The sequence below is a fragment of the Paenibacillus vietnamensis genome, assembly GCF_020169515.1.
Lineage (GTDB): Bacteria > Bacillota > Bacilli > Paenibacillales > Paenibacillaceae > Pristimantibacillus > Pristimantibacillus vietnamensis.
This window is the reverse complement of record NZ_JAHMHW010000027.1, coordinates 1-57,671: the sequence shown is the minus strand read 5'-3', so window position 1 is coordinate 57,671 and position 57,671 is coordinate 1. Positions and strand designations below refer to the sequence as shown.

Below are 57,671 nucleotides of genomic sequence, written 5' to 3'. Positions count from 1 at the left end.
TAAGAATGGCTTTCTCGGTTACGTTCGGATTCGTTTCATAGGTTTTGCCGCTCATGTCATACCCCTTCTCAGCCAAGGCTTCGTTAAATCTTCGATTCCCACTTCAAATCCTCCGGCCGGATCGTCATCAGCTCCTGCTTCGGGGGAATGGAATTCGCAAAATGATTAAGCAATCGTACGGCCTGATACCGGATCGCCTTCTCTATCGAATTTCTCACATATCTGGCATTGCTGAATGAAAACATCGTATTTTGCTTCTCCTGCATCAGATGCTGCCTCAGCTTGAACACCGTCTGCGGCAGCAGCACATAATCGCGGTCTTTGGCCATCAGCTCGCCGATTTGGATCAATTGATCGACCGAATAATCGGGAAATTCGATCTGTATCGGAAACCTGGACGGCAATCCCGGATTCGTCAGCAAAAAATCCTCGATCTCGGCGGGATAACCCGCCAGTATAAGCACGAATTGATTCCGGTGATCCTCCATCGCCTTAACCAGCGTATCGATCGCTTCCTTGCCGAAATCCTTTTCTCCCCCCCGCGCAAGGCTGTAAGCCTCATCGACAAACAGCACGCCGCCAATCGCCTTGCGTACAAGGTCGCGGGTTTTTTGAGCCGTGTGTCCGATGTATTCGCCGACAAGATCCGCCCGTTCCACCTCGATGAGATGCCCCTTTGACAGAACCCCCATCTTCTGGAACAGCTTTGCTACAATGCGGGCGATCGTCGTCTTTCCCGTTCCGGGGTTGCCCTTGAAAATCATATGATACACCTGGGACCCGCCCGATAATCCGGCCTCCGAGCGCATCCGGCTGATGTACAGCAATGCGTATATTTCATAAACAAGCGATTTGACGTTGTCCATTCCGATCATCGGCTCGAGTTCCTTCTGGATATCCGCATAATGGTCCACACTCGGAAGCGGTTTGACTGGCGGAAGTGATTCCGGCTCCAGCGCATGGGCGGATGCCGTTGTCTGGAAGGAATCCTGACTTCGAAGAACGACGTTGATTTGCCTGGAAGGTCTTGCGGTTCCATTGCCGGGTCCTGATATGACGTGTCCACTCATCTGTCGCATCACCTGTCCTTTGCTTCGAAAGCGAAATAGCGGCTGACCGCACTACAAGTTTATTCTAGCTTGCAGCCGCATATTAGCAGAATCACAGCATCGAATCGGGAGAGCGGGCGCCCAGAGTGAGCAGCGCCAGGTCCAGCTTCCATTTCGTAAAGGCAAGCACTTCGCGCGCTTCGTTAAAGACCGGATTCAGCACTTTTGATTTCGTGGCGGCAACCTGAAAGTCGCCGTAATCCAGCTGGCCGGCCATTTCCTTGGCCCGAGCGGCATGGTAATCGTGAGTAATGATCACAAGCTCCTTCAGCTTGCCGTCTTCCGCTATTTTCCGGCTATTGAGCAAATTCTCATACGTGCTTGTCGAGGCATTTTCTAGTAACAGCTTGTCTTCCGTTATACCTTTTGCAATCAAATAATCCCGCATACCCTCGGCCTCTGTTTTCGTAGCCCCGTTTGCGCCCAGGCCTCCGGACAGAATGAGCTTGTCCACCTTGCCTAACGTAATCAGCTCATAAGCAAAATCGAGCCGTTCCTTTAATGCGGGGCTCGGCACATCATTCCAGAGGGCAGCGCCTAAAACGATGCCGGCATCCGCCTTCGCGATCGGTTTGGTCGTATCAAACCCATTGATTAGCCAAAGCAAATATCCGAACCAGAACACGCCGGCGCAAATCAGCCAGGCAGCAGCACGAAACAGGAGCAGCCACGGACGAGCTTTCTTCGTTCGTTTGCGCGGGCTGCTCCTTCGTTTTGAGGCAGCTATCATGATTCGCTAAGCTCCCCGGTTCTTTCCATCAGGCTTTTCCTGTGCTTCAGGCTAAGAGTGAAATAGCGGAACCGGCCGTTTCGGATGCTAGAAAGCAGCCTGCCCGCCGTCTTCCTCGCCAAGGCGACATCCTTGCCGCTGACGTCTCCTTGCCTCAGAGCGTCCTCCAGCTCATCCTCATCCATCAGAAACACCTCTCCGCTTGGAAGCACGACCACATCCAAGTAAAGATCGTCAAACCAAGGCACCTGCTGATCGGTTAATCCCTGCGTCTTGCATACATCGATATACCATTGCACGACACGCCCCTTGTCATCGAACATCGTCGTAACGACAAAGTGCTCGCCCCTCGGAAAATGCTGCATCCATAAATATCCCCGGTCGGCAAGGCAAAGTCGGCGTCCGTTGTATTCCTTCCAAAGCGGCTCACGCAATTCATGAATCCGGTAAAACGTCACGAGACCTTTGAACTCTTCGCCGTCAAGCGCCAGGCAAGTATAGCTCTTGCGCAAGATACGTCGCCAGTTCGCCCGGTCTGAAAATTTTCTCTTCATTCGGAACGTACCTTTCCGTTCATTTGGGCAAAGCCTGCAAAGCTGCTCGGCTGCTGCAAGGCGACAAGCATCGCAACCGCCGGTTCGTCGCCTACGACAATTGGAATCATCCTATAAAAAAAGCTTACCATAACTTAACGTCCATCTCCAGCCGACAGCCAAAATAAACCAAGCACTGCCTGTCGCAATTGCCTGAAATAACAAAAAGCGCTGTCCGGAAGGACAGAGCTTTTCGTTAAACGGCTACAATTTCAATGGACTTTATAACGATATCTTCAGTTGGAACGTTATTTTTGGTCGGCGTTTCTCCGATCGCCATAACAACGTCCATACCGCTTTCCACCTTGCCGAAAATCGTATATTTCGGTTCCCGGTTCAAGTTAGCGGCATCGGGACCGGTACAAATAAAAAACTGGCTTCCGCCCGAATTCGGCTTGTTCGCGTTGGCCATAGCAACGATGCCAGGCTCATACTTCCTATCGGTATCCAGCTCATCCGGTATCGAATAACCCGGTGTGCCCGTGCCGTTCCCTTTCGGATCGCCGCTCTGAATCATAAACGATTCGATCACACTGTGGAACGTTAGACCATTGTAAAAACCTTCACGCGCCAAAAACACAAAATTGTTAACCGTAACCGGTGCTTCGCTTGCAAACAGCTTCACGGTAAAATCGCCTTTCGTCGTTTGAAACTTCGCGCTGTACGACTTGTTAAGATCAATCGCCATTTCCGGCATCTTATCCCAGCTAATCGTCTTCGCTGAAGCGGCTGCGCTTCCTTCGTGCCCATTCTTCCCGTCGGCTTTGCTGCCGCATGCCGCCAGCAGCATAACGCCGGCCAAAAGAATGAATAAACAAGTCATTCGCGCCTGTTTTCCAATCGCCATCATTAACCACCCGTTCCTTACGTATTGCCGCCGGTGTCCGTGTTGTTCTCTAATGCGTTCTCGCCGCCGCCCTCATTCCCGCCAAGCGGAATTTCCGGCGTCGGGATCGGCTCTTCCGTTACGCCGCCCTCTTCGGGCTGCTCCGTCGCTTCCGGCTGCTCCGTTGCCTCAGGATCCGGTGTCGCTTCTCCTCCGTCTTCTGCGGGAGGCGTCAATTCCCCGGCGTCCGGAACGGTAGGATCAGGCTCCAGCGGAACATCCGGAATAATCTCTGTCTCCGGTATCGTAACTTTTATCGCCCGCGATGGCTCGCCTTGCTTATCGGTTTCGGCATTATAAGCAACGACGTAGTACTCGTAAGTCATGCCCGGGAACGCGCTCATATCGTCGACTTCTGACGTCGTGAGCGCATCGACGAACCTGATAAATTCCGTTTCGGAGGCTTCCTTGCGGAATACCGTATACGTGACTTCGCCTTCCTGAACCGGATCCCAGGAAAGTTTTACCTTCATTTCTTCCTCGACAAACACAGCGTTAAAATTCGTAATCGCCGCCGGCGGCTCTTCTTCTTCGACGACTTCCTGCGGCCTGTTGAAGCCGGTAATCGGCACGTTCTTCATGGCATCCCTCATGACTTTGCCGAACAGTGCGGCCGATTGGCTGCCTCCAGTCTTCAGATAATGATCCAAATCTGTTTTATCGTATCCCATCCAGACGGCTGCTGTCCACTCCGGCGTGTATCCGACAAACCAGGCATCCTTGATTCCGTCGCCGGAAAAGCCTTTAATACCGTGCTGGGTCGTACCGGTCTTACCGGCAACGGGACGGTTAATCGCTGCTCTTACGCCCGTACCGCCCTTCTGTACGACCGTTTGCATCATGTCGGTCAAATAGGCAGCCGTACGCTCGGACATCAGCTGCTTCGAAGCCGGCGCCTCGTACGTATACGAATAATTTTTCCCTTCGATCTTGACGACGGAGTGCGGATCGACCGACCGGCCGCCGTTCGCAAATACGCTGTAGGCGGTCGCCATCTCCATCGGAGTCGTACCGTAGGTCAGCCCGCCGAGCGCGGCGGTAAGGTTCTTGTCTTCATCAGCAAGCTCAAAGCCCAGCCTTCCTGCGAAATCAAAAGCTTGCTTCAGCCCGACCTGATTCAGCGTCCATACTGCCGCCAAATTTCGGGAGTCCTTGATCGCCTGAGTCATCGATACCGGCGTAGGGCCCCACCTGTCGGTCGGACAATAGCTGCCGAAGCATTTCTGATCGTTCGTCAATATCGTCGACGGTGTCATACCGCCGGTTTCAAGCGCCGGGCCGTACGCGATGATCGGCTTGAATGCCGAACCCGGCTGTCGCTTGACGAGCACCCGATTATGCGTGATGCCCTTGTAAATATAATCCCTGCCGCCGGCCATCGCTTTAATGGTGCCGTCGCGATGGTCCATGATGATCATAGCCCCTTGAACGATTTGATCGTCCTTGCTTTTCTCGAAATTGTCGTCGTTTGCGAATTGATTATCCATAGACGTTTGGGCCTGCTGATCCATGGTCGTATAAATTTTGAAGCCGCCTACGCGAATTTCCTCTTCGGTAAGCTTCGTAATTTCCATCGCTTCTTCCACAGCGTAATCGATAAACTCCTGAAAGTCGGTCGATTGATCCTCTTCCAGGTTCGCGGGCTGCTCATACACGACCGCTTTGGCCTCCGCAGCTTCGGCAGCCGTAATATAACCCTGATCCTGCATCAGACTCAATACGACAGCCCGCCTGTTCATGGACGCTTCCGGATCGTTGATCGGATTGTATCGGTTCGGCCCTTTCGGCATGGCGGCAAGCGTGGCGATTTGCCAAAGCTCCAAATCCTTAAGCTCGCTGTTAAAATAATATTTGGCGGCGGCTTTCACGCCCGAAATACCCTTACCGAAATGGATCCGGTTCAAATACATCGTCAAAATTTCCGGCTTCGACATTTTATGCTCCAGCGCGACTGCGATCGACGCCTCCGTCGCTTTGCGGAAAAAGGTTTTATCCGCCGTCAGGAATACGTTTTTCGCAAGCTGCTGTGTAATGGTGCTTCCGCCCTCGACCGCGCTTCTGGCGATAACGTCCTTCACGACGGCCCGTCCGATCGCGAAAAAGTCAATGCCCGAATGCTCGTAGAAGCGCTGATCCTCGGTCGCGACGACCGCGTTCAGCAATTGCTCCGGTATTTCAGAATATTCCGCGATCTCGCGGTTATCCGTTCCCAGCTTGATGGTGGCGATTTCCTGCCCGTTCGCATCGTACAGAATCGACGCTTCGCCGAAGTTAAGCTTGCTGCCGTTCTCCGCCAATATGCGTTCGCCGTTCAAAATAATAAGCAAATACCCGATAATTCCGCAGACGATTGCGACAGCCGCCGTAAAAAACAGCCCGTAAAACCATGTGCGTCCCGATACTTTCCTTTTCCTCTTCTTTTGTTTCGATGCAGTCTTGCTGCTTGGTCGCTCAGCCATGTTGCCGACTCCCTCCTGTTGAACCGTAGTCCGTCTATTCTATCTTTACCACGAAATGACAAGAGCAACCCGTCTTTGAGCGGGTTGCTCCTGCATGCCGCTATCTAGTTAAACGAAGCACGTTATTAGAAAGTTTCACCGAATGACTTCTCTTAAGACAAGGCGCCCCCGGCATCCTGCTGCATAAGCGATACGTTGCGCTGCGGCGTGAAGGTCGAAATGGCATGTTTGTACACCATTTGCTGGCGCCCTTCGCTGTCTATGATAATCGTAAAGTTATCGAAAGCTTTAATAACGCCCCGGATTTGAAAACCGTTCATTAAGAAAACCGTGACCGGTATGTTGTCCTTGCGCAGCTGATTCAGGAACGTATCTTGAATATTGATTGATTTGTTCATTGGACGTTACCCCCGTCTAAAAGATTGATTAGAAGTATATTCAAGATCAACTTGAAACTTTCCTGCTATTATAGCATGAATGGACTGCAAATTGTTGTGAAAATTTTCCCCCATGTCAATCCAGTGAATATCCTTCATGTGCCTGAACCAGGAAAGCTGCCTCTTTGCAAACCTTCGGGTATCACGCTTCAGAAGCTCGACGGCGGCTTCTAACGAGCAGTTTCCTTGCAAATAATTGGCAATTTCCTTATAGCCGAGCCCTTGCATTGCTACCGCAGTTGGAGGCAAATCGCGCGCCAGCAGCCTCTGCACCTCTTCCACCAACCCTTGCTCCATCATCAGATCCACCCGCTGCTCGATTCTGCGGTACAGTTCCGCGCGATCCATCGTCAAACCGATGATACACAGCTCGTATGGAGACTCCTTCGTCTGGCCGGCCTGCTGCTCGGAGAAGGTCTGACCGGTCAAATGATAGACTTCGAGCGCACGGATGACGCGCCTCAAATCGTTCGGGTGAAGCCGCTGCGCCGCCTCCGGATCGACGGCTCCAAGCCTTCCGTGAAGCGCTTCCGCCCCGTGCTCCGCCGCAAACAGCTCCTGCTCCCGGCGAAACGGCTCATCCGAGCCGTTCTCCGCAAACCGGTAGCGATAGCAGACCGATTCGACATAGAGCCCAGTCCCCCCGACGATGAACGGCAGCCTGCCTCGCCCGGCGATTTGCCCGATCGCTTCGGCTGCGCCCGTTTGAAAATCGGCCACGGAGTAAGCGTACTCCGGATCGCAAATGTCGATCAGATGATGCGGAATGCCTTCACGTTCTTCAGGCATGATTTTTGCAGTACCGATATCCATGCCCCTGTATACCTGCATCGAATCGCCGGATATGATTTCCGCATTCCATGTTTTTGCGATATCAAGACTCGTCCGCGTTTTCCCGACCGCCGTCGGTCCGATCAGCACAAGCAGCGGCTGCTTGCCTGCAGATCCGTCTTCGGCCGCTTGCCGCGGCCAGCTGAACTCTTCCTTCAAAGCTCAATCACTCCATATGCTATTTTGGACGTATTGACATGCCTTCGCTCAAAGCCGAGCCTATCGAACTCACCGCTTGTCTGATGCTCCTTCATGATGACGCATCTGCGGGCGACTCTTTTCGCTTGATCAATGGACTCCGGCGATAGCGCCGACATATTGGCAATGGCGCGGAGCGGCTCCATCGAGCTTGATTCATGAATCGGCTGGCGGAACATCGGGTCGAAATAGACGATATCCGCGCTCTTATCCGGCAGACCTTCCAAATAGCGCAGATGGTCGCCGCCATGCATTTCGATTCTCCTCATAGCGGCATCGACGTCGGGCAGGCCGGTCTCGTAGCTGGCAAGCCCTTCCCGCACGAGCGCACAGAGCACGGGCTCGCTTTCGACCGCCGTTACACTGCCGCCGGAGCCTGCCGCATAAGCGAATACAAGAGAATCCGAAGCCAGCCCCGCCGTACAGTCGATGATGCGGTCTCCTTCCCGGCAAGCGGTCAGCTGAATTAGCGGATCCGTATCGCCGCGCCGCAGGCGCTTGACCCGCACGAACGCCATGCTCGGATGAAAATACAGCGGCGTCTCCGCCTGCCCCTCGTAATAACGGACCTCCTGCTCGGTAACGACGAGCACTCTTTCGTCATTGCTTTGCGAGAGCAGCTTGCGGACCGTCATGTTTCCTCGGGCCTGCAGCCGGGCGGACAGCTCGCCTGCGAGCCGGGCCGCCTGGCTAAGCGCCCGCCTTGACGGCTTCACCGAAGTGGTCACGATCAAGACATCACCCTCTTAAACATTTTTTCAAGCTGGTAGCCGGATAAATGAACGATAATCGGACGGCCGTGCGGACAAGTATACGGCTGCTTGCACTGGGACAATCTGGCCAGCAGCGCTTCGCCTTCCTCACGGTTCATTCTGTCGTTTGCTTTTATCGAAGCCTTGCATGCGCACATGATCGCGGCTTTCTCGCGCAGCTTGGCAATATGGATGGATTTGCGTTCCGATAAAACCAGCTCGGCCATTTCCTCGAGCACCGCCTGCTCCTCGCCCTGCGGCATCCATTCCGGATAAGAACGGACGAGAAACGTCTGGGAGCCGAACGGCTCCAGCTCTACGCCCGCCTGCGCGAATAAATGCAGCAGCTCGCGAAGCTGGGCAGCTTCACCGGAGGTGAACTCCAACGTAAGCGGAACGAGCAGCGTCTGGCTGGCAGGTTCAGGATTCCCAAATTTGTGAAAAAAGTATTCATAATTAATCCGTTCATGCGCGGCATGCTGGTCGATCAAATAAAGACCGTCTTCGGATTCGGCTATTAGATACGTTCCATGATGCTGTCCGATCCAGTGCAGCTCCGGGAAAGCGGGCTGCTCATCTTCCGATGCCGCTGTATTGCCTTGTGGATTCGGCAGCGTATCGAACTGCTCGCGGTCTCCGGCTTCGGCCGCAAGGCTGCCCGGCATCTCAGGCTCTACGGGCGGCTGAGGCGTCTCGCATACGGCATAGCCGTCATGCCGTACTGCCGGAGCGTACAGTTTTTCCGCCGCGTTCCGCGGCACGTATTCACGCTCCGGCGGCTGCGGCCGAGGCGCTGCGGCCGGCGTTCGGCCGGAGTACGACTGCGATGAAGGCCTCGGAGCAGCCGCCGGAGCCGAATTCGAAGCCGGCATCGTGGCGGGCTCCGGCCGGTGAAACGAAATGGCGTCCTGGACGAACACCGGCTTCGAACGCTCCTGCCTGCGGACGGAATCCGGTCCGGGAATATGTCTCTGGCGCGCCAAAACCTGCTTTACCGCCGATTCGATCAAGGCGCGAAGCTCAGGCTCCTTGCTGAATCTGACCTCCATCTTCGAAGGATGGACATTAACGTCGAGCAGGCTCGGATGCATGCCCAGCTCCAGCACCGCAAGCGGATACCGGTTGATCGGCAGCAGCGTATGGTATGCCTGCAGCAGTGCTTGATTAACCGCGTGGCTCCGAATATACCGCCCGTTCACGATGACGGTGATGGCATTGCGGTTCGCCCTGGTTAGCTCCGGCTTCGACAAATAGCCGCTGAGCTGGTAATCCGCGGTCTCGGCTTCGACCGGCAGCATGACCTTTGCGGTGTTCGTACCGTATACCGCCGCGATCACCTGCAGCCTGTCGCCGGTACCGAGCGTGCGCAGCAGCACGTTACCGTTATGCTTGAACGTAAAAGCGATCCCCGGATGCGCAAGCGCGATCCGGTTGACGTAATCCGATATGTGGCCGAGCTCCGTCTGGATCGCTTTCATGTACTTCAAACGGGCGGGCGTATTGTAAAATAAATCGCGCACCGTCATATCCGTGCCCTGCGGCGCATTTGACGGCTCGTCCGCCGTTACCGTGCCCCCTTCGATGACGATTCGCCTGGCCAGCCCCGATTCGCTATCGGCGGACAGGCATTGCAGGCGGGACACGGCGGCGATACTCGGGAGCGCCTCGCCGCGAAAGCCGAGGCTGGCGATCCGGAACAGATCGCTGCTTGTGGCGATTTTGCTCGTGGCATGGCGCTGGAAGGCAGTTGCGATATCCGAAGCTTCGATGCCGAAGCCGTTGTCGACGACCCGGATCAATGTCAGGCCGCCTTCTTCGATCGTAATATCGATCGTAGTGCTGCCTGCGTCAACGGCGTTTTCGACCAGCTCCTTGACGACCGAAGCGGGCCGCTCGACAACCTCGCCGGCTGCAATCTGGTTGGCCAGCTGCTCGTCCAATATTTTGATTTTCCCCATGGCTGACCTCCCCCCCTCTCTCTTAGCTGTTAAGCTTGATCTTCATCTCGTTCAGCCACTGCATCGCCTGCATCGGCGTTATATTAAACAAGTCCAGCTTCCGCAGCTGCTCGGCGACCTGCTCGGCCTTAGGGGTCGCCTTACGCCCCTTAGGCTCCGATTCGGCGGCCGCGGCCGGTTCGTCGAAAATCGAGAGCTGAACGATTTGCTTGCTCTCCATCACCTTATCGGGCTGCTGCGGCAGCTCTGATATATCTGTTAATGCGGCCGGTTCCGGCAGCGGCTGCGCGTTCCCCGCATCGTCCAGCAGCTCGTAAGCTCTGCCGATAATCGACTGCGGCAGTCCGGCAAGCCGCGCGCAATAGATGCCGTAGCTCGTGCTTGCGGCGCCGGCAACCAGCTTCCTTAGAAACGTAACGTGGTCGCCGGCTTCTTCTACGGCCATTCGCGCGTTTGTCAGGGAAGGAAGGGACTCCTCCAGATGAGCCAGCTCGTGGAAATGGGTCGAGACAAGCGCCTTGCAGCCGATATGATGATGCACGTACTCGATAACCGCCTGCGCGATCGCCATTCCTTCCCCGGTTGAAGTGCCGCGGCCCAGCTCGTCGATGATGACGAGACTGTTCGCCGTCGCTTTTTCGGTCATCGCCTGAATATCCTTCATTTCCACCATAAACGTACTTTGCCCGCCGATCAAATCGTCCGCGGCGCCTATCCGGGTAAAGATCCGGTCGATCAGCGGGATGACCGCCGATTTCGCCGGAACGAAGCAGCCGATTTGCGCCATGATACAGATTAGCGCCACCTGACGCATGTACGTGCTTTTGCCGGCCATATTAGGCCCCGTAATGAGCAGCATAAAGCGATCGTCCTTTTGCAGGGCGGTTCCGTTGGCGATGAACGGCGTGCCGTCCATCATCGCCTCTACGACGGGATGCCTGCCGTCTTCGATGACGAGATCGTAATTCTCGTTCACCTTCGGCCTTGTAAACCGGCGCTCGGCGCTTACCGTCGCAAGCGACTGGTACGCGTCTAGCTCCGCTATGATTGCGGCAGCCTTCTGCAGGCGATGCAGATGAAGCGCCAGACGGTCTCTGAGCTCGATGAACCGCTCGTATTCGAGGTCGATCATTTTGTCTTCGGCTTCGAGGATCAGCCGTTCTTTTTCTTTCAGCTCGGGCGTGACATAACGCTCCGCGTTGGCCAGCGTCTGCTTGCGCTCGTAGCGTCCTTCCGGCAGCATGCCGATATTCGCCTTCGATACCTCCAGATAATAGCCGAACACCTTGTTGTAGCCGATCTTAAGCGATTTGATGCCGGTCGCTTCGCGCTCCCGGCGCTCCAGCTCGGCGAGCCATTTTTTGCCGTTGGTGCTTGCTTCGCGGAGCTGGTCCAAATACTCGTCATAACCTTCGCGGATAAGGCCGCCTTCGCGAATCGCGACCGGCGGCTCGTCGACGAGCACCGTTTCGATGAGATCGGCCAAATCCGCGCAGTCGTCCGAGCCTGCAACGGCTTCCTGGAGCACCTGCGAGCCGGACTGCTCGCACAGTGCGGTCAGCCGCGGAATGCGGCGCAAGGAGCTGCGCAGCGCGTTCAGGTCCCTGCCGTTTGCGCTTCCGAACGCGACGCGCCCGACGAGCCGCTCCAGATCGTAAATCGGCTGCAGCTCGGACCGGATATCCTCGCGCAAAATCAGATCGAGGTACAGCGTTTCCACCGCGTCAAGCCTGGCCTCCACCGCTTTGCTGCTGAGCAGCGGCTTATCGATCCAGCGTCTCAGCATGCGAGCGCCCATCGAAGTCTGCGTGCGGTCGAGCAGCCAGAGGAGCGAGCCCTTTTTGCTGCGGTCTCTCACCGTTTCGGTAAGCTCCAGATTTCTGCGCGTATAATGATCAAGTATCATATATTGGTTCGGCTCGTATGCCGTTATGGAGCGAACGTGGCCAAGCGAACGCTTCTGCGTTTCGTCCAGATAACCTGCTAGCACGCTGACCGCGCGCAGCCTGGCTGCCGACAGCTTGTCCAGCTCAGCTCCCCCGAACTGCCCGGCCAGCCTTTCCGCCGCCATCGGCTCGCGAGGCGTGAGCGGCGTCTGGCGGCCCCACGAGGAAGCGGCCTTCACCTTCTCCAGCAGCTCGCCGTCGCCGACGAGCTCGGAAGGCTGATACACGTTAATTTCATCGATCAGCGCCTCCAGCTGCTCGGGGAAGGAGGTGACGTACAGCTCCCCCGTCGACAAATCGCACGCAGCCAGACCCTGCATGCCGCCGGCGCGGACGACGGATGCGATGAAGTTGTTCGATTTCCCTTCCAGCGATTTCGACTCCATGACGGTGCCCGGCGTAACAATTCGTACGATTTCCCGCCGCACGACGCCCTTGGCCGCCGATGGATCCTCAACCTGCTCGCAGATCGCAACCTTATAGCCCTTCTCTACCAGTCTGACGATATAGTTCTCCGCAGAATGATAGGGGACGCCGCACATCGGAATTTTCTGCTCGCCGCCGCCCTCGCGGCCGGTCAGTGTAATTTCCAGCTCGCGGGACGCATTCACGGCATCCTCAAAAAACATTTCATAGAAATCGCCTAATCTAAAAAATAAAAAAGCGTCCTTCGCTTCTTCCTTGATCGCCAGGTACTGCATGATCATCGGAGTATATGCTGCCATTCCGATCCTCCTCGAAAGTAAACATCAGATGTTCATTATACCAAGCGAAGCAAAGGATCGCCATAAGCATAACAGCACGGGCCGTACCTGCGGCTGCGCACGGCGGCCACGACCCGGCCGACAGTCCCTCTTTCCATTGGAAAATACAGTTGTTGTCCGCGGCCGCTGCCTCGAAGGAGGCTATTCGCCGTAATAATCGGCTGCGCATGCCTCTCCTACCTAAGCGGAATCCGCCATTTCACGCGGATATCGGCGCTCTCGTCCCAGACCGAGCCTCGCCGTGCCGCCTCGAGCAGCGGTTCGATATACGGCGCCAGCTCGGCATAGCTTGCGGTGGCGGCCATCGCCGACGCCACCCCGTCCAGGCAGCCGGCAAGCTCCGTGCGGTCGCCGGCATAGTAGGCCGCAGCATACCGCTCGTCGAGAGCCGGTATGTAAGGCAAAGCTGCGGCTTCGCGGGCGCACAGGAGCGCAATCGCGAAAGCCGCCTTCGCCGCCAGCGGCGAGACGAGCCAGCTCGGCAGCGTGCGGTATTCGAACCCGCCATGCGGCTGCCGGCGAAAGTCCCCGAGCTTTCCGTATCGGGGACGGCGGGAACGCCCGGCGGGGTCCTCCACCAGCGCGAGCGGGAACGCCGCGTAGCTGTCGAGCAGGCGGAGCAAGCGGCTGGTCAGCGGCGCTCCGCTCACGTGGATGTGCCCGCCGAGCGCCAGCCCCGGCACGGGCATCGCCCCGGCGGCCCAGCGCAGCGCGGGGTCGCCGATTTTCCCGGCGGCGCGCAGCAGCAGCCGCCGCACGTTCGCGGCGAGCGCGGCCGGGTCGGCGGCCGGCTCGGGCCGCAGCTCGGCGACGGGGTACAGCAGCCGCCGCCCGACAAGCACGGCGTCGGCTCCGGCGGCCCCGCCGGCACCGGCGCCAAAAAACCGCGACGCTGCCGCCACCTTGCCGGACGGCGTCACCAGCACAAACTCCGGATCGGCGCCGATCAGCAGCTGCCGATCCTTCACCGCCGCGCTCTCGGCCGCATGCCACGCGGCGAAACGTCGCAAGCCGGCCGCCGCCAGCGTCGCGTCGGCAAGCCCCGGCCGGGCGTCGCGTACCGCCGTCCGGCCGTCCCCGCCAAGCGCCACAACGGCCTCGCCGATATCAAGGCCCAGCGCATAGAGCGCTTGCACGGCGGTTCGCGCGACCCGTCTCATCGCCGGGTCAACCGGCCAATAACCGGTCTCGCCCTCGATCGCCTGCAGCGGAAGTCTCCCCCCGCCGGCACCGGGCTGGCGTTTTCTCCCGCCCAAAGACGGATCCGCCCATTCTGCTCCGCTCCGCACCTCATATCCGCTCTCATTGACAAAGCCAATGCCGCTGCCCAAGCCTTCCGTACGCCGCAGACGCTCTCCGGCAGCTTTCCCGGCGGCAACCACCTCACGCACTATTTCTAAAGGCTCCAAATGCACGACGCTGACGCGGAACACACGCTCGCTGTCGAGCGGAGGGCCGCCGCACAGGCCCGCTCTCCGCCAAATCCGCCGTTTTTCCTCGGCGGGCATACGGGCAGCCGTACTACAGCCGCCGTTCAATATCCACGCGCCTTCCAGCCGTCCGCTGTCAATCGCACGTCTGGCAGTCCATGCGAGCACCGCATCTCCGGGCTTAACGGCCGTCCACGGCCGGATTACCGGCGGCAGCGCGTCACCTTCTCCCGGCGCCGGCGCCTCACTTACCTCCTCCAGCCGATCGTAGCTGCCGCGCCAAATCCACGTTGAGGCCATGTGCGCACTCCGCCTTTGCAGGTAATATCTCAAACACACGTCGTTATTCCCGATTGTCGCAGAAAAAGAGAAATTTTTATGTTACAGAGTCAGGATTTATCGCCACACACAATTTCGGTTTTCGATAGCCCGAAAACAAAAAAAATTCTATTGTGATAAAAAAAAGGAGGGCTTTCGCCCTCGATTTTGCCGCCGTATCGGCATATGATACTTTGACAGCAAAGCTCAAGCTTGCCGGCTTGCTTACAGCTCGTCGTCCAGTAAATCCGGATCCAAATCCTCGTAGTCGTTATCGCCGAGGCTGAACTCCATGTCCTTGCCGTCCAGGTCGCCGCAACCGCCTGGAAGCACCGCAACGCAAACCTTCGTCTCGGCGACGAGCTCCACAGCAAACTCGCGCTCCACCCGAATTCCGACGCCGGAACCGTTCGAAGTAATGTTCGCTTCGATGCAGTTAGGCTCCTGAATGACATCGGCGGACACTTCTACAGTAGAAGGCCGATGCTTCGGATCTACATAGGAGAGGTTAACGTGCTCCACGTAGTGCACCGTTTCCTTTGCCACATCCGTTTGCGAGTTTTTGCTGTACGAATACCAGATGTTGATATCGTAAGTACCGATAACTTCAATACCGTCGCCCGAACGAACCGCTTCATATTGATGGTTGATTATCCATGCGCCCAAAATGCTCGTAGGCTGATGAGGCGGCGTTACGGTATGAGTTACCGTGGAAAACTTACGACCTTTTCCGCAGACAGCTTTCGTTATTATTTCTCTGTACTGGAGCTGTTTATCTGCAATAGTCATTGATTTAACCTCCTCCATACAATCATTCATTTAAAGTGTATGCAGGACATTCGTCTAGGGTGACTGTTTCTTTTTCCGAAACGAATTTTTTCCCTCTATATTCTATGGCTACCCGGCTGCCGAAATGACTTTTCTTTTTTTCAGCCGTTTCGCGATAGATAAATAGCGCTCAAGCTCGTGCAGCAGCATTAGAAGCGCGGCGCGGGCCTCGAATTCCTCGCGGGTTTTCGGCAGCTCCATCGTCCGAAACACCCTCGACAGCGCGTAAAGCCGCTCCTCGACGGAGCCTTCGTATACGTCCGATTTCACGTCGCCCGACAGCTGCTCGAGCAGCTCGGCGATCATGACCGCCTGCGGAAATTTTTCATATACCAGCGCAAGCTCCACCAGCATTTGCTGCACCGATTCCAGCTGCTGCCGGCGCATTTCGAAATAGGTCGTCCAGTACTGCTCCTGTCCCCACAGTCGGTTCTCGCGGCTCAGCACCGAGCGCTGGGCGCCTTCTTCAATCGCATTGTACGCTTCCAAAATTTCGCTGCCGTTCCACACATGGGATGGGCTTCGCAGCGTCAACGCCATCTCCCTGAAAATAACGCTGAAGCTTTCTTCGATCGTTCCCCGGTGTCGGACAAGCTTATGTTCGTCCTTCGGCATATAAATGATGTTGATCACCGTCGCCCAGCCGAGTCCGGCCAGCAGCAGCATAATTTCGTTAGCGATAATCCCGGTCGTCACTTCCTCGCGGGCGAACAGGTGAAAGACGATAACCGAGCTCGTAACGATGCCGTCCTTCAGCTGAAACCTGGAGAGCACCGGAAACGTGATCAGAATAAAAATGGCCACCGCCCAAATATGAAAGCCTAACAACGAAAAAACGAATGACGCGAAAAAAAGGCCGAGCGCCGACGCGACAAAACGCACGAAGGCGCTTTTGAGCCCCTTCATGCGCGTGACTTCAACGCCGAGAATCGCCAGGATGCCTGCCCCGAGCGGCGGCTCCAGGCCGAAATAAACGGCGGTGTATATAGCGGCGATGGCAGCCAGCGCCGTTTTGACAATCCGAATCCCCATCTCATGACCTCGCCAGCGGTAAGTTTATTTCTACATCCTACCTTTCGCGCCAGCCTGCCGTCAACCGTTTCTCGAGCGCGGCGACGAGCTGGTACATGACGGTGGCGACCGCTGCGATAACGACAAGACTCGATAAAACGAGCGTAAAGTTGAATACCTGAAAGCCGTAAATGATCAAATAGCCGAGTCCGAGCTTCGCAACGAGAAATTCACCTACGATGACGCCTACCCAGGCAAGGCCGACGTTTACCTTCAGCGTGGAAATAATGACGGGGAAGGAGCCCGGCAAAATAACAAGCCGGAACAGCTGCGATCTCGAAGCGCCGAACAGTCTGACGACCTTGATATAACCGCTGTCGATTTCCCGGAACCGGTTATAAATATTTATCGTTGTAATAATGACGGTTACCGATAAGGTGATGGCCACAATCGACATAAAACCGGGTCCCAGCCCGACAATGAAAATCGGCCCGAGCGCAACCTTCGGCATGCTGTTCAGCACGACCAGATAAGGATCGAATACCCGCGACAAAAAGGGAAACCACCACAGCACGGCGGCGATGACCGTCCCGAGCAGCGTGCCGAGGGCAAAGCCCGCTACCGTCTCGGATACCGTCATGCCGACATGGGGCCAAATCGAGCCGTCGGCCATCGTTTTCCATAGCTGCCTCATCATCTTCGAAGGGAAGCTGAACAGCAGAGGATCGATCCATTTATTTCTTCCCGCCGCCTCCCACAGCCCGACAAACAACAGCAGGATAATGAATTGCGTGGCCAGAACGGCGCCGGACAGTCTCCGTTTCCGTTCCATATACCGGGTATGCAGCTCCTTCATCCAGTCCAGGCGGTCCTCCCGTATGCCGGATAGATGTGCCGTTTCAGGCTTGTCGGCACCGGCTTGGCGCTCTTCGCCGTGATCAGTCATCCAGCTCACCTCCCGCTTCCTCAACCGCGTCCAGCTCCGCCCACAGCAGCTCGAACAGCTCCTGAAAGCGCGGATTTTTCCTCGCCGCCATCGGCGCGGAGCGCCGGATAGGGTCCGGTACGGTAACCTCGCGGCGGATCCGTCCCGGATTCCTGCCCAGGACGATCACCCTGTCGCTCATCGCGGCCGCCTCGGCCAAATCGTGTGTGACGAGCACCGCGGTTTTGCCGAGCCGCTTCAGCGTTTCATCCACCAGGTCTTCCAATTGCAGCTTAATATGCAAATCCAGCGCGGAGAACGGCTCATCGAGCAGCAGCACCTCAGGTTCCGTCGCCAGCGTTCTTGCAAGCGCGACGCGCTGGCGCATGCCGCCCGACAGCTCATGCGGGTAACGGCCGCCGGCGCCCGGCAGCCCTACCTCTTCCAGCAATTCGTCTACGAATTTTAACGTTTCAGCGTTTTTGCGGCCGCTGATTTCAAGTCCGACGGCTGCGTTATCCCGTATCGTACGCCATGGAAACAAATAATCCTGCTGCAGCATGTAGCCGACCTTGGGCGACGGCGCCTGCACTTTCCTGCCGCCGAGCAGCACCTGGCCCTTCGTCGGAGGAAAAAGGCCTGCCAGCAGGCTTAATATCGTCGTTTTCCCGCAGCCGCTCGGACCGACCAGGCTGATAAACTCGCCGCGCGCAACCGCAAGAACGATTCCTTCGATCGCAAGCGACGCCCCCTTCTCGTTCACATACACATGCGACAATTGCTGCAGCTCAAGCACCGGTTGCTCCTTCATGCTTAAGCCCCCATTTCTTCCGTTAGCGGTCATTTCACCGCATCGATCGCTTTTTCGGCAAATTCGGTATTTACGATTTCGCTGTGCTCGGTCCGTTTTTCGAGCTCGCCGGCAGAGGTCATCACATCGAGCAAATTGTTCCATTCCGCCTCGTCGATAACCGGATCCGACGCGAACGAGCCCTGCTGCTTGTAGCGGTCGATCGAGCTGATCAAAATATCGCGGTCCACATTTTCGAAATAAGGCAGCACCGTATCCGCAATCGCTTCGGCCGAATTCTCGTTCACCCAGAGCTGGGCTTTGTGGACGGCGTTCGTAAACGCCTGAACCGTCTTGCCGTTTTTACCGATATAGCTTTGCTTAGCCATAAATACGGTGTAAGGCAGATGGCCGCTTTCCGCTCCGAAGGACGCAACGACATGGCCCCTTCCTTCCTTCTCGAATATCGAAGCCGTCGGTTCAAACAGCTGCACATAGTCCCCGGTTCCCGATGAGAAAGCCGCCGGAATGTTCGCGAAATCGACGTTCTGAATCAGCTCCAGGTCCGCATGCGGATCGATGCCTTTTTTCTTCAGGGCGAATTCGCCCGCCATTTGCGGCATGCCGCCCTTTCTTTGGCCGAGGAACACGCTCCCCTTCAAGGAGTTCCAGTCGAATCCGCTTACAGCCTCTCTGGCCACGAGAAAGGTGCCGTCGGTTTGCGTCAGCTGGGCGAAGTTGATAATCGGATCGTCCGAGCCTTGCTGGTATACATAGATGGAGGTTTCGGAGCCGACCAATGCGACGTCGATCACGTTCGAGAGCAAGGCGGTCATCGTTTTGTCGCCGCCAGGCGTTGTAGTGAGCTCTACGTCCAGCCCTTCTTCCTCAAAAAAACCTTTTTCGATCGCTACATACTCAGGCGCATAAAATAACGACCGCGTCACTTCGCCGATCCGGACCTTCGTCTTGCCCGAATCACCGCTGCCGCAGCCTGCAAGCACTGCCATAGAAGCGAGCGCCGCCGCCAGCAGCAGCGACATCCATTTACGTCCTTTCATGTTCGTCCCTCCAGCACATTCGCGTTTGATTGAATTACATTAGCCTATGCGCAGGACAGTTGGGCGGTGAATGCGGAATGCGTGAACGGCAGCCGGCGTTCCTGTCAGGTACTTGCCCGTTTCGCGATGCAAGGAAAAGCCTGTAAATGTTTACATTTTCAGCCTTGAAGATGCATACAAAAAAAGCTGCCCGCATGACGTCCGATGGCGTGCGGGCAGCTTCCCTTGTTTAAATCGGGGTTTGATTACAATATTTACAGCTTGTAAATATCCTTATATTTGTTAGTCAAATAGGTAACGAGGTACTGCGGATCAAGCGGCTTGCCCGTCACGTTCTGAATTAGCTCCGACGGCGATCTCAGCTTGCCGTATTTGTAAATCCGCTCCGTCAGCCACTGCTTGATCGGCAGCAAATTGCCGTCCTCGACCAGCTGCCAGAAGCCCTGCAGCTCTCGTTCCATCGTATCGGCGAACTGGGCGGCATACATGTTGCCGAGCGAATAGGAAGGGAAATAGCCGAAGGCGCCGCCCGACCAATGGACATCCTGCAGCACGCCCTCCGCGTCGGAAGCCGCCGTAACGCCCAAGTATTCCTTGTACTTGTCGTTCCATAGCGCAGGCAGATCGGCTGCCTTCGCTCCTTCGTTGAAGATCAGCTTCTCCATTTCGTACCGGATAATAATATGCAGGTTATAGGTCAATTCGTCCGCTTCGATCCGGATAAGAGACGGCTGAACGACGTTATTCCCCCGGTAAAACTGGTCGACGGTAACGTCCAGCTGGCCCGGGAACCGGCTTTGCAGCTCGGCGAAATAACGATTCCAGAACGGGCGGCTGCGGCCGATCACATTTTCCCAGAAGCGGGACTGCGACTCATGGATGCCCATTGACGTCCCCGTGCACAGCGTCGTGCCGATCAGCTCTTTCATAATGTTCTGTTCATAAAGAGCGTGCCCGCCTTCGTGAATCGTGCCGAACAGGGCGCTCGTCACATCGTCCTCCAGATAACGAGTCGTAATCCGGACATCGCCAGGACTGAGACCCGTTGCGAACGGATGGACGCTTTCGTCCAATCGGCCCGCTTCGAAGTCATAACCCATTTGCTTCAATATGTAAAGACTGAAATCCTTTTGCGACGCTTTATCGTATTTCTGACGCAGGAACGTCGTGTCCGGCTGATGCGGCGAAGCTGCGATCGCTGCGGCAAGCGGCACGAGCTGAGAACGCAAGCCGCCGAACACCCGGTCCAGCTCGCCGACGGTCATGCCGGGCTCGTACTGGTCGAGCAGCGTATCGTACCGGGTTTCCTTCGCGCCCCATAAATCGATGAACTGGTTGGTGTATTGAATCACCTTTTCCAGATAGGGCTGGAAGCCGGCATAATCGTTATTTTCCTTCGCTTCCTCCCACTTCGATTCCGACTGTGAGGCCAGCACGACGTATTCCTGATAAAGCTGAGGCGGAATTTTGACGCTTCGGTCGTAATCCTTGCGGGTTTCCGCCACCAGCCGCCGTTCAATTTCCGTCAAGCCGGCATTTGTCCCGCCTTCCTCCAGCACGGCCAGCCATTCCCCGAGCTCCGGCGAGGTCGACAGCTTGAACATATCCCCCGACAAGGCGCCGATCGCCTCGGATCTGGCATCCATCCCTTTGCGGGGCGCGCCCGTGCGCAAATCCCAATAGAGGACGCCCAGCGCTTCCTCGTAGCTCTTGATTTTTTTAATCGTTTCCTTAAAGCTTTGCAGCGCTTCCGCCTGTTTTGCCGCCATCGGTATTCCGCCCTTCCCTTTCGAATGAAATTGCATTCCATACATTGGAACTTAACTTGATCTTACTTATTTCGCTCCGTATAATCAACTTAAACCTGACGTCATCATTTACGCTGCGCAAGAAAGAGAGGATTGACCTATGCATCTTACCTTTACCGAATCGGCTGCCCTGCGGCTAAAGCCCTATCTGAGCGACGGAACCCGGCATTTGAAGCTGCTCCACGACACCGAGGGCTGCGGATGCGTCGTGAGCGGAGTGCCGGCACTGTCCCTGATCGGAGAGCCGTCGGTCGACGACAAGCTCGCCCAGGGCGACCCGTTCCCGTTCTACTACGAGCCCCGGCACGAGGTCTATTACGAGCCGAAAATGAAGATCGATTACGACCCGGTTCAGGGAAGCTTCAGCCTTAAGAGCGACAGTCAAATTTATACGACTCATTTGCGTCTGATCGGCTAGCCGAATCGCAATCCGCTGCTATGAAAGAAGGAGCGACGCGGCTCTTATGCTTTGCCGCCGCGCTCCTTTTTTTTGTCCGCCAGTGCAGACTGCCTGGCCGCTACGACTTCCGAGCGGTCCCGCAGCTTATGCCGGTGAATCACTCCGGCATCCTCCAGCCTGCTCGGCTTCCCCCAATCCAAGCCGCGTTTTACGCACTCGGCTTCGCATTCGCTCCGTAACTCCGTGCTGGTAATCAACAAATCAAGATCCGTGTAGAAGCCTCCGTCCAAAGATTCGTCCCGGCTCAGCTGCGACGTCCGCCGGGCCAGCTGCTCCAGCAGCCTTTGCTTATCCAAACCGATCGTATCGATTGGCGCGGCAGACAGCTTCGCTTCCGCCTTCATAAGCATCTTTAAAGCGCCTCGCCGGTTGCCGCGCCGCTCATGATACAAGCCGACCGCCAGCTGGATCAGGCCTACCCATGTTTCGGACAGCGGATCGCCGGGATGCTCCTTCCAATATTCCTCCAGGAGCTCGTGGCATTCGAAATAATCCCTCGACGCATGAAATTCAACCAGAAAACAAACGTAGGCATGCGGGAATGTCTTCATTTTGAGCCTCCTGACCGCTTATATTTTCATAAACCGAAACCGACAATAGTATAATAGATGAAACCTTCGTCTATCTTAGCCGTAATGACACCAGTTGGCAATGCAGCAACTACGACACCAAGAAGGAGAACGATCAGATGAAAAAAGGATTTATGGTTTTACTGGCCGCAGCATTGTTTTTCACGCTGGGATTTGGCCAATATGCCGACGCAAAACCCCGGGGCGGTCTGAAATCACCTAAACAGAGCTATACGCAAACCCCGAAAAAGAACGAAAACACGAGCGAGACCAACACAGGCGCCAGGACAGGCACAACGCCGGGAACAACGGCCGGTACGACAAAGCCGGGATTGTTCGGCGGCGGCAGCTTAATGAAAGGCTTGATGCTGGGCGGCTTGGCCGGCCTTATGTTCGGCGGCTTATTCGCAGGCATGGGCGCTCTGGGCAGCATTCTCGGATTGATGATAAACCTGCTGGCGATTTTTGCGGTTATCATGCTCATTCGCGCCGCCTTCGTTTATTTTCGCAATAAGCGGGGCACGCCGGATCGGAGGAGACCCTACTAATCGTGCGGATCTATTCGGACGAAATCATTAACGCCATCTGCATGCACATGGCGCAGCGCCGCGGCGTCAAGCCGACGGACGTGGAAGTGCAGCTTTCCTGGGAGGAAGAATACGGCTTCACCGCAGAGGTCTGGGTAAACGGACGGAGTCAGTATATTATCGAAGCCAACATTTTGGAAGCGATAGAGCAGTACATGTATCAGCAATACAACAGGCGGGTTTTCCGCTCCGGCATCAAGCTTGATGCCGACGAACAATTTTGGGCGGACATTGAAGAATAGCCCGGATGCGAGGCATCCACCAGCCGTACGTTATCCTCTGGATAACCCGGCCGGTGGATGCTTTTTTTATAAGATGGACGGTAATCTGAAAAATTTCTAATGGACAGCAACCGCCGCTCTCTTTTTGCGTCTATTAATAGACTGCGAGAGGAGTGTGGTAGAAAAAGGATGAGAACAAAAATAACCGCGGCCATTGCGCTGCTCTTGTTCTTCCAATCGATGCTGGCAGGCATCACACCTGCTGCGGGCGCGGCTGCGGGCAAGATGACCATGTACAGGGTATACCAGAACGACAAGGCTCTGAAGGAATTTCAAACGGAAGCGCAGGCTGTCTCTTACGCAAGATACTACGCATACAGCCACGTGGAAACGATATCCGGACGAAGCTGGGTATGGGACAATTTCCCCCGCTACAAGCTTTATCTGAACGGCATCTCCAGCGCCAAATGGGAGTTCAGAACTTACGCACAAGCCTTGTCCGCGGCCAAAGGACTGCAAAACGTACATATTCGAGATCTTGAAAGTATAGGCTGGGTTTATCAGTCCTATGCGAAATTCAGGCTGTACCAGGGAGACCGGACCTTGGCCGGCTGGTCCTTCCTCACATTGGATGCGGCCAAGCAGGAAGCGAAAAAATGGAATAATGCCCATGTCATCGATTTATCCTTGAACAGCTGGGTGTGGGACAATTTGACGGCATCGCAAAAAAAAGCGCAGCGTGCAGCAAAGCCCGTTTATCAGATTATCGTCGATGGCCAGCCTGTTCAAGACGCTAAGCTGTATGCATTCCTTCAGGACGCCATCGCCGCGGCGGCGAAGATCAGCGGAAGCGAAGTACGAAACACGGCGACGGGAGCAACGGTCCATTCCAATGTTCCGAAGTATACCGTCAAGCAGAACAATAAATACATTGGCGCCTTCATCGGACTCGATGCCGCCGTGCAATACGCCAAAAAATACGCGAATTCGGAGGTTGCGGCCGGAGACGTTACGCTTTGGACTTCTATTCCTTATCTGTCGGTCTATCAGCGCGATAAAAAGCTGAAATCGTTCCATACCCGCGGAGCCGCAATCAATTACGCCAAATATTATGCGAACAGCTCCGTTCGGCATGCCGACGGACGCACGATTTGGAGCAATGCCAAGTCGCTAGTCTATTTGGGCTGGAACGGCAGCGCTTCCAGCGAAACCGTCGTCGGCCACGTTGCGGGTACACAAGGGCTGACGATCGATTCGCCGACCTGGTTTGAATTGTCTGCGGCTGACGGAACGATAAAGGATACGTCGGACCCGGCAGTCGTCGCCGCCTTCAAGGAGCAAGGCATTCAAGTGATGCCGCTCGTGCATAATCAGTTCGACCGGAAACTGACGACGGCGTTTCTGAAAAATGCGGAGGCGCAGAAGCAGTTCATCGTTAAGCTCGCCGACCGGTTGAAAGAGCTTGGAGCGGCAGGTGTCAATGTAGATTTTGAGGAGGTAGCCGGGGCGGACAGGGCGGCTTTCACCGCGTTTGTTGCGTCGCTTGCCAAGGCGGTCCATGCCAAAGGCTTGAAGCTGTCTATCGATCTGCCGCGCGGCAGTGCAAGCTGGAATCATCTAACCGCTTATGACCATGCCTCGCTTGCGTCAATCGCCGATACCATCGTCATTATGGCCTACGACGAGCACTGGAGCGGCAGCGGTACGCCGGGCTCCGTATCAGGTCTTGCATGGGCGGAGGAAGGCGTCAGGCAATTTCTCGACTACGGCATCCCCCGCAGCAAACTGATGCTGGGCATTCCGTTTTACGTCAGGGAATGGAAGCTGGACGGTACGGGCAAGCTTGTTGGCAATCGTGCCATCTATATGAAAGAGGTGCCCAAGCTGGTGGCCGAGACGAATGCCAAAGGCGTTCTCGATCCCGTATCGGGCCAAATGAAATATACGTATGTGAAGGACGGCTTTACCTACCTGCTGTGGGCGGAAACGGAAGCAACCGTCAAGGCCCGCATCCAAATCGCCAAAAAGTACGATCTTGCCGGGGTAGCCGCATGGCGATTAGGCTACGAGAGCGCGGACTTATGGACGATGATGCTTCGGATGAAATGATGAATGAAGCCTCCCCAATGCCACTTGCGGCTATTTGGGGAGGCTTTGTTATTTTCCCGGCTGATAAGCCGGCAGACGGATTTTAACCTTTGTGCCTTTGCCGGACTCGCTCTCGAAAGTCAGCTTACCGCTCATCGCTTCGATAATCCGGTTGGTAACGAGCAGTCCGAGGCCTGTCCCCGTGCTCTTTGTCGTGTAAAATGCGGTCCCGATCTGCTCAAGCTCGTCCTTCGTCATCCCAATGCCGGTATCGATAATTTCTATGTATATATAATCATTCCGGTAAAATGCATTCACCGTAACCTCGCCTGTCTCCGGAATCGCTTCTACGCCGTTTTTGATCAAGTTCAACATCACCTGTGTAAGCTTCGGCTTGTCCGCCAACACAAAAAGATCGGTCTGATTGCAATTTAATTGAATCTGCACATTCTGGATCAAGCTGTATGAATTCATAATCTCAAGGGACCCCTGCAAAAAAGCGGATACGTCAATCCGTTCAAGCTGGTCCGCCTGCGGCTTTGCCAAATTCAAATAATCCGTAATAATAAATTCGGCTCTGTCGAGCTCGGACAGTGCAATGTTCAAATATTCCCGTTTTTTGTCGTCGACGGTCTCTTTCAGCAGCTGAAGAAATCCTTTGACGACAGTGAGAGGGTTGCGTACCTCATGGGCCACCGACGCGGCGATCTGGCTGACGATTTTCAGCTTCTCGCTGCGCTCCAGCTCCTCCTTCAGCATCGCGCTCTCGATCATATGCTCCTTCAGCAGCGAGGAAATAGCCATTCCGATTAAAGAAACAAGACCGGTCATTGTAAACACATATGCGTCATACGGCCGGTCATCCAGCGACAGCTGGTGAATGCTCAGGTACAAATACAACAGACCGAACGCAACCGCAAGCGAGGCGGCACACAGTCCGATGCTAACGGCGATTCTTTTAAACGACGAGTATTTGGGGAAAGCCTTGACGAACAGGAAGCTAGGGACATTACAGAGCAAAACCCCGAGCAGCCCTTCCATTAAGGCGTCTCCGCCGAGATGGATCCGGAAAGCAACGGCCAGCGCCGCTGCTATGATGCCCGGCAACGGCTTGCCGCCGCTGTAAACGATTGCGATAATCAGCGGAATGTTTCTCAGGTCCAATTGAAAGCTCCCGATGACGTTGACAGGCAGAGCCATGCAAATTGCGGCGGCCGTTCCAAACATAATGCCGCTAATCGCCTGGTAGCGAAACGAATCCGATTTCTTCCTGGAGAAAAAGAACTGTTGAATAAAGATTGGAAACAATATGATAATGAGATGTATGAACAATTGATTGATCATCTGTAATGAATTGTTGTCCTCTCCTTATGTATTTATAGTTCTTTTGAACTAATCTTTAGTTGTATAATAACATAATTCATATATTTTAATCATTAATAAATTTAATTTTTATCGTTTAGGCCAATGTCATTCCCGTACAAACACCCAAGCATCAGGGCGAAACGGAGCATAACATACAGAGTACTAAGACCCTAGGAGGTGCATTGAATCATGTCCGGAATTGTCGGTGGCGCGTTCAATAACACTGGTGCTATTTTGGTCCTGTTCATTCTGTTGGTGATCATCGCGTGCAGCTGCGGCTTCTTCGGCGGCGTAGGCTGCGGCTACTAATCGCAGCAGCAGATCAACCTGTGCTCCAGTCATCATGCATTGTGCAATATTCGATTTCGGAAAGCCCGCTAAGCGGGCTTTCCGAGTTTCAATCTTCAGGCAGCGGCGATCAGGAAAAGGAACGGCAGGATGACGTCCCTTCGCGCTATCCTATTCTCCCCATGCAGAAAGTTCCATTTCGAAATCGTTCGTGAATTCGCTGCTGATCGGCACGACCCGGATATTGGCGTTCGAATGCAGGAAGGCGTCATGCTTATCGCAGCAGGAGCCTTCAAACCTGTATAAGCCGTTATCCAGCTTCTCGGCTGCTTTCAGCCTAACCTTCCATATTCCCCCGTTACCGTCAGAGCCGACAACCTCGACCCTGACATCCTTCTCCCAGATCGGCCCTAGATCGACCAGCACTTGAAAAAACGTTTCCGTAAAGCCGATACGCGTACCCTGTGTGGAATAAGCATTCGGCTTATTTACACGCACATGCTTCCACTGCTCGCGGATAAAAGCTTTGTACGCGCTTACCCGTCCGGCAATTTCGAAATTGTTGGCGGCGAACCTTCTGCCGCGCTCGATCGTCGGAACGTAGATTTTGCTCCAGTAGTCGCTGACCATTCTTCCCGTATTAAAGCGCGGAGCCAGCGTGCAAATGGACTCTTTCATCCGGTTCACCCAGCCTGACGGGAGCCCTTGTTCGTCACGGTGATAATACAGCGGAACGATTTCCTCCTCGAGCAGACGGTAAAGCTTGCCGCTGTCCACTGAGGCCTGGTGCTCGGAGCTGCCTGCCATTTCCCCTTCGATCGCCCAGCCGTTGCGGCCGTTATAGCCTTCATTCCACCATCCGTCCAGGACGCTCAGGTTGAGCACTCCGTTCATGGCCGCTTTTTGCCCGCTCGTTCCGCTTGCCTCCATCGGCTTAACCGGCGTGTTCAGCCAAACGTCGACGCCTTGGACAAGCCATTTTGCGCTGTCCATATCATAGTTTTCCATGACCCGGATACGGCCTTTAAACCGCTCCGTGTTGGATAATTCAACGATTCTGCGGATCAGCTGCTGGCCGGGGAAGTCGGCGGGATGCGCTTTGCCGGCAAAGACGAAACAGACCGGCCGCTCGGGATCGTTCACGATCCGGTCCAGGCGGTCCAGATCCTGAAAAATCAGCAAAGCCCGTTTATAAGTGGCAAACCGCCTCGCAAACCCGATCAAAAGCGATTCCTGAGGATAGCGCATGTCCGTAAAGCCCAATCTGCGGATCATTTCCCCTTTAATCTTTTGATGCTCTCTCCAGAGCCGCCCAGCAGGAATCTCCCGGACCGGCGTCCATACCGCCGGATCGGATGCCTGTCTTTCCCAATCCGGCTGCAAATAATCGCTCAGCATCGCTTTCAGGTCCGGGGATATCCACGTACCGATATGAACGCCGTTCGTGACCGATTCCACCGGAATATCCTGCTCGGGAATATGAGGCGTCCACCTGTGGAACAGCGCTTTTGTCACTTTTTCGTGAAGCTTGCTTACGCCGTTCACCCGGGAGGAGGTATTCATGGCCAGGCGCGTCATGTTGAACTCTTCCCCTTGTCTGCCCAGCTCGATAACCGTATCCCGGTCTGCGCCAAGCTGCCAGTAATAATCGCCGAAATAATGGTCGATCATGGAGATGCTGAATTTATCGTGTCCGGCGGGCACAGGTGTGTGTGTAGTGAAAACGGTGCTTGCCTTTACCGCTTCCTTGGCCGTCTCAAAGCTGACTCCCGAGGCCGAATACTCGCGAATCCGCTCAAGCGTCAGAAACGCCGAATGCCCTTCGTTCAAATGCCACACGTCCGGCCGGATGCCGAGCGCATGCAGCAATCTCACACCGCCGATGCCCAATATGATTTCCTGTATGATCCGGACGTTCGGATCGCCAGGATACAGATTGTCGGTCAATCTGCGGTCATGCTCATCGTTTTGTTCCGTATTCGAATGCAGCAAATATATAGGAACCTGCCCGACGCGCAAGCACCAAGCCTTGAGATAAACGCTGCGGGAAGCGACCGGTACTTGTATGATCAGCGGATTTCCGGAGGCATCGGCCACTCTTTCGAGCGGCAGCTTGCCCGGATCGAGCTCCGGGTAAAGGTGCTCTTGTACCCCGTCCTCGCGAATCCGTTGTTTGAAATATCCTTTTTGATAAAACAAGCCGACCCCCACTAACGGAAGACCGAGCTCGTTTGCAGCTTTAATATGATCTCCGGCCAGAATGCCAAGCCCGCCCGAGTAAATCGGTAAAGATCCATCAATCCCAAACTCCGCAGAAAAATACGCTACGCTGGTTGACATCATAATCACCTCATCCTTACTCTGGTGTCTTGCAATCCTTCCGACTTACAGCATCAGCTTTCACATCTATAAAGCATATGACGGCCCAGCCCGGATTTGTCTATTTACGAATAAAAAAGATTCCCGCCCGCGCCTTCAAGCAGCGCGAGCGGGAATCTCGCATTCGGTATTCAAATCAATCGAATCAGCTGTGGAATTCCGTACCGTCGTGAACAGCCTTAACGTACCCTGCTCGGATGACGAAATCGCCGAAATGCTCGCCTTCGTTCCGTTCTTTTGCATAACGCTGGATAATCGGCTTCAGCGTATCAACGATTTCCTTCTCGTCGATGTTCTCACGATACATCTTGCTCAGCCTTTCACCGGAAAAACCGGCGCCCATATACATGTTATATTTGCCGGGCGCTTTGCCGATAAACGAAATTTCGCCGAGTGCCGGCCGTGCGCATCCGTTCGGGCAGCCGGTCATCCGGATATTAATTTCCTTGTCGCGCAGGCCCGCTTCATCGACGATCAGATCAAGCGTATCGACGAGCGAAGGCAAGTAACGCTCGGCTTCAGCCATCGCCAGCCCGCAAGTCGGCAGGGCGACGCAGGAAAGCGAGCTTCTGCGAAGCGCGGACAGATGCGCTCCGTCGGTCAGGCCGTATTTCTCGGCCAGCTCGTTGATTTTGCGTTTTTTCTGGGCGGATACGTTCGCAATGATGACATTTTGATTTGCGGTAAGACGGAAATCTCCCGTATGGATTTTCGCGATTTCACGCAAGCCCGTCATCAGCTGATGCTCGCCCTCGTCATGGATACGTCCGCTTTGGACGTAAAGCGTTAAATTCCATTTGCCGTTTGTGCCCTTCACCCAGCCGTAACGGTCGCCGCTGTGCTCGAAATGGAACGGACGCGCTTCTTCAAGCTGCCAGCCCATGCGGTCATGAAGCTCTTTCACAAACCAGTCCAAGCCGTGACGGTCGATCGTGTATTTGAAGCGGGCGTTTTTGCGCACGGAGCGGTTGCCGTAATCGCGCTGGATCGTAACCGTCTTCTCCGCAACGTCGATAATTTGTTCCGGCCTGCAGAAGCCGATCACTTTGGCCAGCTGCGGATACGTAGCGGTATCGCCGTGCGTCATTCCCATGCCGCCGCCTACCGCGACGTTAAAGCCGGCAAGCTTGCCGTTCTCGATAATCGCGATATAACCCAAATCCTGCGAGAACACATCCACATCGTTGCTTGGAGGAACGGCCAAGCCGATTTTGAATTTGCGCGGCAGGTATACCGGTCCGTAAATCGGCTCGACCTCGCCGACGACCTCGCTGCTCTCGACCTTCTCGCCGTCCAGCCAAATTTCGTGGTATGCCGGCGTGCGCGGAGCCAGGTGATCGGTAAGTTTGCGGGCATATTCGTACACTTCGGCATGGAATTCGGATTGGTACGGGTTCGGGTTGCTCATGACGTTGCGGTTGACGTCTCCGCATGCAGCAAGAGTAGTCAGCAGTGTGTCGTTAATTCCCTTAATCGTCTTCTTCAAATTCCATTTCAAAATGCCGTGCATCTGAAACGCTTGGCGTGTCGTTACACGCAGCGTATTGTTCCCGTATTTTTGAGCCAGCTCGTCAAGCACGAGCCACTGCTCGGGCGTTGCCACTCCGCCGGGAGCAACGACCCGGAGCATGAACTGGTAAGCGGGCTCCAACTTCTGCTTTTCGCGCTCATTGCGCAAATCACGGTCGTCCTGCATGTAGCTGCCGTGAAATTTCATCAAACGGTTCTCGTCCTCAGGCAAGCCGCCGGTTAAAGGCTGCGCAAGCATTTCGACAAGATCGCCGCGCAAGTAATTGCTTCTGCTCTTGATATGCTCAACCTCGCTTGGAGGACCGCCAATCGGCTTCACCAATTGATCATTTGCCATTATTGCTTTCCCCTCTCGTTTCCATCAGTCAGACCCATTTCTTAATACACGTCGCGCTGATAGCGCTGCTGCTCCTGCAGACCGGACAAATAAGCCGCCGCGTCCTCAGGGCTCATTCCGCCCTCGTGAGCGATAATATTGATCAGCGCGGCATTCACGTCATGCGCCATATGTTTCTCGTCGCCGCAAACGTAAATGTGCGCGCCCTCCTGGATCCATTTGAACACTTCGCTGCTGTTCTCCAGCAGGCGGTTCTGTACGTATACCTTCTCTTCGGAATCACGGGAGAAAGCAACGTTCATTCGCGTCAGCGAGCCTTCTTTCAGCATCCGCTGCCAGTCGGTTTGATACAGGAAGTCGGTCACAAAATGGCGGTCGCCGTAGAACAGCCACGTTTTGCCTTCCGCTCCGATATCTTCGCGCTCCTCCATGAAAGCGCGGAACGGCGCTACGCCAGTTCCCGGTCCAATCATGATGACCGGCGTATCCGGATTCGCCGGCAGCTTAAAGTTCGGATTGTTCTGAATGAATACCGGAATCGTATCGCCTTCCTGAAGACGCTCCGCAGCGTGCACCGAGCATACGCCGTAGCGCTGTCTGCCATGCGACTCGTATCGTACCGCCCGGATCGTCAAATGCACCTCATCCGGATTAGCTTTAAAGCTGCTTGCAATGGAATAAAGTCTTGCAGGAAGCTTGCGCAAAATCGAAACGAAGTCGCGCGCCGATGCCTGCCAAGGCGCAAAATCCTGTACCAGGTCTAGCAGGTCGCGTCCTTCGGTATAGCTTTTAAGTTCCTTCTCGTTGCCGGCGGCGAGAAGCTCCTGCAGCTTGCCGTTCGAGGAAAGTTTCGCAGCCTGCTCCAGCAGCGGCTTTGTCAATACGGTAATTTCATAGTGATGAAGCAGGGCGTCGCGAAGCGTGCTCTCTTCGCCCTTTTTATTAACAGGAACGGATTCGTCAGCCGAATAGCCAAGCTCGCGGATCAGAGAGTCAACGAGCTCCGGATGGTTCTGAGGTACAACGCCCAGGCAATCTCCCGGCTCGTACTGCAGACCGGAGCCTTCCAGAGACAGTTCAAGATGGCGGGTTTCACGATCCGAGCCGCGTCCGTTCAAATTGATATTAGCGAGTACCTCGGCGTGAAACGGATTGGTGCGCGAGTATTCGGACGGTGAAGCAGCCGGCTCGGCTTCGACCAGCACGGCCGCAGCCGCTTCCGCCGCTGCCGGCGAGCTGAACCGCGCGGCCAGAGCGTTCAATACGTTGCCGATCCACTCCGCAGCCGGCTCGTCATAATCCAAATCGCAATCGACGCGCGGAGTCAGGCGGCTGCCGCCAAGCTCCTCGAGGCGCTTGTCGAAGTCTTTGCCGGTTTGGCAGAAAAACTCGTACGACGTATCGCCGAGCGCCAGCACCGAGAAATGCAGGTTTTCCAATTGCGGCGCACGCTTGCTGAACAAAAATTCGTGGAAGGAAATCGCGTTGTCCGGCGGCTCCCCTTCTCCATGCGTGCTTGCAACAATTAGAAGGTTCTCCACCTTCTTCAAGCCGTTCGGCTTGAACTTGTTCATGGCCGACAGGGTAACCTGAAAGCCGTTTTCTTCCAGCTTGCGCGCAAGGCTGCCCGCCAGACGCTGGCTGTTGCCGGTTTGCGACCCGAATAGAACCGTCACTTCGCGCGAAGCCGCGGAAATGCTTACCTCCGGTACAGGAGACGCCGCTGGCGCCGCCGGCGGTGCGGAGACGACTTGCAGTGCCGTTCCGGCCGGAACCGACTCTGCGGCTCTGAAATAAGCGGACAAGTAGCCGCTTAGCCATACATGCTGTGATTCCGTTAACGTTGGCAGCAAGCGGTTAAGAAGCTCAACCTGCTCCTGGCTAAACGGACTGTTCGTTACTTGAAGTTGCAACAAAATCCACCTCGCATCGACATAAAATCTTATTCTTTTACATGCTCTAAGTTTAACAATCAAGTATTATCCTATCGCATTAGTGGTAAACGTTCAATGTGCAACTTTCGGCTATTTCCGTGCGGTTTGCTTCAAATATCCACATAATGGATAAAACGCCCCTTTTTTGCCCTGATTTCACCCCTTAATCACCTAAAATGATTATTACCATTAGAAAAAGTGATAGCCGTTTTTTGCGGCTGCGAGCTCCCAATACCGCCTCCTGCACCATCCGCTCCCGGCGGCGTGCGATTCCATTACCTTTTCCGTCACAAAAGGAAGGAATTCAAGCGTTTACAAAATGAGAAATTTGAGATAAAATTCTTTATAGCGAATTCAATCGTTCTTTATTGATGCACAGTCGGGGAAGGTGTTGATGACATGTCCAAGTTAGTTAAAGTTTTTTGTCTGGCTTTATTGCTGAGCGTCTGTCTGTTTCCGGCTTCCGCATTCGCTTCATCCAATCATTCATCCTCGAGTGACAAGAAAAACCTGCTCAGCAGTATTTTTTCCATCTTTTCTTATTCCTCATCCGCAAACAATTACAACTACTCCAACTACGAGAGCCAAAATAACGATTATGGCGATAAGAATAAAAACAACAACTGGGGCTTCGATTTCGATGATCTCTTCGATTGGTTCGACGATAAAGACGACTGGTGGAAGGACTTACCTAACTGGGATGACTACAAAACGGATTCCTTCAAGCTTTGGGAAAAATATTATTGCTGGTAAGCGCATCCAATAACGGAACGCCTCTGGACCGCCAGAGGTTTTTTGCGCTGCTCCAACACGCGGTACAAAACAAAAAACCCGCAGAAATGCGGGCTCCCCTTGAACCATATCCATTTGTATAAGTCCGGTCAAAAAATAGTTTTCTGGTCGCGCTGCTCCTTCAATATTTCCACCGCTTCGCGGAATCGTAAGGAATGGACGATTTCCCGCTCCCTCAAAAATTTCAGGCTGTCCTGCAGATCCACATCGTCTGTCAGATCGATCAGCCACTGGTACGTAGCCCTCGCCTTTTCCTCGGCCGCAATATCCTCGTACAGGTCTGCGATCGGATCCCCTTTCGCTTGAATATAAGCTGCGGTCCACGGCACCCCAGATGCGTTCTGATAAAACAGGGCATTATCGTGGGCTGCGTAATGATCCCCGAGACCGGCAGCTCTCAGCTGCTCCGGCGTTGCATCCTTCGTCAGCTTGTAAACCATCGTCGCAATCATTTCAAGATGGGCAAACTCCTCGGTTCCGATGTCCGTCAGCAGCCCGATAACCTTATCCGGTATCGTATACCTCTGGTTCAAATACCTCAAAGCGGCGGCAAGCTCGCCGTCCGCTCCTCCGTACTGCTCCAATAAAAACTTGGCCATTAACGGATCGCATTTACTGACGCGGACCGGGTATTGCAGCTTTTTTTCGTAAACCCACATGAATGGCGCCTCCTTTCCGGGTGACGGGACTGTTCGCTCAAATCCTTCAAACCTGCCAAGGCCACGGAGCCTCGTTCCAGCTCCAAGGCACGCCGGACGGGCTTTGACCGAAAGACTTTAGCGGACCGTATTTTGATTCGTATACCGCAGCGATTTTTTGCCGAAGCTGCCCGTACTGATTATATTGCGCAATGGCGGCCGTATCGTCCGGGTGGGTATCCAAATACAGAGTCAGCTCCACCAGCACAAAATCGACGGCCTGCAGCTCGTGAAGCAGCCTGTAATATTCGTCGTCAAGGACGATGGCCATCAATCTTCCCCCTCCTCGCTCCTATTCGACTTGGATTGGTAAGGACTGTACAGCGCAGGCCAAAGCGTTCCGAGCTTCAAGGCTTCGAACGGGGTAAATTGCGGCCAATTCGGCGGCTGGAACGGAATAAACAATTGCGGCGGCGTACTGTAGCTTTTCACTCGGATGGGCGGGCAAGGATCCGTAGGACTGATGAAAGGCTTATAATAACGCACCTGATCCTTCACTTTCGCAGATCTCCTCTCCATAACGTACTTCACTCAATAGCCTATGCGGCCCGGCTTGGGCAACATGACGAAGAGGTCATAAAGAAGAAAGCTGGTCAACCGTACATTCGGTTTTGTCTATCTCCACGATGCCTTGAATGCTCGGATGCCGCATCGTTCCTCCGGGAGTTAATTCGAGATATTCGACCTTAACGGTCAGCTCGGGCCGGACCCATACGGCGTCCTTCGACCTTTCCGGCACATTGCTGAAAGGAATCCGGTCCAATTGCAAGTCCTTTGCTTTTTCCGTGAGCATCGACCAATCCTTCCGGGTCAATTTACCTGTGCCGGCATGGCCGATATAGATCAGATCCCCGTTATTTGTGAAAATGCCAAGCAACAGGGCGTTGACGGTCTTATCACGATAAGTTACCCCGCCGACAACGGCGTTAAGATCATGAAACACCTTCTGTTTTCTCCAACGTCCGTCTTTTCCGTTGATCGGATAAGTACTGCCTAAATCTTTATATACGACGCCTTCCATCCGATACTGCTTCATCATCTCAAACAGGGGCGTCCCGTCAGGGTAATTTTGCACGATTTGTATGTTCGGCTGCGGAATCATAATGTCCTCGAGCAATGCCTGACGCTCGGCCAGCGTTTGTTCGGTTACCCATTCTCCATTAAGGAACAATACGTCAAAAACCATATATGTGATGGGTGCTCGTACGGAAGCTTGTTTGATTTTCATAGGCAGCTTCAAGCGGTCCCTCTTCATGACTTCGTAGAAGGAAGGTTTCTTCTGATCGAAAGCAATGACTTCTCCGTCGAGAATGACGGATTGGGCTTTGCAAAATGCGTTTACGTCAAGGAGCTCAGGGTACTGCAGCGTCCGTTCATTCATTCGCCGGTTAATAAGCCTGGCGGTGCTGCCGTCGTAATAAAGAAGAATCCGCACGCCATCCCACTTGATTTGTGCGACCCAGTTGTCCCCGGCCGGAGGGGTGGAGATGCTAACAGGCTCGAACGGATAAACGGGTTTCAGCTCCAAACGAACTCCTCCCTATTCATTTTATATTTTTAAGATAAAACAAGTTTGCCCTTACCGGGGCCTCGGAATAACAAGAATCATTTTGGCTGGGCAGTGGGAGGATAAAGAGTATTCGCTAGACGAAAAAATGTTCTGCAGGAGGAAGAAAATGCTGCTCGGAAGCCATGTGTCGATCAGAAACGGCTATTTGTCCGCGGCCAAGGAAGCGGTGAGCCTGGGAGCAAAATCTTTCCAATATTTTCCCAAAAACCCGCGAAGCCTGTCCGTGAAAAGCTTTGATCGCCGGAATGCGGAGAACTGTTCCCGTTACTGCAAAGAGCATGGATTGGTATCGGTGGCCCATACTCCCTATCCGACCAATTTGTCGGTCGAAGATCCGGTAATGCGGGAAGTGACGCTTCGTTCGCTCCTAAACGATCTGGACATTACGGAGGCGTGCGGATCCGTCGGCCTCGTCGTCCATTTTGGCAAATATAATGGCTCCGACCCTCTGCAGGGATACCGGTTGATGATCGATATGCTGAACCAAGTGCTGATGGACTGGGACGGAAACGCCAAGCTGCTTATAGAAAATATGGCCGGACAAGGGGGCAAAATGGGGATTACGCTGGAGGAGCTGGTGCAAATCCGTCGACTGACGCAGGTGCCCGAAAAAATCGGATACTGCTTCGATACGTGCCATGCGTTCGCAAGCGGGTTATGGACAGGGGATAACTGGAGCGCGATTATGGAGAAGGGAACGGAGCTCGGATACTTCGACAATCTGAAAGCGATCCATCTGAACGATTCCGTCTATCCCGGCCGATCGTTTAAAGATCGTCACGCGAATGTCGGCAAAGGATACATCGGGGAGCGATCGATAAAGGAATTGCTGAACGCAAGTGGATTGACGGAGCTCCCGTTTATTCTGGAAACGCCGTACTCCGCGGATTATTCCCACCGGGAAGAGCTGCGATATGTCCATTCGCTTATTGCAAAATAACTAACCTCAAGCAGCTCCTCACGTCGGCCAAAAAAACGCCCAAGCCAATCGGCTTGGGCGTTCAGGTGTCCGGATTAACGGATGCGGTAGCTTAGATCGTTCCAGCGAATCTCATTGCGGAGTCCACGGACGGTCGAATTTTTGTCGATGACGACGGTTTCGATGCCGACCAGATCCGCCCAGTCCACAAGCTGTTCCGTCTTCACGACGTAAGAGAATACGGTATGATGCGCGCCGCCGGCATAAATCCAGCCTTCAGCCGCGTCGCGAAGCGACGGCTGAGGCTTCCACAGTACGCGGGCAACCGGAAGCTTAGGCATCTCTTTCGCAGGTTTTACCGCGTCGACTTCGTTAATAATGAGGCGGAAGCGGTTGCCGAGATCGATCAGGGATGCGTTAAGAGCAGCGCCGGAGCGGCCGTCGAACACGATACGGGCCGGGTCGGCTTTGCCGCCGATGCCAAGCGGGTGCACTTCGATCTTCGGACGGTTATCGGCAATTGTCGGACATACTTCAAGCATATGGGAACCGAGCACCAGCTCGTTGCCTTCTTCAAGATGGTAGGTGTAATCCTCCATGAAGGACGTACCTTTGTTGCCGGCCATGATCTTCATCAGACGCGTGAAAGCGGAAGTTTTCCAGTCGCCTTCGCCGCCGAAGCCGTAGCCCTGCTCCATCAGACGCTGAACGGCAAGTCCAGGAAGCTGCTTCATGCCGTGCAGGTCCTCGAACGATGTCGTGAACGCGGAGAAGCCGCCCTCCTGCAAGAATGCTTTAAGTCCGAGCTCGATTTTCGCCTGTTCCCCGATGGCGGCCCAGGATGCCGGATTGCTGCGAGTTTCGGAGGAAATGTCGTACAATTCGCTGTATTCCTCGAGCAGACGCTTAACCTCTTCATCCGAAACCTCGTTCATGCGGGCAACCAGATCGCCGATGCCATAGCCGTTAATCGACCAGCCGAATTTGATTTGCGCTTCGACCTTGTCGCCTTCCGTAACGGCTACCTGGCGCATGTTGTCGCCAAAGCGGGCAACCTTCAGGTTACGGCCTTCATTGTAGGCGATCGCCGTTGACATCCAGCTTCCGATACGGGAACGTGTCTCGCCGTTTTCCCAGTAACCCGTAACGACTTTACGCTCAAGGCCAAGACGGGCGAAAATATGTCCGTATTCGCGGTCGCCGTGCGCCGATTGGTTCGTATTCATGAAATCCATATCAATCGAATCCCATGGAATGTCGCGGTTAAATTGGGTATGGAGATGGAGCAGCGGCTTGCGCAGCTCGGATAAGCCGTGAATCCACATTTTTGCCGGCGAGAATGTATGCATCCAGGTGATCAGACCGCCGCAGCTTTCGTCAGCGTTCGCTTCCAGGCAAAGCTTGAAAATATCTTCAGGTGTTGTTACTACAGGCTTGAATACGATCTCTTGCGGAATAGCGGAATCATCGTTCAACGAAGCCGCAATGATCCGGGAATGCTGGGCAACTTCCTCCAACGTTTCCGGACCGTACAAGTGCTGGCTTCCGGTAACAAACCAAAACTGATAAGGCTTAACTTGCAACATGAATCGGTTCCTCCTCAACTATTAACTTGTACGGACATTAGTGCTAGTTATCATTGGCATGACGCAGCACTTGTACATACAACTTGACGTACGTTTATAATACTCCGAAAGGAACCGCATTTCAATACGCTCGCTGCAAAAAAATCAGTTGTACGGTCAAATTTGTTCAAGCCTGTACGTATATCCGCAAAAAGAGCAGCGAAACAATACGCTTTTGTCCCCTATCGTGAAGGTCAGCCTGTCGTCGTCCTCGATCTCGACATACTCTCTTCCATGCTCGTCCCGGTCTCCCGTTGCGAACAACGCGGTTTTGTTTCCGCATTCGCATTCAAAGTTCATCATCGTTTCGCTGCTCCCTTTCTTCGTTCGGCTGCTTGTAAGACAAGCATTACCAGGCTGATCGTCGCGAGCCCTGCGGCATACCCGCCCAAAATATCCGATATGTAATGCACATGAAAATAAACGCGGCTTAATCCCATCAATCCGATAAAAATAACAGCTGCCGCAGCCGCTCCGGCTTTGACAGCGCGGCCCGATCGGGCCGACAGAATGACCGTCAGCGCAATGAGTCCGAACATGACGAAGCCCAGCATAGCATTGCCGCTCGGGAAGCTTGCGCCGTCGGCTTCGATCCCCCAGGCGGCCACTGGCCGGGCACGCTCGAACGCCGATTTGAGAAGGCTGTTTAGCAGGTAGGCGGCCGCCATGCCAGCCAAGATCGCAACGCCCCGCTTCCAGCCTTGCGCGATCCAGACCGCGGCGGCCGCGATGAGCGTCATCCCCGCAATAGCAGCCGTACTCCCAAAATAGGATAAAATCGTAAACATTCCGGTCATGCCGTCGCTTTTCCAACCCGACATCCAGGCTTCCGCCCATTGATCGAGCCGGCTGCCTCCGGCCTCCGGAATCGTTGCGGCAAGCGCTGCGAAAGACACTAAACTTACTAATAATACCGATATCCAGCCTGTCCTAATCTTCTGAATAAATACCCGCCTCCGTTTGCTTCGTTTCATTGCTTCATCGTGTCAGCTTCGATATAATTATCGATGACATTTATTATAATACAAAATCGGCGTCAAGGAAGGATTTAGAGAATGATGTACATAGCAGATAAATGGGTGGATTACGAGGTTATCGATACGGGCGGAGGCGAGAAGCTGGAGCGCTGGGGCCGATATACGCTGCGCCGCCCGGATCCTCAAATTATATGGCCGATCGAGAACGAAACCGGCCTGTGGAAAAAAGCGGACGGTCACTACCACCGCAGCAGCTCCGGTGGAGGACAATGGCAAATGAGTCCTTCCCTGCCTGAGCGCTGGACGATTTCCTATGGCGAGCTCAATTTCCATATCAAGCCGACCAATTTCAAGCATACCGGTTTATTTCCGGAGCAGGCCGTTAACTGGAGCTGGATGATGGACAAAATCAGAAACGCCGGCCGGCCGATCCGCGTGCTTAACCTGTTCGCCTATTCGGGAGGCGCGACCGTAGCCGCCGCTGCCGCCGGTGCGGAAGTCTGCCACGTCGACGCGGCCAAAGGAATGGTCCAGTGGGCGAAAGAGAACGCGCAGCTGTCCGGGCTGGAATCCGCTCCGATCCGGTACATTACGGACGATGTGTTCAAATTCGTGCAGCGCGAGCAGCGCCGCGGTAAGCAATACGATGCGATCATTATGGATCCGCCTTCTTACGGCCGCGGGCCGAACGGCGAGACGTGGAAGCTGGAGGATAACTTGTACCCGTTTCTGCAATCGTGCACGACGATTCTCTCCGAGCGTCCTCTCTTTCTGCTGATCAATTCCTATACGACCGGTCTTTCACCGTCCGTGCTCCACAACCTGCTGCATCTGACGATGAAGGGAAAGTACGGCGGTGAAATCAACTGTGGGGAAATCGGACTGCCGATTACGAAATCCGGCTTGAATTTGCCATGCGGCATTCTCGGACGCTGGGAGTCGAAGGAATGAGCATACCGGTGCTGTATGAGGACAATCATGTACTCGCCGTCGTGAAGCCTCCCGGCATTTTGTCCCAAGAGGACGATACGGGAGATCCCGATATGCTCACCCTTCTCAAGCAGGATTTGAAGGAACGGCATCAGAAGCCGGGGAATGTCTTTCTCGGCCTGGTGCACCGTCTTGACCGGACGGTCGGAGGAGTCATGGTATTCGCCAAAACCTCCAAGGCTGCATCCAGGCTGTCCGAATCCGTGCGCAGCCGGAACTTCGGCAAAACGTATGTATGCGTCGTGCAAGGAGCGCCCGCACCGCAGAGAGCCAGACTGACCCATTACATCCGTAAGGACAGCAGGCTGAACCAGGTAAAGGTATTCGATAAGCCTGCCGCAGAGGCGAAGGAAGCGGTGCTGGACTACGAAACGGCTGCGGCTTCCGGCCGCTATTCTCTCGTCGCCGTCAAGCTCCATACCGGCAGACCCCACCAAATCCGGGCGCAGATGGCCCGGATCGGCTGTCCGCTTGTCGGCGATTTGAAATACGGTGCCAAGCCGGTCGCCGGCATCTCGGATATCGCCTTGTGGTCGACGTCGGTTTCGGTTCCGCATCCGGTTACGAAGGAATGGATAATATTCCGCTCCATACCGTCCGGCTCGAACGCTTGGGACTGGTGGACGGCGGAGCAGCTTGAGACCGCTTCCGCCTTGACTCTCGGCAAATCTGAAAGGACGTCATGACGATGCGACGATACAGGAACAGAAAGCACATACGCTGGCAGCTTGCCCTGTTGATTTTAAGTCTGGCTGGTCTGACGTTCCTGTTTCTCATGCCTGACGATAGCGGCTCTGGGCCTTCGCCAACCGCTCCGTCCCCCTCGGAAACGACTCAATCGAATGAAACCGCCATGCCTTTTCCATCACTTTCTCCGCCGCCGGCAGAGACGGCAATGCCAACCGCAACGCCCAAGCCCCAATACCAAGAAGCCCTCTGGATCGGCGTCGGTGATGTCATGATGCATAGGCCGCAGCTGCCAGGGGCTTATAATAAGAAAACGGGCAAGTACAATTTCGATTCTTTTTTCTCGGAGGTCAAACCGATATTGTCAGAGGGCGATTGGGTCATCGCCAATTTAGAAACGCCGGTAGCCGGCAAGGAGTTCGGATATACGGGATACCCGATGTTCAACGCTCCGACCGAGCTGGTTGAAGCGTTGAAGAAAGCCGGTTTCAATTTGCTTACGACCGCCAACAATCACTCGCTGGATAAGGGTGAAAAAGGGGTTCTTCGCACGCTGGAAAATTTGAAGAAGATCGGCCTGCCTTCCGTCGGAACGGCTGCGTCGCAGAAGGAAGCGGACCGTTTGCTCTTATCCGAAAAGAACGGAATCGTCATGGGCATTGCCGCATACACGTACGGCACAAACGGCATTCCGGTTCCCGAGGGCAAGCCTTATCTGGTTTCTATGATTGACGAGGAGAAAATGAAAGAGGACATTAATCGGCTGCGGGATGCCGGGGCTGATTTGGTTACGTTGTCGCTCCATTTCGGTATCGAATACCAGACGTCTCCGAACGAGGAGCAGAAGCGTTTGGCCAGAGCGCTCATCGCTGCCGGCGCCGACATTATCGCAGGCTCGCATCCGCATGTCGTGCAGCCCTATGAAATCGTAGAAACAACAGACGGCAAGGGCCGTGCAAGAAAAGGACTCATTATCTATTCCATGGGAAATTTCATATCCAATCAACGGGGAGAGACCAAGGATTACGGCGTCATCTTTAAAGTCAAGATCCGCAAAGAGACGACAAGCGGCTTGATCGAGCTAAAGGACGTAGAGGCTATACCTACTTGGGTTCACCGCTACAAGCCGGATCAGGCGTACCGGTACCGCATACTGCCGATCGACGATACGGTATCTGCCGCAAGCGACAAGCTGCTGACGAAAGCCGATTACGTTACGCTTAAGAAATACGGCGAGCTGCTTCGCAACCGGCTCGATTCCATGAAGCAATAAGTCCCGTCTTTTGTTTAATTCGCAACCTTGCCCAGCAAGTAAACGAGCAGCTGCTGGTTGTGAGAGGAAATGCGGTCCAGCGATTGCTCAAGCATTTGAGTCCGAATCGCTGTTCCGCGTTCAGCCTCCGATTTGCCTTTCTCCGATACCGACACCCACACAATTCTGCGGTCATGGTCATCCCTGGTCCGAACGATCAGCTCATTGCGCTCCATCCGGTCAAGCAGTGTCGTAATCGCCGCCGGCGTAGTCGATAAGTACTGCAGCAGATCCGACGGCTTCATCGGCTGATGCTCAAGCAGCAGCTCCAGCACGTTCAGCTGCCCTTCGGTAAGAGGCGCGAGCGAATGCTCCATGTTCATCTTCCACTCCCGCGTAAGCTTCACCCACAAACGGTTAAACTCATTCGTTACCATGCTTCCACACCTGCTTCCTGTTCATAATCGCCTATTCAAGTTAATTATACCAGTCTTCCATGTCGAATAAAAGGTTAACCCGATTAATAATATGTGTCATTAATCGATGGATTCGTGAACATTTAGACAGTTTTAGACATACAATGTGGCATAAGCCCAGCACGATGTCTTTTTTTGCGAAACAAAGGAGCGTGAACCCGGATGGATGAACGGAAAGCTGAAATTATTCATAAGATCAAGAGCTATGGCATCATAAAAGACCCACAGTGGCTGGACCGCCCGGATGAGCTGGTTCCACTGTGGGTCATGCTTGACGCCCTGCTTCAGGTGATCGAGCGTTTCGATCCGCCTAATCGGCCTTTTGATTAATTTCGTTCACCGGATTGGCAAGCATATGGGCGATCACGTCGTTTTTCTCGACAGGGAACAGCTGCTTCCCTACATCCTTCCGGTCTTCAATCGGCGCTTTCTCGGAATTCGCGGCCAGCTTTGCGCCGGCTGCAGTCACCGCGACCATGTCGATCGGATTTCTGCAATAAAAAGCTGCGGCAAGCACCGAACCGTTCGACCGTACCCGCTTGCCTTCCTTAAATTCAAACGTCTGTACGCCTTTTCCTCCCCTGCCTTGAATCGGGTAGTCAAGCAGCAGCGTTCGCTTGGCATAACCGATATCCGATACGACAAGCATTTCGCCTTCATCCTCGGCCACCCATTCCGCGGCGACTAACTCATCTCCGTCCTTAAGCTGAATGCCTCTGACGCCGGTAGCGACCCTGCCCATCGGATTTACCTCCGACTCGACGAAGCGGATGCTCATGCCGTGTTTCGTGACGAGCAAAATTTGTTTTGAGCCGTCGCTGACCGTGACGCGAATCACTTCGTCGCCGTCTGTAACTTTACAGGCAGCTACAGCCGTTGACCTTGTGGTCGCATATTCCTTCAGCTCCGTCCGCTTTACCTGGCCTTTTCTAGTCACAAAAACTAGCGATGCCGTCGAAGCGGCAATATCCCTGACAGGAATAACGCTGACGATGGAATCGTCTTTCGGAATCGGCACAACGTTCACGATCGCCGTCCCGATGTCCTTCCATTTAAATTCGGGAATTTGATGGACAGGCAGTAAATAATATTGCCCCTTGCGGGTAAAGAGCAGCAGGTTGTCAATCGTGTTTACCTCAAGCAGCTCGCGGATAAAGTCGCCTTCTTTTACGCCGCCTCCCTGCCGTTCGCCTCCCGATCTTGTGAAAGAGAGCATGCTTGTTCTCTTCACGTAGCCGTCATGGCTGAGCGTCACAAGCACGTCCTCGGGCTGAACGAGCACCTCGAGATTAACCTTCAGCTCCTCGATCTCCCCTCGCAGGTCCGATCTGCGGTCAATACCGTATTTGCTGCGGATCTCCAGCAGCTCATCCCGAATGACGCCGACCAGCTTTTTCTCGCTCGCCAAAATCGATTTCAGATGGGAGATTTTTTTCAGCGTTTCTTTAAGCTCCTTCTCCAGCGTCGTAATCTCGAGATTCGTTAGCCGGTAGAGCTGGAGAGTAAGGATGGCGTCTGCCTGACGTGCCGTAAAACCGAATTTCGCAATCAAATTGTCTTGAGCATCGGCCCTGTTTTTGGACGCCTTGATCGTAGCGATGACCTCGTCCAGCAAATTAAGAGCTTTGACAAGCCCTTCTAATACATGCGCCCTGTCTTCCGCCTTCTCCAGCTCATACTGGGTCCGGAAGGTTACGACCTCCTTCTGGTGGTCGATATAAGCGGACAAAATTTGCTTAAGCCCGAGCTGCATCGGCGTTTTGTTCACGATAGCGACCATATTGAAATTATAGGTCACCTGAAGATCCGTTTTTTTGAACAAATACGCCAAAATCCCTTGTGCATCCGCATCCTTTTTAAATTCGACGACGATGCGGAGACCGGCCCGGCCGCTTTCGTCGCGCACCTCGGCGATGCCTTCGACCTTTTTCTCCAGTCGGATATTTTCAATGGCCGTAACCAGACGCGCTTTTACGACCTGATAAGGAATTTCGGTAATGACCAGCTGCTGCTTGCCGCCGCGAAGGTCCTCGATGGCCGTTTTGGCCCGCAAATAAATGCGTCCCCTGCCAGTCGCATACGCTTCGCGGATGCCTTCGTCTCCCATGATGATGCCGCCGGTCGGAAAATCCGGCCCTTTCACGACTGCCATCAGCTCTTCAAGCGACAGCTCCGGGTTGTTCATAAGCGCCACGCATGCGTCAATGACCTCTCTCAGGTTATGAGGAGGAATTTCCGTGGCAAAGCCGGCTGAGATGCCGCTGGTCCCGTTAACAAGCAGATTCGGGTACCGGGACGGCAGCACGACCGGCTCCTTCGTCGTATTATCGAAATTGTCTTTGAACAAGACGGTCCGTTTGTCGATATCCCGCAGCAGCTCCATGGCGATAGGCGATAAGCGGGCTTCCGTGTAGCGCATCGCCGCAGCCGGATCGTCGTCCTGCGAGCCCCAGTTTCCGTGTCCGTCAATGAGCGGATGGCCCATTTTCCAAGGCTGCGCCATCCGCACCATGCCCTCGTAAATGGAGGAGTCTCCATGCGGATGATAATTGCCCATCACGTCTCCGACCGTTTTGGCGGATTTACGGTACTGCTTGTCCGGCGTGTTGCCCGAATCGTACATCGCATACAGAATACGTCGCTGAACCGGCTTCAAGCCGTCGCGGACGTCGGGGATCGCGCGGTCCTGAATAATATATTTCGAATAGCGTCCGAAGCGGTCGCCTACAACCTCTTCGAGAAACGCCGGCAAAAACTGCTCCAGCATACTCATGCGTCAATTCCCTCCTATTCCTCGTATTCCATGAAGTCGACGTTTTCCACGATCCAGCGCTTGCGCGGATCTACCTTATCGCCCATCAGCGTCGAAACCCGCCGCTCGGCCTTTGCTGCGTCCTCGATCTGCACCTGCAGCAGCGTGCGCTTCTCAGGGTCCATCGTCGTCTCCCATAGCTGATCGGGATTCATTTCGCCAAGACCTTTGTAGCGCTGCAGCTCGTAATTTTTGCCGAATTCCTTCAAATAGCTTTGCAGCTGTTCATCCGTCCAAGCGTACCGCACCGTTTCCAGCTTGCCCGATTTGCGGGTAATTTTGTAAAGCGGCGGCTGTGCGATATAGACGCGGCCCAAATCGATGAGCGGCTTCATGTAACGGTAGAAGAACGTCAGCAGCAGCACCTGGATGTGGGCGCCGTCCGTATCAGCGTCCGTCATGATAATGATTTTGTTATAGTTGCATTCCTCGGCGGCAAATTCGGGACCGACGCCCGCTCCGATAGCCGAGATAATCGCTTTGTATTCGTCGTTTTTCAAAATGTCGAGAAGCTTCGCCTTCTCCGGGTTCATCGGCTTGCCCTTAAGCGGCAGCAGCGCCTGATATTTCGAATCCCGTCCCTGCTTGGCCGAGCCGCCTGCGGAATCGCCTTCGACGATAAAAAGCTCCGTCCTCGTATAATCCTTCGATTGAGCCGGCGTCAGCTTGCCGTTCAGGTTCGAGCTCTCGCTTTTCTTCTTGCCGCTGCGGATTTCCTCGCGCGCTTTGCGTGCCGCCTCACGGGCTTTGGATGCCTGCAGCGCCTTTTTGAGCAGCATTTGAGCGACTTGAGGATTTTCCTCGAGAAACACCTGCATTTTGTCCGACACAATCGCATCGACGGCGCTGCGTGCAGAAGCGCTGCCCAATTGGTCCTTCGTCTGTCCGACGAATTCGACCTCGGACATCTTGATGTTGATGACAACCATCATGCCTTCGCGCAAATCGTTGCCTTCCAGATTTTTTTCTTTCTCCTTGAGCATCGCCGTTTTGCGGGCATAATCGTTCATGACGCGCGTGTAAGCGGTCTTAAAGCCCGTTTCGTGCGTACCTCCGCCCCTTGTCGGGATCGCGTTGACAAAGGAAGCAATCGTCTCGGTGTAGCCGTCGTTGTATTGCAGCGCCACTTCAACCTCGATTTCATCGCGCTCCGCGGCGAAGTGAATGACGTCATGCAGGACGGTTTTGTCTTCGTTCAAAAACTGTACGAACTGACGAGCTCCGCCCTCGTAATGATAGACGTCGTGTTTGCCGCTGCGGTCGTCCTTGATCGATACCTTCAAGCCCGAGTTCAGAAAAGCAATTTCCTGCAGCCTCTCCGCGAGGGTATCGTAGCTAAGCGAGGTTCCGTTCTGAAAAACCCGCCCATCCGGCTTAAAGGTAACCTTCGTACCGGTTCGGTTAGTCGTCCCGGCGACCTCCAGTCCGGTAACGGGTTCCCCGACATGCTCTTTGCCGGCATCGTCGACCCAATACTCGAACCGCTGCTTATGAATTTTACCGTCCCGGAAAATTTCGACCTCCAGCCATTCCGACAACGCATTCGTAACCGAAGCGCCTACGCCGTGCAAGCCCCCCGATTTCTTGTAGCCTCCGCCGCCGAATTTGCCGCCTGCATGCAAAATCGTGAATACGACCTGCGGAGTCGGAATCCCTGTTTTGTGCATGCCGGTCGGAATTCCGCGACCGTTGTCCTGAACCGTTACCGAGCCGTTTTTATGTAGTGTAACGTCAATGGCCGAGCAAAATTTGGCCAAATGCTCGTCCACCGCATTATCGACGATTTCCCATACCAAATGATGCAAGCCCGAGCTGCTCGTGCTGCCTATGTACATGCCCGGCCGTTTCCGCACGGCGGTCAAGCCTTCAAGCACCTGTATATCATCGGCCTCATAATTCCGTTCAGCGGCCGCTGTACTTGTGAAAAGATCCGTTTGCTCTGACATGAGCGCCCCCCAATCTGTTGTCACGTTTCCGTATCTTCAAGCTATTTTAATGCAAGTCGTCCCGTTTCGTAAAGACGCCGGACAAACCGCCCGGAGCCGGAGACGATGAAATCCCTTACGGCGCCTGGGATTGCGGCGGCATATCGGATTGTTTTTCCGGCGATCCCGCTTCACTAAAAATCATAGCGGATAAAACATTCGTTGTTAGCATGATTTACAGAATGACAGGATTTATGTATGTATTGGCTCCGGTAATAAAAAATAGAGGAAGCCCAGGCAGCATCCTCCAATAATGATCACGTATTATTGACTTTACCGGATAACCTACGTAATATAATTACGATTTGCTACTCTATATAGAAATGAGCAAGCCTTGTATGACCTTTGAGCCAAAATAAGCTTTCGATTCGCTGCTGATGCAGCGGCAGTAATAAAACCGTCGCGTACGGAAATGCCCGCTTTATTTGTACTTGGACCAATTGGAATCGCTGTTCTCAAGCAAATAGGAAAAATCGTTTTCCAGACGCTTTTGCTCCTGCTTCTTCTTTTCTTCCTCCTGCTTTCGCTGTTCTTCCTTCCGCGCTGCCTCCGCCTGCTTTAAGCCGTCTGCCTGCGCTTTGAGCTTGCCGATCGTATCGGCGCTGAGCAGCTCCTTCAGCGACAAGCCGCCTGACTCTTCGGGCTTAGACGTCTGCCTGGCTTCATGATTGGAAGCTCTCTTCTGCTTTTTCCCCATTCGGGCTTCACCTGCCTTCTTGGCATTGTATCACATGCAACCGCATGCTTCATTATACAAATAAATTCGGCCGGCGCCAATTTAATCGCTTCTGGAAAGCCGGAACCTGCCTAAGTCCGCCTGCAGTCGCTGCGCGAGACCGCTTAACTGCTCGGCGGAAGCGAATATTCCTTCCATGGAAGCCAGCTGCTGCTCGGTCGCGGAAGCCATCGATTCGGCCTCGCTCGACGTTTTGTTGGACACGGCCGCAACCTCGGCGATCGAGGCGCTAACCTCCTCCATTCCCGCCGATATTTGCTCGGAGGCTGCGGATACCTCCTGAATTTGCCCGCTCATGATCTGGATTTCATTCAGAATGCTTCCAATCCTTTCATTCGCGCTTGAAACCGACGCCAGTCCCGAATCGGTTTCCGCTTTCATCATTTCCATTGCGGCTACAGAGTCATCCACCAAGGACCTTATGTCGCCAAGCAGCTCAGAAATCGATTTGACGGACGCTGCCGTCTGATCGGCCAGCTTGCCGACCTCGGAAGCAACGACGCCGAACCCTCGTCCGTGCTCGCCCGCCCTGGCCGCTTCGATATTCGCATTCAGAGCGATCAGCTGCGTTTGCATTGCGATATCCATGACGGAGTTGACGATGACGCCGATTTGCTCGGACCGCTGCGCCAAATGGCTTACGACGGCCGTCGAACGCACGGAAGACGCCTGAATATTGCCCATCTGTCGTACGGAAGCCGCAAGCTGCTCTTCGCCATGCCTTGCGTTGTCTGCAGCCTTAACCGCAGCATCGGCAACCTCGGAAGCGGCCTCCGCAACTCTTGTTATGCCGGCAGCCATCTCATTCATTGCCGCCGATGTTTCGCCGGCGGCAATACTCTGTGCTTCAGTGCCTTCCGAAACGGCATGAATCGATTCCGCAACCTGCTTCATGGCGAGCGTCGATTCGTGCGCAATGTCCGACAGCTTCTTGGATGAAGCCGCCGTAAGCTCCGAGACGAGCTGACTGCTCCTCATCAGCTCATTTAAAGAATGCAGCATCTGGTTAAAGGCTGCTCCCGCCTGGCTCAGCTCGTCTTTTGTCGCAAGCTTCAGCTCCCCGGCCAGGTCTCCGTCCGCCATCTGTTCCAATCTGTTTTTTAATGCAAGGACCGTAACCATCACATTCCGGTAAAAAGCCAAATAAAAAAGCGTAACGAGAACAATCGATAAAATGGTTGCCGCCAGCATAAGATTGCGCTCGCCTGCCAGTTTTTCCGCCCGGTCTGACAGTACCCGGCTCAGCTCCCCATGCACCTGATAAAAAAGCTCGCTCGTTACGCCGATCGCCGCCGTGCCTTCCTGGAAAAAGTCATCCCCCTTCATCCGGAAGGTTCCGGCTTGGACGATTTCATCCTTCAGCAGCTGCCGGAACCGGTCCGTTGCAGCCGCAGCCGCTTCCCCGAACTTGTCCAGCTCTCCACCCGAATGATTCCGCATGCCGCCCACGATTGCGAGCGATTTATTCATCCCCTCAAAGGCGGATTGCATCTTGGCTTCCTCCAGCAGAAGCATCATTTTCGTTTCTTCATCCAGCACCGACTTTGTCAGTACACCGTTGCCTTTCCCGCGGATAACGGCTGCGTTTTCGATCAGCACAGGAAGCTGCTCTACTAGCATTTTCATCAAATAATAGGATTCCAGCTCCTTGTCTAGGGACAAGCCCGATTCATCAGCCATACGAATGATATGCTGCTCCAGAAGCCCGACCAGCTCCGAATGCTTGTCGAAGCTTTCCGCGGCCGACATCGTCCCGTACTTCGACTGAAGCTCCTCCCAATGCGGCAGCATTTCCTGCCAGGAACGAAGCGCGGCCGGGAAGCTTAAAGCTCCCAGCTTCCGATCGACAGCCATTACCGTCTCCCCGATTTCCGCCGCTTTTGCCTCGATGTCCGCCTTGGCCGATTCGTTTCCGTTCAAAAATCCGTTTACAAGTCCCCGGTGCTGCTGAATTTGCAGAATAAGCGGCAGCATTTCGTTAATATGCGAGGCACCGGCCTGTTCTTTCTCGATGAACCTGATCTCGTTCTGCTGCTCGGTTAACCATAAGGTTAACAGCCAGACTAGCGGAATAAACATCAAAATGCTGACTAACGCGAATTTCCGTCCGTATTTCAGGCGCGATATGATCGCCGTGAAAGGACGCAGCAATAGCTCCATCATCCAATTCTCCACCCTTTGTTTATATATGATTTAAACAATATCGGTGCCGAGCTTTTAAAAAATGATATCAATGTCAGGTTTATGTGATTTAATTTTCAAGAAATTTGTCGAATGAGTGATTTTTAGTTAAAAAAAGTGACATAAGCATAACCATCTGACGCTGCGCATGTCCTGTATGCCGCATTTTTGCTCAGTAAAAAACCCATCGCCGAAATGCGGTTTGCATTTCGATGATGGGCGGCATAACACCTGCTTGCGGAAAGCTATTCGTTGTACTCGATATAAAGCGATTCCGCTGCCAGCCGGGCCGTTTCCCTTGCCTGGTCTACGCTGTCCGCGCTGCTGAGCGCAACGGCCATACGGCGTCCGGCCTTCGTTTCCGGCTTGCCGAACAGACGCACCTGCGTGTTCGGAAGCGCCAATGCCCTATCCACGCCGCCGATCCCGAAAGAAGCTGACTCGCGGTCCGCCTTCAAGGTATGCGAAGCGCCGGGAGTCAGGAGGCGAATCGTTGGTATCGGGAATCCGAGAATCGCGCGTACGTGCAGAGCAAATTCGGAAAGATCCTGCGTCGCCATCGTAACCATTCCCGTATCATGCGGACGCGGAGATACTTCACTGAACAAAACGCCGTCCTTCGTCAGAAACAATTCCACGCCGTAAATACCGTAGCCGCCCAGCTCGTCCGTTATTCGCAAAGCGATGGCTTCCGCTTCCGCAATTTGCTGCTGCGTCATTTCATGAGGCTGCCACGATTCGATGTAATCGCCGTCCTTTTGAACGTGGCCGATCGGCGGGCAATAGCTTGTTCCGGATACGGATCTGACCGTCAGCAGCGTAATTTCGGATTCGAACGTGACAAAACCTTCGACGATAATTCGCTGCTTCTTCGCTCGGCCGCCTTCCATCGCATAAGACCAGCAGTCTTCCAGCTCGGCCTCCGAACGGCATACGCTTTGCCCTTTGCCGGAAGAGCTCATAATCGGTTTGATGACGCAAGGAAAACCAAGCTCCACAGCCGCCTGGCGAAGCTCGTCCAGCGAATCGGCAAACCGGTAAGGAGCTGTAGGCAAACCAAGCGTCTCGGCAGCCAGTCTTCTGATGCCCTCGCGATCCATCGTCAAACGCGCGGCGCGGGCTGTAGGGATCACACGATGTCCCTCCCGCTCGAGCTCCAGCAGCGTTTCCGTCGCAATCGCTTCAATCTCGGGAACGATGACGTCCGGGCGCTCGCTTTCGATGATCCGGCGGATCGACGCGCCGTCCAGCATATCGGCCGTATAGCTGCGGTGGGCGACCTGCATGGCCGGTGCGTGATCGTAACGATCGACGGCGATAGTTTCAACGCCTAGCCGCTGAGCCTCGAGAGCGACCTCCTTGCCAAGCTCTCCGGAGCCGAGCAGCAGAAGCTTGCGGGCATTTGTTGTCAAAGGTGATCCATACATAACGAAAAAGAACCTCCTGGAAGCAAGCCGGTTCGCAGCCCGGAGCCCGTAAGCCCCGGCGCCGCGTTCCGGATCCTGTTTTTTCTTCCATTGTGGAGGTTCCTTATGCAAAAATCAACCATTATTCTGATTTGAATTAAAGAAAGCGGTATTGCGCCTCGATCAGCCCGTTATAAACGCCGCGTTTCGCGACAAGCTCGGCGTGATTGCCCTGTTCCACAATTTTTCCGTGGTCGAGCACGATGATTTCATCCGCGTGACGGATCGTGGACAGACGGTGAGCGATCATGAACGATGTACGTCCTGCAAGCAGCGCTTTCAGCGCCTCCTGAATTTTCAGCTCCGTCTCCGTATCAATGCTCGCCGTCGCTTCGTCAAGAATCAGAATTCGCGGATCGGCCAGCAGGGCGCGGGCGAACGAAAGCAATTGGCGCTGCCCCATTGAGAGCACATTGCCCCTCTCTTCAACCTGCGTGTCATAGCCGTCGGGCAGATTCATAATAAACTCGTGGGCATTAACCGCCTGCGCTGCCTTTACAACATCCTCATCCGTCGCATTCAGTCTCCCGTACCGGATATTGTCGCGGATCGTGCCTGCAAAAATAAACGTATCCTGGAGCACGATGCCGACCTGCGAACGAAGGCTTTCAACTGTTACGTCGCGGATATCGATGCCATCGATCAGGACGCGGCCCTGCACCGGGTCATAGAACCGGCAGAGCAAATTGATGATCGTGCTTTTGCCGGAACCGGTATGGCCGACCAATGCAATCGACTGGCCAGCCTTCACATCGATGGAAATGCCCTTAAGCGCGGGACGGCCTTTCTCGTATTCGAAGATGATGTTGTCAAACTTCACTTCGCCTTTGATTTGCGGCAGCGGCCTCGCTGCAGCCGCTTCGCCGACGGTCGGCTCCTCGTCGATAAATTCGAAAATCCGCTCGGAAGACGCCATGGCGATCAGCAGCTGGGAGTACATTTGGCCGAGACGGTTGATCGGATCCCAGAAGTTGCCGATGTAATTGGCGTAGCCGACTAATAGGCCTACCGTAATGGCTCCCGTTTGAATCAAATGCGAGCCGTACCAGAACAGGATAAACGTCCCGATCGCCGAAGTGATCTCAATAATCGGGCCGAACGACTGGTTAAGCGCCGACGCCTTGTTCCAGGAATGTACGTTCGTTGTGTTCATATTGTTGAAGAAACCCATGTTCTCTTTTTCTTGTACGTAAGCCTGCGTAACCTTCATCCCTTGAATGCTTTCGTTCAAATGGGAGTTGATGCGCGATTGCTTCATCCGGACATCCTGCCAGGCAAAACGGATTCTTCTGCGCAGCGAGCTCGATACCAGGAACATAAGCGGCACGGTAATCATGACGGCAAGGCCGAGCTTGAAGTTCCACACGAGCAGGATGATCACAATACCGAACAGCTGCACGCAGTCCATCAGCAGGTTGACGACCCCGTTCGTGAACAGGTCCTGCAGCGCATTGACGTCGTTCGTCACGCGAACGAGAACCGACCCTGCAGGCCGCTTGTCGTAGAAACGGAAAGATAGCTTCTGAATATGCTGGAACAAATGGTTCCGCAGGTCATAGATGACCTTTTGCCCGATGATGTTCGTATACTTGATCCGGTACGTATTCGACGCCCACTGCAGAATATATAAAACAAGCATAATTCCGGCGATCAGCACCAGTTTCGGGACGCTCGTCGCTCCGTTCTTCGGCGCTATCGCCTCGTCGATCGCCAGAATGACGAGCGCGGGTACGCCGAGCCGGGTCAGAGTGCCGAGAATCATCATAAAAATGACAGGCATGAGCTGCTTCGTATAAGGCTTCATGTACGTAAAGAGCCTGCGAAGCTGCGCCCAGTTAAACGGCTTTTCGATCAGCTCGTCGTCCTGGTAAATAAAACGTTCGTTTTTGTTGCTTGCTTTAGCATTGCCGCTCATTATACGGTACTTCCTTTCCGTTCCTCCGCCAGCGGTGCCGTAAGCACGGCGTCCAGCGGATAGTCAGCATATTGAATATTATAAGTATCCCGGTAAGGCCCATGCTCTGCGATCAGCTCGGCGTGTTTGCCGCGCTGCACGACTTTGCCCTCGTCAAGCACGATAATTTCGTCCGCATGCCTCAAAGAGGAGATCCGGTGCGCGATAATAAACGTCGTACGGCCTGCCATCAGCTCCTTGAAGCCTGCCTGGATTTCGTGCTCCGTCTCCATGTCGACCGCGCTTGTCGCATCGTCCAAAATCAATATTTTCGGATTTTTGATCAATGCCCGCGCAATCGCAATCCGCTGCTTCTGACCGCCGGATAAGCCCATGCCGCGCTCTCCGACGACCGTATCATAGCCCAGCGGCAGCTCCATGATGAAATCATGCGCTTTGGAAAGCTTGGCCGCGTGCTCGATCTGCTCTTGCGTTACGTCGCGAACGCCGTAAGCGATATTGTCCCGGATCGAAGCCGAGAACAGGAACGTTTCCTGGAACACCGGTGCGATCAGGCGGCGAAGGCTGGCCACGTCCAGCTCCCGGATGTCGATGCCGTCCAGCGTAATTCTGCCCTTCTTCACATTGTAGGCTCTCATCAGCAGCTGAATGATCGTCGATTTCCCCGAACCGGTCGCCCCAAGCAAGCCGATGACCGAGCCTGCAGGCGCGTCGATCTTCAGATCCGTCACGGCCGGCGGCTTATCGGGATAGCTGAAGGTGACGTTTTCGAACTTTACGTGGCCCTTCACGGTGTCGCTGTCGACGACGATGGCATCCTCCGTGTTCTTCACGTGGATATGTTCATCCAGCAGTCCCAGCACCCGTTCTCCGGAAGCCTTGAATTGCGTATAGTTGTTGATATGGAAGCCAAGTCCCCACATAGGTCCGATGATATACCAGATCAAGCTGAAAAATGCGACGAATTCACCAAGCTTCAGCGAATTGTTGATGACCAGAATGCCGCCGGTTACAAGCAGGATGACAGCGCTTAAGTTGGCGACGAGCTCCATGACCGGGAAAAACTTCGCCCAGATCGCCGCGGCACCTACCTGGTTGGTCTGGTACGCTTCGCTGCGCACCGAAAACTTTGATACTTCGTGCTTCTCGCGGGCAAACGATTTGACCGTCCGCACGCCGGTTATGTTTTCCTGTACTGCCGTCGTCAGATTACTCATCGCCTGCCGCATTTCGCGGAAAGCCGGGTGAATATTCTTCTCGAACCGAATCGCCGTGTAGCCGAGCAGCGGAATCGTCACGAGCGTAATCAGCGTAAGCTGCCAGTGGATCGACAGCATCATCGCTCCGCCGAACGCGACCATCAGCACCATGTTCAAAATTTGGGCGAAACCAAACCCGATAAAGTTGCGAATCGCTTCCAAATCGGCCGTCAGCCGCGACATCAGATCGCCCGTTTTCGCTTTGTCGTAATATTGGAAGGACAGCGTTTGCAGCTTATCATACAAAGCGTTGCGCAAGTGAAAGGCAACCCTGTTGCCTAACCGTCCCCCGAAAAATCCGTGTAAAAATTGCATACAGCCTTTAAAAGTGACTACCCCGACTACCGTAAACGCAAGTGTCGGCACAAGCTCAAATTTGCGCGGCGTGATGACATCGTCAATCAAATAACGCAGCAAATTGGGATAGACAAGTCCGAGCGCCGTAGCGCACATTAAGCATAATATGGAGGAGAACAAAAACTTCCGTTCCGCCCAATAGAATGCTTTCAACTGCCTTAACACGTCCAAGTAAATCCATCTCCCCGTAACGATTTTGTAAGCATGAATGAATATTATCAGCATCGGTAAACGGTAGCAAACGGGATAAAAATGCGTAAATCAGAAAGAAGCCGCTTATTGTGTCGATAGGGGAATTGGAAACCGAAAAAACTCCCAAATAGTCTTAAATCGTGACGATAATGTGCCAATTGCTCGTTTTTTGCACAGGAGCACACAAAAATAAAAAAATGCCTCTGCAGGCTGGACTTGCACCGGCAAAGGCATTAAGCGATTTATGCGATTAAACATCAAGGTTTCATTACCAATTAGATATGAATTAATTTGCCGTAAAGCTCCTTCAGCTCAGCCGCATCGGCATTTCCTTCGAGCGAGCTGCGCTGTCCTTCCGTATACGAAAGCATATCCCCGCGGAGCTTGCCGGCGGCATGACCGGCAGCCATTGCCCAATGCTCTCCGTACAGCTTTGTCCACTCTTCCGTCCTAAGCGAAATCCAGCCCTGGAACGCCGGAGCGATTAAGGTTTCGAGCTCTTTGCGAAGAGCCGCTTTTCCTTCACCCTCGAAAAAATGCCGCGGATTTTTGAAGCGGCTCCACAGCAGCTTGACGTCTACGCCGGAAGCTTCCCATGCAGGCGGCTCCTCCGGCGTCGGCAGCGGCGCGGCGTCGTAAGGCACGGCACTGTAAGCTCCGAGCTTCTCCTCGATCCGCTTCGCAGCGGCGGCGTAAAGCTTTTGCACTAAGGCGTGGACGCCCCTCTCCAGCCGGAGCGAGGTTGCCAGCATTTCCTGCGACAGCTCCAGCTGGACGAGCCGCTGCAGCTCCAGCCACGAGGTCCAGAGCGCTTTGCGCAAATCGCGCCCGTCATCCTGCAGCGACGATGGGTTGAATGCCAGATTATAGAATTCACCGAAACGGAATTGCAGCCTTTGCACGACATAATAAAGAAGCTCGCTAAGCTCCTGCACCAGCTGCTCGCTGAGCGCCGATGACTGTAAAGCGTTTATTTCGCGGCCGGCTTCCCCGGCAGCGGCAAGCAGGCGCTCCAGCTCGGCCTTCCGGGAGGCGGCGTCGCCTTCCGCGCTTTTGAGCCAGCCGGCTACGGTCGATGCCGAACGCTGTAGGTCCAGCTCCGCAGATTCGACGGCCAGACGGCCGAGATCGTTCTGGATAAAGGATAAGAAAGATTGCTCAAACTTTTCGATGCCGGAGGCGGCCAGCAATTCCGCATTGCCTTCCAGCTTGCCGTCGAGCGCCTGAAGGCTCGACACCGGGAACAGCCGCGGAGAGCGGATGGAATGCTGAAGCAAGTTATGCTCGACATGCTTCAGGACGCCCGACAGCTCCTCCTGATCGGCCGCGAGATCGGCGGCGTTGACGAGGAAAAACATTTTATCCAGCTCGAACTGGTCCTTTACACGGCCAAGCTGCATCAGAAACTGGCGGTCGGCCTGCGAGAAGGCATGGTTATAGTAGGTGACGAACAAGACGGCGTCGGCATTCTTGATATAATTGAACGCTACGCCCGTATGCCTTGCGTTGACCGAGTCGGCGCCCGGCGTATCGACAAGAACGATTCCCTGGGCCGTCAGGGCGCAATCGTAATGCAGCTCGATCTCGCTGACGTAGCAGGACTTGGATTCCTCCGCGACGTAACGCTCGTATTCCTCTTGGTTAACCGACAGCTGCGTGCCGAGCAGCGCTGCGTGCTCTTCCCAGCCTGCGCGGGCCGCGCGAAGGAAGCTGTAGTGAGGACGGCCGCCGGCTCCGATCGCGTCCGGAGTCAAACGGTCAATCGCCTGCATAAGCGACTGTGCGTCCAGCTGCGTGCCGCTCGCGGCTTTCTCCCCAAGCAGCGCAAGCGAGTAGCGCACATCGTCCAGAAGCGCTTCGCGCGATTTCATTACGATGCGGGCCGTTCCGTGCCCGTGCTCCTCCGTCGGCGGCACGAGCCGGTTAATGGCCGCCGTCGTCGGATTCGGCGATACGGGCAGCACCGGCTCGCCGATGAGCGCGTTCGCCAGCGACGATTTGCCGGCGCTGAAGGCGCCGAACAGCGCGATGGTGAAGCGGCTGTCCTGCAGCCGCTGCGCCTTCTCGCGCATCGCGTGCGCCGCGGCGGCCAGCGCCCCATGCGGCGCCAGCAGCTCCGCAGCGGCCGCGAGCCGCGCCGCTGCGCTTCGCTGCTGCGCCAGCGCGGCTCCGCCCGCGAGCGCGCCCCCG

51 protein-coding genes (1 of these 51 running past the window's edge) are annotated in these 57,671 nt (G+C 54.6%); 11 read left to right on the top strand and 40 right to left on the bottom strand.

The window, feature by feature from the left end; all coding sequences use genetic code 11:
* The 19 genes from hflX to KP806_RS26265 form a co-directional block, all read right to left on the bottom strand.
* Nucleotides 1-55, bottom strand: partial view of a GTPase HflX gene (gene hflX / locus KP806_RS26350; protein ID WP_224726725.1) — the start only. It extends 1,241 nt beyond the left edge of the window; the window shows 55 of its 1,296 coding nt (coding positions 1-55); the start codon lies at nucleotides 53-55; the stop codon falls past the left edge of the window.
* Nucleotides 56-83: 28 nt separating this feature from the next.
* Complete coding sequence (locus KP806_RS26345; protein WP_224726724.1) at nucleotides 84-1,070, bottom strand: AAA family ATPase; 987 nt, start codon at nucleotides 1,068-1,070, stop codon at nucleotides 84-86.
* 91 nt (nucleotides 1,071-1,161) lie between these two features.
* Nucleotides 1,162-1,839 carry a YdcF family protein gene (locus KP806_RS26340; protein WP_224726723.1) on the bottom strand — a complete coding sequence of 226 codons (678 nt, stop codon included), beginning with the start codon at nucleotides 1,837-1,839 and terminating at the stop codon, nucleotides 1,162-1,164.
* The gene (locus KP806_RS26335; RefSeq protein WP_224726722.1) at nucleotides 1,836-2,393 is read right to left on the bottom strand and encodes a DUF402 domain-containing protein; all 558 of its coding nucleotides are present in this window, start codon (nucleotides 2,391-2,393) and stop codon (nucleotides 1,836-1,838) included. Before KP806_RS26335 ends, KP806_RS26340 begins: the two co-directional genes overlap by 4 nt.
* Complete coding sequence (locus tag KP806_RS27720; RefSeq protein WP_263575891.1) at nucleotides 2,390-2,524, bottom strand: hypothetical protein; 135 nt, start codon at nucleotides 2,522-2,524, stop codon at nucleotides 2,390-2,392. The genes KP806_RS26335 and KP806_RS27720 overlap by 4 nt, the downstream gene beginning before the upstream one ends.
* A gap of 104 nt (nucleotides 2,525-2,628) precedes the next feature.
* The gene (locus tag KP806_RS26330) at nucleotides 2,629-3,279 is read right to left on the bottom strand and encodes a peptidylprolyl isomerase (protein WP_224726721.1); all 651 of its coding nucleotides are present in this window, start codon (nucleotides 3,277-3,279) and stop codon (nucleotides 2,629-2,631) included.
* A 17-nt stretch (nucleotides 3,280-3,296) separates the two neighbouring features.
* Nucleotides 3,297-5,777, bottom strand: a complete 2,481-nt coding sequence (locus KP806_RS26325; protein ID WP_224726720.1) for a transglycosylase domain-containing protein — start codon at nucleotides 5,775-5,777, stop codon at nucleotides 3,297-3,299.
* Between the two features lie 152 nt (nucleotides 5,778-5,929).
* Nucleotides 5,930-6,175, bottom strand: coding sequence for an RNA chaperone Hfq (gene hfq, locus KP806_RS26320; protein WP_224726719.1), 246 nt, complete (start codon nucleotides 6,173-6,175; stop codon nucleotides 5,930-5,932).
* 6 nt (nucleotides 6,176-6,181) lie between these two features.
* Complete coding sequence (gene miaA / locus KP806_RS26315; protein ID WP_397376435.1) at nucleotides 6,182-7,204, bottom strand: tRNA (adenosine(37)-N6)-dimethylallyltransferase MiaA; 1,023 nt, start codon at nucleotides 7,202-7,204, stop codon at nucleotides 6,182-6,184.
* Entirely contained in the window at nucleotides 7,201-7,971 is a 771-nt protein-coding gene (locus tag KP806_RS26310) for a class I SAM-dependent methyltransferase (protein WP_318153839.1), read from the bottom strand. Before KP806_RS26310 ends, miaA begins: the two co-directional genes overlap by 4 nt.
* 2 nt (nucleotides 7,972-7,973) lie before the next feature.
* Nucleotides 7,974-9,953 carry a DNA mismatch repair endonuclease MutL gene (gene mutL / locus KP806_RS26305; RefSeq protein ID WP_224726717.1) on the bottom strand — a complete coding sequence of 660 codons (1,980 nt, stop codon included), beginning with the start codon at nucleotides 9,951-9,953 and terminating at the stop codon, nucleotides 7,974-7,976.
* Nucleotides 9,954-9,975: 22 nt separating this feature from the next.
* Nucleotides 9,976-12,624, bottom strand: a complete 2,649-nt coding sequence (gene mutS, locus KP806_RS26300) for a DNA mismatch repair protein MutS (RefSeq protein ID WP_224726716.1) — start codon at nucleotides 12,622-12,624, stop codon at nucleotides 9,976-9,978.
* Between the two features lie 215 nt (nucleotides 12,625-12,839).
* Nucleotides 12,840-14,393 (bottom strand): putative amidoligase domain-containing protein, encoded by a 1,554-nt coding sequence (locus KP806_RS26295; RefSeq protein ID WP_224726715.1) that lies wholly within the window; start codon nucleotides 14,391-14,393, stop codon nucleotides 12,840-12,842.
* Nucleotides 14,394-14,636: 243 nt separating this feature from the next.
* Nucleotides 14,637-15,200, bottom strand: a complete 564-nt coding sequence (locus tag KP806_RS26290; RefSeq protein WP_224726714.1) for an outer spore coat protein CotE — start codon at nucleotides 15,198-15,200, stop codon at nucleotides 14,637-14,639.
* A 108-nt stretch (nucleotides 15,201-15,308) separates the two neighbouring features.
* Complete coding sequence (locus KP806_RS26285; RefSeq protein WP_224726713.1) at nucleotides 15,309-16,271, bottom strand: aromatic acid exporter family protein; 963 nt, start codon at nucleotides 16,269-16,271, stop codon at nucleotides 15,309-15,311.
* Between the two features lie 37 nt (nucleotides 16,272-16,308).
* Nucleotides 16,309-17,106 (bottom strand): ABC transporter permease, encoded by a 798-nt coding sequence (locus KP806_RS26280; RefSeq protein WP_224726731.1) that lies wholly within the window; start codon nucleotides 17,104-17,106, stop codon nucleotides 16,309-16,311.
* An 82-nt stretch (nucleotides 17,107-17,188) separates the two neighbouring features.
* Entirely contained in the window at nucleotides 17,189-17,986 is a 798-nt protein-coding gene (locus KP806_RS26275; protein ID WP_224726712.1) for an ABC transporter ATP-binding protein, read from the bottom strand.
* A gap of 29 nt (nucleotides 17,987-18,015) precedes the next feature.
* Entirely contained in the window at nucleotides 18,016-19,026 is a 1,011-nt protein-coding gene (locus KP806_RS26270; protein WP_224726711.1) for an ABC transporter substrate-binding protein, read from the bottom strand.
* Between the two features lie 254 nt (nucleotides 19,027-19,280).
* Entirely contained in the window at nucleotides 19,281-20,795 is a 1,515-nt protein-coding gene (locus KP806_RS26265; protein ID WP_224726710.1) for a carboxypeptidase M32, read from the bottom strand.
* A gap of 139 nt (nucleotides 20,796-20,934) precedes the next feature.
* Here KP806_RS26265 and KP806_RS26260 point away from each other — a divergent pair, with 139 nt between their 5' ends.
* On the top strand, nucleotides 20,935-21,252 hold the full coding sequence (locus KP806_RS26260) for an iron-sulfur cluster biosynthesis family protein (RefSeq protein ID WP_224726709.1): 318 nt from the start codon (nucleotides 20,935-20,937) through the stop codon (nucleotides 21,250-21,252).
* Between the two features lie 44 nt (nucleotides 21,253-21,296).
* Here the strand turns inward: KP806_RS26260 and KP806_RS26255 are convergent, their stop codons facing one another.
* Nucleotides 21,297-21,845 carry a DUF309 domain-containing protein gene (locus KP806_RS26255; RefSeq protein ID WP_224726708.1) on the bottom strand — a complete coding sequence of 183 codons (549 nt, stop codon included), beginning with the start codon at nucleotides 21,843-21,845 and terminating at the stop codon, nucleotides 21,297-21,299.
* A 137-nt stretch (nucleotides 21,846-21,982) separates the two neighbouring features.
* Here KP806_RS26255 and KP806_RS26250 point away from each other — a divergent pair, with 137 nt between their 5' ends.
* The 3 genes from KP806_RS26250 (at nucleotide 21,983) to KP806_RS26240 (ending at nucleotide 24,780) form a co-directional block, all read left to right on the top strand.
* Complete coding sequence (locus tag KP806_RS26250) at nucleotides 21,983-22,411, top strand: hypothetical protein (RefSeq protein WP_224726707.1); 429 nt, start codon at nucleotides 21,983-21,985, stop codon at nucleotides 22,409-22,411.
* 2 nt (nucleotides 22,412-22,413) lie between these two features.
* Nucleotides 22,414-22,692, top strand: a complete 279-nt coding sequence (locus tag KP806_RS26245) for a YxcD family protein (protein ID WP_224726706.1) — start codon at nucleotides 22,414-22,416, stop codon at nucleotides 22,690-22,692.
* 168 nt (nucleotides 22,693-22,860) lie between these two features.
* Entirely contained in the window at nucleotides 22,861-24,780 is a 1,920-nt protein-coding gene (locus KP806_RS26240; RefSeq protein ID WP_224726705.1) for a glycosyl hydrolase family 18 protein, read from the top strand.
* A gap of 48 nt (nucleotides 24,781-24,828) precedes the next feature.
* On the opposite strand, the gene KP806_RS26235 is transcribed toward KP806_RS26240, so the two are convergent.
* Nucleotides 24,829-26,103, bottom strand: a complete 1,275-nt coding sequence (locus KP806_RS26235) for an ATP-binding protein (RefSeq protein ID WP_224726704.1) — start codon at nucleotides 26,101-26,103, stop codon at nucleotides 24,829-24,831.
* A gap of 210 nt (nucleotides 26,104-26,313) precedes the next feature.
* On the opposite strand from KP806_RS26235, the gene KP806_RS26230 reads away from it, so the two are divergent.
* A complete protein-coding gene (locus tag KP806_RS26230) occupies nucleotides 26,314-26,433 on the top strand; it encodes a YjcZ family sporulation protein (RefSeq protein WP_224726703.1) in 120 nt (39 codons plus the stop codon).
* A gap of 150 nt (nucleotides 26,434-26,583) precedes the next feature.
* Here KP806_RS26230 and glgP read toward each other — a convergent pair whose 3' ends face one another.
* The 3 genes from glgP to KP806_RS26215 form a co-directional block, all read right to left on the bottom strand.
* On the bottom strand, nucleotides 26,584-28,755 hold the full coding sequence (gene glgP / locus KP806_RS26225; RefSeq protein WP_224726702.1) for an alpha-glucan family phosphorylase: 2,172 nt from the start codon (nucleotides 28,753-28,755) through the stop codon (nucleotides 26,584-26,586).
* Nucleotides 28,756-28,936: 181 nt separating this feature from the next.
* Complete coding sequence (gene cysI, locus KP806_RS26220; protein WP_224726701.1) at nucleotides 28,937-30,658, bottom strand: assimilatory sulfite reductase (NADPH) hemoprotein subunit; 1,722 nt, start codon at nucleotides 30,656-30,658, stop codon at nucleotides 28,937-28,939.
* Nucleotides 30,659-30,699: 41 nt separating this feature from the next.
* Entirely contained in the window at nucleotides 30,700-32,571 is a 1,872-nt protein-coding gene (locus KP806_RS26215) for an assimilatory sulfite reductase (NADPH) flavoprotein subunit (RefSeq protein WP_224726700.1), read from the bottom strand.
* 420 nt (nucleotides 32,572-32,991) lie between these two features.
* On the opposite strand from KP806_RS26215, the gene KP806_RS26210 reads away from it, so the two are divergent.
* On the top strand, nucleotides 32,992-33,345 hold the full coding sequence (locus KP806_RS26210) for a hypothetical protein (RefSeq protein WP_224726699.1): 354 nt from the start codon (nucleotides 32,992-32,994) through the stop codon (nucleotides 33,343-33,345).
* 128 nt (nucleotides 33,346-33,473) lie between these two features.
* Here the strand turns inward: KP806_RS26210 and KP806_RS26205 are convergent, their stop codons facing one another.
* From KP806_RS26205 to KP806_RS26190, 4 genes are all read right to left on the bottom strand, one after another.
* Nucleotides 33,474-34,043, bottom strand: a complete 570-nt coding sequence (locus tag KP806_RS26205; protein ID WP_224726698.1) for a manganese catalase family protein — start codon at nucleotides 34,041-34,043, stop codon at nucleotides 33,474-33,476.
* A 46-nt stretch (nucleotides 34,044-34,089) separates the two neighbouring features.
* Nucleotides 34,090-34,353: a spore coat protein CotJB gene (locus tag KP806_RS26200; protein WP_224726730.1), complete on the bottom strand. Its 264-nt coding sequence runs from the start codon at nucleotides 34,351-34,353 to the stop codon at nucleotides 34,090-34,092.
* Complete coding sequence (locus KP806_RS26195) at nucleotides 34,353-34,580, bottom strand: spore coat associated protein CotJA (RefSeq protein ID WP_224726697.1); 228 nt, start codon at nucleotides 34,578-34,580, stop codon at nucleotides 34,353-34,355. Before KP806_RS26195 ends, KP806_RS26200 begins: the two co-directional genes overlap by 1 nt.
* A gap of 76 nt (nucleotides 34,581-34,656) precedes the next feature.
* Nucleotides 34,657-35,610, bottom strand: a complete 954-nt coding sequence (locus KP806_RS26190) for an ATP-dependent DNA ligase (RefSeq protein ID WP_224726696.1) — start codon at nucleotides 35,608-35,610, stop codon at nucleotides 34,657-34,659.
* A gap of 148 nt (nucleotides 35,611-35,758) precedes the next feature.
* Here KP806_RS26190 and KP806_RS26185 point away from each other — a divergent pair, with 148 nt between their 5' ends.
* On the top strand, nucleotides 35,759-36,592 hold the full coding sequence (locus KP806_RS26185; protein WP_224726695.1) for a deoxyribonuclease IV: 834 nt from the start codon (nucleotides 35,759-35,761) through the stop codon (nucleotides 36,590-36,592).
* A gap of 74 nt (nucleotides 36,593-36,666) precedes the next feature.
* Here KP806_RS26185 and araA read toward each other — a convergent pair whose 3' ends face one another.
* The 3 genes from araA to KP806_RS26170 all read right to left on the bottom strand — a co-directional run bounded on the left by araA (nucleotide 36,667) and on the right by KP806_RS26170 (nucleotide 39,170).
* Nucleotides 36,667-38,157: an L-arabinose isomerase gene (gene araA, locus KP806_RS26180; protein WP_224726694.1), complete on the bottom strand. Its 1,491-nt coding sequence runs from the start codon at nucleotides 38,155-38,157 to the stop codon at nucleotides 36,667-36,669.
* A 156-nt stretch (nucleotides 38,158-38,313) separates the two neighbouring features.
* Entirely contained in the window at nucleotides 38,314-38,499 is a 186-nt protein-coding gene (locus KP806_RS26175) for a hypothetical protein (RefSeq protein ID WP_224726693.1), read from the bottom strand.
* Nucleotides 38,496-39,170: a phosphatase PAP2 family protein gene (locus KP806_RS26170; protein ID WP_224726692.1), complete on the bottom strand. Its 675-nt coding sequence runs from the start codon at nucleotides 39,168-39,170 to the stop codon at nucleotides 38,496-38,498. Before KP806_RS26170 ends, KP806_RS26175 begins: the two co-directional genes overlap by 4 nt.
* An 84-nt stretch (nucleotides 39,171-39,254) precedes the next feature.
* Here KP806_RS26170 and KP806_RS26165 point away from each other — a divergent pair, with 84 nt between their 5' ends.
* From KP806_RS26165 to KP806_RS26155, 3 genes are read left to right on the top strand one after another with little or no spacing between them, the layout of a single operon-like run.
* A complete protein-coding gene (locus tag KP806_RS26165; RefSeq protein WP_224726729.1) occupies nucleotides 39,255-40,124 on the top strand; it encodes a class I SAM-dependent methyltransferase in 870 nt (289 codons plus the stop codon).
* The gene (locus KP806_RS26160; RefSeq protein WP_224726691.1) at nucleotides 40,121-40,849 is read left to right on the top strand and encodes an RluA family pseudouridine synthase; all 729 of its coding nucleotides are present in this window, start codon (nucleotides 40,121-40,123) and stop codon (nucleotides 40,847-40,849) included. The genes KP806_RS26165 and KP806_RS26160 overlap by 4 nt, the downstream gene beginning before the upstream one ends.
* 2 nt (nucleotides 40,850-40,851) lie before the next feature.
* Nucleotides 40,852-42,123 carry a CapA family protein gene (locus KP806_RS26155; RefSeq protein ID WP_224726690.1) on the top strand — a complete coding sequence of 424 codons (1,272 nt, stop codon included), beginning with the start codon at nucleotides 40,852-40,854 and terminating at the stop codon, nucleotides 42,121-42,123.
* Between the two features lie 14 nt (nucleotides 42,124-42,137).
* On the opposite strand, the gene KP806_RS26150 is transcribed toward KP806_RS26155, so the two are convergent.
* The gene (locus KP806_RS26150; protein ID WP_224726689.1) at nucleotides 42,138-42,539 is read right to left on the bottom strand and encodes a MarR family winged helix-turn-helix transcriptional regulator; all 402 of its coding nucleotides are present in this window, start codon (nucleotides 42,537-42,539) and stop codon (nucleotides 42,138-42,140) included.
* A 201-nt stretch (nucleotides 42,540-42,740) separates the two neighbouring features.
* On the opposite strand from KP806_RS26150, the gene KP806_RS26145 reads away from it, so the two are divergent.
* Nucleotides 42,741-42,908, top strand: a complete 168-nt coding sequence (locus tag KP806_RS26145; protein ID WP_224726688.1) for a hypothetical protein — start codon at nucleotides 42,741-42,743, stop codon at nucleotides 42,906-42,908.
* On the opposite strand, the gene gyrA is transcribed toward KP806_RS26145, so the two are convergent.
* The 8 genes from gyrA to KP806_RS26105 all read right to left on the bottom strand — a co-directional run.
* Complete coding sequence (gyrA, locus tag KP806_RS26140; RefSeq protein ID WP_224726687.1) at nucleotides 42,889-45,351, bottom strand: DNA gyrase subunit A; 2,463 nt, start codon at nucleotides 45,349-45,351, stop codon at nucleotides 42,889-42,891. The genes KP806_RS26145 and gyrA overlap by 20 nt on opposite strands.
* A gap of 14 nt (nucleotides 45,352-45,365) precedes the next feature.
* On the bottom strand, nucleotides 45,366-47,336 hold the full coding sequence (parE, locus tag KP806_RS26135; protein ID WP_224726686.1) for a DNA topoisomerase IV subunit B: 1,971 nt from the start codon (nucleotides 47,334-47,336) through the stop codon (nucleotides 45,366-45,368).
* A gap of 460 nt (nucleotides 47,337-47,796) precedes the next feature.
* Nucleotides 47,797-48,072, bottom strand: coding sequence for a DUF3886 domain-containing protein (locus tag KP806_RS26130; RefSeq protein ID WP_224726685.1), 276 nt, complete (start codon nucleotides 48,070-48,072; stop codon nucleotides 47,797-47,799).
* A gap of 81 nt (nucleotides 48,073-48,153) precedes the next feature.
* A complete protein-coding gene (locus KP806_RS26125) occupies nucleotides 48,154-50,274 on the bottom strand; it encodes a methyl-accepting chemotaxis protein (protein ID WP_224726684.1) in 2,121 nt (706 codons plus the stop codon).
* Nucleotides 50,275-50,537: 263 nt separating this feature from the next.
* A complete protein-coding gene (gene purT / locus KP806_RS26120; protein ID WP_224726683.1) occupies nucleotides 50,538-51,719 on the bottom strand; it encodes a formate-dependent phosphoribosylglycinamide formyltransferase in 1,182 nt (393 codons plus the stop codon).
* Nucleotides 51,720-51,855: 136 nt separating this feature from the next.
* A complete protein-coding gene (locus KP806_RS26115) occupies nucleotides 51,856-53,673 on the bottom strand; it encodes an ABC transporter ATP-binding protein (RefSeq protein ID WP_224726682.1) in 1,818 nt (605 codons plus the stop codon).
* Nucleotides 53,673-55,460, bottom strand: coding sequence for an ABC transporter ATP-binding protein (locus KP806_RS26110; RefSeq protein ID WP_224726681.1), 1,788 nt, complete (start codon nucleotides 55,458-55,460; stop codon nucleotides 53,673-53,675). The genes KP806_RS26115 and KP806_RS26110 overlap by 1 nt, the downstream gene beginning before the upstream one ends.
* 296 nt (nucleotides 55,461-55,756) lie before the next feature.
* Nucleotides 55,757-57,671: dynamin family protein (locus tag KP806_RS26105; protein ID WP_224726680.1), on the bottom strand; the 1,915-nt coding region annotated here is incomplete at its 5' end.

Excerpts from the sequence above, each read along its gene's own strand:
- KP806_RS26345 (WP_224726724.1), bottom strand. The coding sequence starts at position 1,070 with ATGAGTGGACACGTCATATCAGGACCCGGCAATGGAACCGCAAGACCT.
- KP806_RS26340 (WP_224726723.1), bottom strand. The coding sequence starts at position 1,839 with ATGATAGCTGCCTCAAAACGAAGGAGCAGCCCGCGCAAACGAACGAAG.
- KP806_RS26335 (WP_224726722.1), bottom strand. The coding sequence starts at position 2,393 with ATGAAGAGAAAATTTTCAGACCGGGCGAACTGGCGACGTATCTTGCGC.
- KP806_RS27720 (WP_263575891.1), bottom strand. The coding sequence starts at position 2,524 with ATGGTAAGCTTTTTTTATAGGATGATTCCAATTGTCGTAGGCGACGAA.
- KP806_RS26330 (WP_224726721.1), bottom strand. The coding sequence starts at position 3,279 with ATGGCGATTGGAAAACAGGCGCGAATGACTTGTTTATTCATTCTTTTG.
- KP806_RS26325 (WP_224726720.1), bottom strand. The coding sequence starts at position 5,777 with ATGGCTGAGCGACCAAGCAGCAAGACTGCATCGAAACAAAAGAAGAGG.
- hfq (WP_224726719.1), bottom strand. The coding sequence starts at position 6,175 with ATGAACAAATCAATCAATATTCAAGATACGTTCCTGAATCAGCTGCGC.
- mutL (WP_224726717.1), bottom strand. The coding sequence starts at position 9,953 with ATGGGGAAAATCAAAATATTGGACGAGCAGCTGGCCAACCAGATTGCA.
- mutS (WP_224726716.1), bottom strand. The coding sequence starts at position 12,624 with ATGGCAGCATATACTCCGATGATCATGCAGTACCTGGCGATCAAGGAA.
- KP806_RS26295 (WP_224726715.1), bottom strand. The coding sequence starts at position 14,393 with ATGGCCTCAACGTGGATTTGGCGCGGCAGCTACGATCGGCTGGAGGAG.
- KP806_RS26290 (WP_224726714.1), bottom strand. The coding sequence starts at position 15,200 with ATGACTATTGCAGATAAACAGCTCCAGTACAGAGAAATAATAACGAAA.
- KP806_RS26285 (WP_224726713.1), bottom strand. The coding sequence starts at position 16,271 with ATGGGGATTCGGATTGTCAAAACGGCGCTGGCTGCCATCGCCGCTATA.
- KP806_RS26280 (WP_224726731.1), bottom strand. The coding sequence starts at position 17,106 with ATGAAGGAGCTGCATACCCGGTATATGGAACGGAAACGGAGACTGTCC.
- KP806_RS26275 (WP_224726712.1), bottom strand. The coding sequence starts at position 17,986 with ATGAAGGAGCAACCGGTGCTTGAGCTGCAGCAATTGTCGCATGTGTAT.
- KP806_RS26270 (WP_224726711.1), bottom strand. The coding sequence starts at position 19,026 with ATGAAAGGACGTAAATGGATGTCGCTGCTGCTGGCGGCGGCGCTCGCT.
- KP806_RS26265 (WP_224726710.1), bottom strand. The coding sequence starts at position 20,795 with ATGGCGGCAAAACAGGCGGAAGCGCTGCAAAGCTTTAAGGAAACGATT.
- KP806_RS26260 (WP_224726709.1), top strand. The coding sequence starts at position 20,935 with ATGCATCTTACCTTTACCGAATCGGCTGCCCTGCGGCTAAAGCCCTAT.
- KP806_RS26255 (WP_224726708.1), bottom strand. The coding sequence starts at position 21,845 with ATGAAGACATTCCCGCATGCCTACGTTTGTTTTCTGGTTGAATTTCAT.
- KP806_RS26250 (WP_224726707.1), top strand. The coding sequence starts at position 21,983 with ATGAAAAAAGGATTTATGGTTTTACTGGCCGCAGCATTGTTTTTCACG.
- KP806_RS26240 (WP_224726705.1), top strand. The coding sequence starts at position 22,861 with ATGAGAACAAAAATAACCGCGGCCATTGCGCTGCTCTTGTTCTTCCAA.
- KP806_RS26235 (WP_224726704.1), bottom strand. The coding sequence starts at position 26,103 with ATGATCAATCAATTGTTCATACATCTCATTATCATATTGTTTCCAATC.
- KP806_RS26230 (WP_224726703.1), top strand. The coding sequence starts at position 26,314 with ATGTCCGGAATTGTCGGTGGCGCGTTCAATAACACTGGTGCTATTTTG.
- glgP (WP_224726702.1), bottom strand. The coding sequence starts at position 28,755 with ATGATGTCAACCAGCGTAGCGTATTTTTCTGCGGAGTTTGGGATTGAT.
- cysI (WP_224726701.1), bottom strand. The coding sequence starts at position 30,658 with ATGGCAAATGATCAATTGGTGAAGCCGATTGGCGGTCCTCCAAGCGAG.
- KP806_RS26210 (WP_224726699.1), top strand. The coding sequence starts at position 32,992 with ATGTCCAAGTTAGTTAAAGTTTTTTGTCTGGCTTTATTGCTGAGCGTC.
- KP806_RS26205 (WP_224726698.1), bottom strand. The coding sequence starts at position 34,043 with ATGTGGGTTTACGAAAAAAAGCTGCAATACCCGGTCCGCGTCAGTAAA.
- KP806_RS26200 (WP_224726730.1), bottom strand. The coding sequence starts at position 34,353 with ATGGCCATCGTCCTTGACGACGAATATTACAGGCTGCTTCACGAGCTG.
- KP806_RS26185 (WP_224726695.1), top strand. The coding sequence starts at position 35,759 with ATGCTGCTCGGAAGCCATGTGTCGATCAGAAACGGCTATTTGTCCGCG.
- araA (WP_224726694.1), bottom strand. The coding sequence starts at position 38,157 with ATGTTGCAAGTTAAGCCTTATCAGTTTTGGTTTGTTACCGGAAGCCAG.
- KP806_RS26175 (WP_224726693.1), bottom strand. The coding sequence starts at position 38,499 with ATGATGAACTTTGAATGCGAATGCGGAAACAAAACCGCGTTGTTCGCA.
- KP806_RS26170 (WP_224726692.1), bottom strand. The coding sequence starts at position 39,170 with ATGAAACGAAGCAAACGGAGGCGGGTATTTATTCAGAAGATTAGGACA.
- KP806_RS26165 (WP_224726729.1), top strand. The coding sequence starts at position 39,255 with ATGTACATAGCAGATAAATGGGTGGATTACGAGGTTATCGATACGGGC.
- KP806_RS26160 (WP_224726691.1), top strand. The coding sequence starts at position 40,121 with ATGAGCATACCGGTGCTGTATGAGGACAATCATGTACTCGCCGTCGTG.
- KP806_RS26155 (WP_224726690.1), top strand. The coding sequence starts at position 40,852 with ATGCGACGATACAGGAACAGAAAGCACATACGCTGGCAGCTTGCCCTG.
- KP806_RS26150 (WP_224726689.1), bottom strand. The coding sequence starts at position 42,539 with ATGGTAACGAATGAGTTTAACCGTTTGTGGGTGAAGCTTACGCGGGAG.
- KP806_RS26145 (WP_224726688.1), top strand. The coding sequence starts at position 42,741 with ATGGATGAACGGAAAGCTGAAATTATTCATAAGATCAAGAGCTATGGC.
- gyrA (WP_224726687.1), bottom strand. The coding sequence starts at position 45,351 with ATGAGTATGCTGGAGCAGTTTTTGCCGGCGTTTCTCGAAGAGGTTGTA.
- parE (WP_224726686.1), bottom strand. The coding sequence starts at position 47,336 with ATGTCAGAGCAAACGGATCTTTTCACAAGTACAGCGGCCGCTGAACGG.
- KP806_RS26130 (WP_224726685.1), bottom strand. The coding sequence starts at position 48,072 with ATGGGGAAAAAGCAGAAGAGAGCTTCCAATCATGAAGCCAGGCAGACG.
- KP806_RS26125 (WP_224726684.1), bottom strand. The coding sequence starts at position 50,274 with ATGATGGAGCTATTGCTGCGTCCTTTCACGGCGATCATATCGCGCCTG.
- purT (WP_224726683.1), bottom strand. The coding sequence starts at position 51,719 with ATGTATGGATCACCTTTGACAACAAATGCCCGCAAGCTTCTGCTGCTC.
- KP806_RS26115 (WP_224726682.1), bottom strand. The coding sequence starts at position 53,673 with ATGAGCGGCAATGCTAAAGCAAGCAACAAAAACGAACGTTTTATTTAC.